This window comes from Streptomyces sp. NPDC001270 (assembly GCF_042896695.1).
Taxonomy (GTDB): Bacteria; Actinomycetota; Actinomycetes; order Streptomycetales; family Streptomycetaceae; genus Streptomyces.
Genome location: NZ_JBIAXM010000015.1, coordinates 188,484 through 244,505, shown reverse-complemented (window position 1 = coordinate 244,505; position 56,022 = coordinate 188,484). Strand labels below are relative to the sequence as shown.

Genomic DNA, 56,022 nt, shown 5'->3' with positions numbered 1-56,022 from the left:
CCCCCGCCCTCTTCCCCCTTGTAATATCGAAGTCCCGCAGAGACGATACTTGTGAGGGCATTCCCGGCCGGACCCACGGCTTGCGCGATATTATTTTCGGCCACCATCCCGCCCGCCCACACGGCGGTGCCAAAAGCCTTGGCCATGTTCGTTGCCGCCGACTCTCGATCTGGCAAACTTTCCACCGCTGCTTCTGCATAGTAGGCACCAAGAAGGCCGAAGCCAGCCGAGCGGAAGAATCGATTTTTCAGCGCATAGCCAGCACTCACCAAAGCCATGGTACCCGTCAGGGTGAATCCTTTGGTTATATCCCAGTAGAGGTCTTTGCGCCCGCTCGCAGCGCCCCGCACCTCGCCGCCGGAGGCCGCTGTCGGGGATTGTCCTCCCTCCAATACCCCCAATTCAACGCTCAGCTCTGCGGCTTGAGCGTCTCCTTGCGATCGGCCAATAGACCCAGTCATGTGAGCACCTTTCGACCTCGGAAATGTGGGGATTCCCAGTCGCCGCGCTGTGGGTGGTCCGCGCACCCAGGGCAACTGCCCAGGATCCGCGAAGCCTTGCCCTGACCCCCTCCATACCCAGCGCTGGCGGCGCGATGCGCAGACTTCGTCGTCCAGGACGAAAGTCCGCAGGAGGTCTCTCGACGCTCCCACGAAGAAGTTACGCCTTAAAGATTTCAGCCACCATTACTCTTTTGTTAACGATTTGGTCTCCTAAGACCTGAAGACAGGGACCGGGCCGACACATTGCGGTACAGGCGGCCGACTTGTAGCTCGTGACCCTGAATGTGCTACTTCGCATTGTTTTTGACGATTTTCGCCACTCGGCTACGAGGACCCGACGGGGGTGAAATAAAAGCGGATGTACGGATTTTTTACCGGACCTACTGTTTATGTCCGGTTGACGTCCCATTGACTTCGGGGGTGGCGTGCGCGGCACGCTGCACGATCTCCTCCTCGGCGACCGGTAAGTCCCGTGCAGACAAGCCCCGTGACAGGCAGGCCCCGTGACAGGCAGGCCCCGTGACAGGCAGGCCCCGTGACAGGCAGGCCCGGTGGCCGGCAGGCCCATGGCAGGCAGGAGGGGCGACGAGGAGCGAGGCACCCCGTACTACGACGACGAGCGGATCACCAGTTCCGTCGGCAGGACCGTGTGACGGCGTTCCGGGTGGTGGGAGATCGCCGGGCGGTGGTCGGCGATGTCCGACAGGAGCAGGTCGAGCATCGCACGGCCCATCTCCTCGATGGGCTGACGGACGCTGGTCAGCGGCGGATCCATGTGGCGGGCGATGGCCGAGTCGTCGTAGCCGATCAGGGCCACGTCGTCCGGGATGCGCCGGCCCGCCGCGCGCAGCACCTGCCGGGCACCGGCCGCGGTGACGTCCGAACCGGCGAAGACCGCGTCCAGGCCGGGGCTGCGCTCCAGCAGCCTGGTCATCGCGCGGCTACCGCCCTCCTCGGTGAAGTCGCCCGGCTCGACGAGGAGTTCGTCCATCCCGCAGCCCGCGTCCCGCAGGGCGTCGCGGTAGCCGTCGACGCGCCGCTGAGCGCCGTACACGTCGAGCCGGCCGGTGATGTGGGCGACCGTGCGCCGCCCGCGGCCGAGCAGGTGCTCGACGGCCGACCGGGCGCCGCCGTAGTTGTCGGAGTCCACCGAGGCCAGCGTCTCCCCCGCCGATCGCGGGCCACTGATCACCGCCGGGATCCCCAGCTGGGCCAGCAGATCGGGCAGCGGGTCGTCGGCGTGCACGGACACCAGGAGCACGCCGTCCACCCGGTGTGCCGCCAGGTACTGGGCCAGCCTGCGGCGCTCGCGGTCGTTGCCCGCGAAGATCAGTAGCAACTGCATCTCGGTCTCGGACAGTTCGGCACCCACACCGCGCAGCATGTCCGAGAAGTACGGCTCCGCGAAGAACCGGGTCTCCGGCTCGGGGACGACCAGGGCGATGGCGTCCGTACGGTTCGCCGCGAGAGCGCGGGCGGCGGTGTTCGGCACGTAACCCAGCTCGGCGACCGCCGCCTGCACCGCGGCCCGGGTCGCCTCGCTGACCCGGGGCGAACCGTTGATCACCCGGGAGACCGTGCCACGGCCGACGCCGGCCCGTGCGGCGACCTCTTCGAGGGTCGGCCGACGGGCACTGCGCCCCCGCGCTCCGTGGCTTGCCATGGGTTCCCGCCCTCCCTGCACCCGCAATCTCCCTGGTCTGGAATCTAACAGCCCGGCCGGCGCGGGTCGCCGTGCGCTGCCGTCGGCGGCGACCCGGTGGGGCGGGAGCGGCATGCGGATGTCGTCGGCGGCGGATGTGGCACGGTGAACGAAGGTGATCAACAGATCGCCGAGGACAGATCCCCGAGAAGGAGATTCACGTGTCGAAGCCACCGCTTCCGCCGGCCGCGGTCACCCTGCTGCGGAAGCCCAACCCGGCCGTCATCGCCACGCTCAGGGCGGACGGCCAGCCGGTGTCCACGGCCACCTGGTACCTCTGGGAGGAGGGCCGGATCCTGGTCAACATGGACGAGGGCCGCAAGCGGCTCGAACACCTCCGCAACGATCCCCGGGTCACCCTGACCGTGCTCGACGACCAGGACTGGCACACCCACATCAGCATCATCGGGCACATCACCGAACTGCGGGACGACACCGACCTGGCCGACATCGACCGGCTGTCCCGGCAGTACACCGGCGAGCCGTACCCGCGGCGGGACCGCGGCCGGGTCAGCGCCTGGATCGAGATCGACCGCTGGCACGGCTGGGGCGCGCTGAAGGAGAGCAGCCAGCCCGGCTGACCTGGGGTACCCGCCCCCGCCGACGCTCTCCCCTGCCACCGGGCGCGTCCCGGCCCCGGCCCCGGACGGGTGGTTTCGGCCGGCGCACGCCGCCGAAGCCACCGCGGGAACCGGCGACATGGAGCCGGACAGCAGACCGGCAACCTCGCCCCCGCCCCGTCCTCGCCGCGCCCCCGCCCCGCCCTCGCCGCGACACCGCGACCCCGTTCCGGCAGCCGCCCGAGCGCCAGTTAACAGGCCGATAACTGAACACAGTTGTCCGCGTCGGCTCCCTTGACACCCCCGCCCGAACCGACGACTCTTCAACGCATCAAGAGTGGGAGCGCTCCCACGCCACCTGACACCTACACGTCCCACACGTTCCCCGCCCGAGCCGCAGCATGTACCAACGGGCCCGACAGCGCAGTCGGCCGGGGGTCGGCACACCAGGAAACAGGAGGACTCCATGCGCACGAGCACCCGCCGGTCCCGCGGACTCGTGGTCTTCGCGGCCGTCGCCGCGCTGGCCACGGGAGCACTGGCCGGCTGCGCCAGTGACTCCGACGACGGTTCGTCCCACTCGGACGGCGGCAACGGCGACGGCACGGGCAAGACCACCCTGACCGTCGGAACCTTCGGTGTCTTCGGCTACAAGCAGGCCGGTCTGTACGACGAGTACATGAAGCTCCACCCTGACATCACCATCAAGGAGAACGTCACCACCCGTACCGACGTCTACTGGCCCAAGGTGCTCACCAGGCTCCAGGCCGGTTCCGGTACCGACGACGTCCAGGCCATCGAGATCGGCAACATCACCGAGGCCGTGCAGACCCAGGCCGCCAAGTTCGTGGACCTCGGCAAGGAGGTCGACAAGTCCCAGTGGCTGGACTGGAAGAACGCCCAGGCCACCACCAAGGACGGCAAGCTGATCGGGCTCGGCACCGACATCGGTCCGATGGCGATCTGCTACCGCAAGGACCTGTTCGAGAAGGCCGGCCTGGAGACCGACCGGACCAAGCTCGCCGCGCAGTGGAAGGGCGACTGGGCCAAGTACGTCGACCTCGGCAAGGAGTACATGAAGAAGGCGCCGTCCGGCACCAAGTTCGTGGACTCCGCCTCCTCCGTCTACAACGCGGCGGTGGGCGGCGAGAAAGAGATGTACTACGACAAGGACGGCAACGTCGTCTGGGACAAGTCGGCCGGTGTGAAGACGGCCTGGGACGTGGCGATGACCGCGGCCACCAGCGACATGTCCGCGAAGCTGAAGCAGTTCGACAAGCCGTGGGACCAGGGCTTCGCGGGCGGCGGCTTCGCCACGGTGGCCTGCCCGGCGTGGATGCTCGGCTACATCCAGGAGAAGTCCGGTGACTCCGGCAAGGGCAAGTGGGACGTGGCGGCGGCCCCGACCGCGGCCAACTGGGGCGGCTCCTTCCTCGGCGTGCCGACGGCGGGCAAGCACCAGAAGGAGGCCATCGCCCTGGCGAAGTGGCTGACGGCGCCCGAGCAGCAGGCCAAGGTCTTCGCCAAGCAGGCCAGCTTCCCGTCCACCCCGTCGGCGTACGCGGACCTGAAGCCGGCCGCGGGCACCACCGCGTACTTCTCCGACGCGCCGCTCACCCAGATCTTCTCCGACGCGGCGAAGACGATCCCGACGCAGTACCACGGCCCCAAGGACCAGCCGATCGGCACCGCGATCACCGACATCGGCATCCTCCAGGTGGAGCAGAAGGGCAAGTCCCCGGCGCAGGGCTGGGACGCGGCCAAGAACGAGATCAAGGACGTGCTCGGCCAGTGACCGGCCCCGAGCAGGCCCTGGCGCAGGCCGCGCCGAGTGCCGACGCCGCGCCCGGCTCCCAGCCGGGCGCGGCCCCCGGCGCTCGTGGTCGCGGTGCGCCGGCGGGCGCCGACTCCTGGCGCAGCCGGCTGTACCGCTGGGACATGAAGGCGTCGCCGTACGCGTTCGTCGCCCCCTTCTTCATCCTCTTCGGGGCCTTCTCGCTGGTCCCGCTGCTGTACACGGCCTGGTACTCGCTGCACGGCGTGCAGTTGTCGTCGCTGGACCACAAGACCTGGGCGGGCCTGGACAACTACCAGAACCTGCTGTCCTCGGAGTTTTTCTGGAACGCCCTGCGGAACACCCTCACCATCGGGGTGATCTCGACCGTGCCGCAGTTGCTCGCGGCGCTCGGGCTCGCGCATCTGCTCAACTACCGGCTGCGCGGCTCGACCGTGTGGCGGGTCGTGATGCTCACCCCGTACGCCACCTCGGTGGCGGCGGCGACGCTGGTGTTCACGCTGCTGTACTCCTGGGACGGCGGCATGGTCAACTGGATCCTGCACTTCGTCGGCGTGGACCCGGTCAACTGGCGTGAGTCGGACTGGGGTTCGCAGTTCGCGGTGTCGTCCATCGTGATCTGGCGGTGGACCGGCTACAACGCGCTGATCTATCTGGCGGCGATGCAGGCCATACCGACCGACCTGTACGAGTCGGCGGCGATCGACGGGGCAAGCCGCTGGCAGCAGTTCCGGCATGTGACGATCCCCCAGCTCCGGCCGACGATCCTGTTCACGGTGGTCGTGTCCACCATCGGCGCGACCCAGTTGTTCGGTGAGCCGCTGCTGTTCGGCGGGGTCAGCGGTTCGAAGGGCGGCTCCGAGCACCAGTACCAGACGCTCGGTCTGTACATGTACGACCAGGGCTGGATCATCGGCAACCTGGGCAAGGCGTCGGCGATCGCCTGGTCGATGTTCCTCATCCTGGTGATCATCGCGTTGATCAACATGCTGTTCGTCCGACGCCTGAGGAAGTCCCCATGACCACCAGTGAACTCACCCTCCCCCGCGGGACGGGCGCCGAGCGGCGCGGCCGGCGCCGGGTGATGGGCGCGGGCAAGCAGTTGCACGCGGGGCCGGTCACCTATGTCATCCTGACCGTCTTCGCGCTGGTCTCGCTGGCGCCGCTGGTGTGGACGGTGATCGCGGCCTCCCGCACCGACCGGCGGCTGGCCGAGACCCCGCCGCCGCTGTGGTTCGGCGGCAACCTGTTCAAGAACCTCCAGTCCGCCTGGGACGAGGCGGGGCTGGGCAGCGCCATGGTCAACTCCGTGATCGTGGCGGGCACCATCACGATCAGTACGGTGCTGTTCGCGACGATGGCCGGGTTCGCCTTCGCCAAGCTGCGGTTCCGGTTCTCGAATCTCCTGCTGCTGCTGACGATCGGCACGATGATGATCCCGCCGCAGCTGGCCGTCGTACCGCTGTACCTGTGGATGTCGGATCTCGGCTGGTCGAACCAGTTGCAGACGGTGATCCTGCCCAGCCTGGTGACCGCGTTCGGCACCTTCTTCATGCGGCAGTACCTGGTGCAGGCGCTGCCGTCCGAACTGGTCGAGGCGGCACGGGTGGACGGGGCGAGCAGTCTGCGGATCGTGTGGCACGTGGTGTTCCCGGCGGCGCGGCCGGCGATGGCCGTGCTCGGCCTGCTGACCTTCGTGTTCGCCTGGAACGACTTCCTGTGGCCGATCATCGCCCTGACCCAGCAGAACCCGACCGTGCAGGTCGCCCTCAACTCGCTCGGCACCGGCTACGTACCGGACCAGTCGGTGATCATGGCGGGCGCGCTGCTCGGCACGCTGCCGCTGCTGGTCGCCTTCCTGCTGTTCGGCAAGCAGATCGTGGGCGGCATCATGCAGGGCGCGATCAAGGGCTGACCCGCCCTGGCCGCCGGGGACCGGGGGCCGGGCCACCGCCGCCCCGGCCCCGGCACTCCCCTTCCCCTACTCCTCCTCCCACCCCCTTCCTCACACCCCCTTCCTCCCACTCCCTTCCTCCTCCCCGACCACTCGATGGGAGCGCTTCCATGCCTGAACCCGTTACCCCCGTGAGTTTTCCCTCCGCCTTCCTCTGGGGCGCCGCGACCTCCGCCTACCAGATCGAGGGGGCGGCACGGGAGGACGGCCGTACCCCCTCGATCTGGGACACCTTCAGCCACACGCCGGGCAGAACGGCCGGCGGCGACACCGGTGACGTCGCGGTCGACCACTACCACCGCTACCGCGAGGACGTGGCGCTGATGGCCCGGCTGGGCCTGAACGCCTACCGGTTCTCCATCTCCTGGCCACGGGTGCAGCCGACCGGCCGGGGCCCGGCCGTCCAGGTGGGCCTGGACTTCTACCGCCGGCTGGTCGACGAACTGCTGGCCGCCGGCATCAAGCCGGCCGTCACCCTCTACCACTGGGATCTGCCGCAGGAACGGGAGGACGCGGGCGGCTGGCCGGAGCGGGACACCGCCCACCGGTTCGCCGAGTACGCGCAGATCGTCGGGGAGGCGCTGGGCGACCGGGTGGAGCAGTGGATCACCCTCAACGAGCCCTGGTGCAGCGCCTTCCTGGGCTACGCCTCCGGGGTGCACGCACCGGGCCGGACCGAACCGGTCGCCTCGCTGCGGGCCGCGCACCACCTCAACCTGGCGCATGGTCTCGCCACCTCGGCCCTGCGTTCGGTGCTGCCGGGGCACGCCTCGATCGCGCTCAGCCTCAACTCCTCCGTGGTGCGCACGGTTTCCCAGGACCCGGCGGACCTGGCGGCGGGCCGGCAGATCGACGACCTGGCCAACGGCGTCTTCCACGGCCCGATCCTGCACGGCGCGTACCCCGGGACGCTGTTCGAGTCGACGGCGTCGCTCACCGACTGGTCGTACGTCCGCGACGGCGACCTCCGGGCGATCCACCAGCCGCTGGACGCGCTGGGCCTCAACTACTACACGCCCACGCTGGTCTCCGCGAGCGGGTCGGACGCGGCCGGCCACCGGGCCGACGGACACGGGGCGAGCGACCACTCCCCCTGGCCGGGCGCCGACGGCGTGACCTTCCACCAGACCCCGGGCGAGCGCACGGAGATGGGCTGGACCGTCGACCCGACGGGCCTGCACGAACTGATCATGCGGTACTCGCGGGAGGCCCCGGACCTGGCGTTGTACGTGACGGAGAACGGAGCCGCCTACGACGACAAGCCGGACCCGGACGGCCGGGTCCACGACCCGGAGCGCGTCGCCTATCTGCACGGCCACCTGTCGGCGGTGCACCGGGCCGTCGCGGACGGCGCGGACGTACGCGGCTACTACCTGTGGTCCCTGATGGACAACTTCGAGTGGGGGTACGGCTACGAGAAGCGGTTCGGCGCGGTGTACGTCGACTACGCCACGCTGGAGCGGACGCCGAAGTCGAGCGCGCTGTGGTACGGGCAGGCCGCCCGGTCCGGTTCACTGCCGCCGGCCGGGACCCCGTAGTCCGGCGGCGCGGTCAGCGGAACACAGAGGGCGGCGGGGCCGGTGAGGCCACCGCAGCCGCGTCCGTCACGGGGACCGCGCCGCCGGTGAAGTCGGCGAGGGGCCTGCCGTGTTCGACCCGTCCGGGGTGCGGATCGCAGGCCGCCCGCCGGGTCAGTTCGGCGATCGGCAGCGGGCCGTCGGCGGCGACCAGGACCGCGTTGCCGAACCGCTTGCCGCGCAGCACGGCCGGGTCCGCGACGAGCGCGACCCCGGCGAAGCGGGCGGCGGCCGTGGCGATCTGGCCGCGCAGGTGGGCGAGCGGCGGGCCGTCGGCGAGGTTGGCGGCGTAGACGCCGGTGGGGCTGAGCGCGCGGCGGACCTCGTCGAGGAATTCGGTCGAGGTGAGGTGGGCGGGTGTCCGGGCGCCGCTGAACACGTCGGTGACGACCAGGTCGGCCCAGCCGTCCGGGACCTTGGCGAGGCCCGCGCGCGCGTCCGTCGACCGCACCCGGATCCGGGCGGCCGGGTCCAACGGGAGTCGGCTGCGCACGAGTTCGACGAGGCGGGTGTCGCGTTCGACGACCTGCTGGGTGGAGCGGGGGCGGGTGGCGGCGATGTACCGGGCGAGGGTACAGGCGCCGCCGCCGAGGTGCACGGCGCGCAGCGGCCGTCCGGGCGGGGCGGCCAGATCGACGACGTGGCCGAGCCGGCGCTGGTACTCGAAGGAGAGGTGGGCGGGGTCGTCGAGGTCGACGTGCGACTGCGGCGCCCCGTCGATCAGCAGCGTCCAGGCCCGTCGGCGGTCCGGATCGGGGATCAGCTGTGCCAGCCCACCGTCGACGCTCTCGACGACGGCATCGGCCTCCGCCGCACGACGCCGAGAATTCCTGGCCCTACCCACCCACCCATTCTCGCAGCCCCTCACCCCCCGGCCGAACGCCACCCGAGAGCCCCAGAACGACACCCCAGGACCACCCCCCAGGGACGCGGCCCTGCATCAACCCGCACCTGCACCACACACCCCCGCTCCCCTCACACCCCACAACCACCCCCACCCACCCAGGGGCGCGGGGAACCGCGCGACCAGCCACAACACACACCGCACCCACCCCACAACAGATCCCCCGCCCACCCCATCCCCGCCACACCCGCACCCTCACACCCCACGACCACCCCCACCCACCCAGGGGCGCGAGGAACCGCGCGACCAGCCACAACACACACGGCACCCACCCCACAACGGATCCCCCCACCCCCCTCGCCCACCCCGCCCAACCCAGCGGAGCGAAGCGTCACCGGCGACTGTCCGCCGCCTCGATCAACCGAGCCGCCTCCCCCAACGCACGCCGCAACACCGACGGATCCGTCGCCAGGTCGGCCTCGCCGGGCGGCAGCAGCCAGTCCGAGCCGGCGACCGGGGGCTCCCGGTGCAGACTCAGCCCGCGCCCGTCGGTCTCCGTGCACGTGCTGCCCGGGACGTCCCAGGCAGCCGCGGTGCCCGGGGGCACGAGGAAGCAGAGGGTTTCACCCCCGTCGTCGTGCAGGACGGGCCCCACCGCCTCCCCGGCTCCCCGCCGCAGGATGTCGACCGCTTCCAGACCCTGCCGGGTCGGCACCGTCACGAGGTCGCACGATTCCGGCGACGACGTGGACGACACGATCGACATATCAAGATCGTTGCTCCGGCTGGTCTCCATCCCGGCCTCCACCACGCGGCATGTTGTGTCCACCCCTTCCAACGAGACACGGCGTCAACAGCTACGCGCCAGGCTGCCGCAAAGGATGGCAGTTCATGGCAGATCGCAGGGCGGATATCCGGTTTGTAGCCAAACACTGCGTGGCGGGTGGGTCACAGCGGGTACGTTCTTGCCCGCCGGATGAAGGGTGCCTCACGGACAACTCTCGTGAAATCACCTCGAATCCGGCATGGTTCGACGGTTCGCACGAGAGGACCCCCGGCCATGGCGTCGTCAACGGTGACCTCGTCACAGCCCGACCGGCCGCCGCGGCCGAACCTCGCCTTCCGGCAGTTGCGCGGCCGGCGTTCACCCGCCGAGTTCGCGGCGCTGGTACGGCGTGCCGCCCGCGAGATCGGTGAGCGGGTGAGCTGTGACGCGCGCTACGTCGGCCGGGTGGAGGCGGGTGAAATCCGCTGCCCGAACTACGCGTACGAACGGGTGTTCCTGCACATGTTCCCCGGCCGCACGCTCGCCGACCTCGGCTTCGCGCCCCGGTCGTCCGTACGTGGACGCGCGGCGCGCCCGGCCGGGGACGCGTCCCCCGCGTCCGGCACCCACCCGGTGCCCGCCGCGGGCGAGGCGGGTGCGGCCGTCGAGCCGCGGGACACGCAGGACCCGCAGGACCCGTACGACACGCACCAGAACCACGAGGAGAGCGACGTGCTGCGTCGCGCATTCATGACCGGCGGGGGCGCCACGGTGGCCGCCGCCCTGGGGCCCTTCGCCCTCACCAACGACGCCGCGGCCGCACGCGCGGACCGGCCGCACCGGCGGGCCGGATCGAGCGAGGCATCCGCTCTCGAAGAAGCCGTCCGCCGGATCCGGCTGCTCGACGACCGGCACGGCGCGGACGGCCTCTACCGGCGCGCGGCGGCCCCGCTGCGCGCCGCGTACGCGCTATTGGACGCCGGGGCGACCCGGCAGACGACCACGGACCGGCTGCACTCGGGCGCCGGCGAGCTGGCCATCTCGGTGGGCTGGCTGGCGCACGACTCCGGGCGGTTCGACGACGCGCGCTCGCACTACGCGGAGGCGCTGGCGACCGCCCGGATGATCGCGGACCCGGCCCTGGAGGCGCACGCCTTCTGCAACACGGCGTTCCTCGCGCGGGACGCCGGACGGCCGCGGGAGGCGGTGCGGGCGGCCCAGGCCGCGCAGCGGGTGGGGCGCGGGCTGGGCTCCGCGCGCCTGATGTCGCTGCTCGCGCTGCGCGAGGCGGGCGGCTGGGCGGGGCTCGCCGACCGCACGGGCTGCGAGCAGGCACTGGCCCGGGCGCAGGCCCTGTTCGAACGCGGACGCTCGGACGCCGACCCCGAGTGGATGAGTTTCTACGGGCAGGCCGAACTGGAGGGGCTGGAGGCCCAGTGCTGGTCGATGCTGGGCGACTGGCCGCGCGCGGCCCGGCACGCCCGCCGCGCGGCCCGGCTCCAGGACCCGCACTTCACCCGGAACATCGCCCTGTACACGGCGGAACTCGCCGACGATCTCGCGCGCGGGGGCCGCCCCGACGAGGCCGCGCAGGCCGGGATCCGGGTGCTCGACCTGCTGGACCAGGTCCAGTCGTCCCGGGTCCACGCGATACTGGCGGGGACGGCACGCGTGCTGCTGCCGCACCGCGGGGCGTGGGGGGTGTCCGAGTTCCTGGAGCGGCACGCCTCGCTCCCGCGCATCGTGTGAGGACGCTCACCCGGTCGCTGGGTGTGAACACGGTCACCCCGCGAGGTGACCCAGGTCGTTCCAGCTCTCGATCGCCGGTTCCCCGTAGGCCCAGCCGAGGACCGACAGGGACGCGGGGCTGAGGCGGATGCGCGCGGCGAAGTCGAGCGGCAGGCCCAGCCACCGCGCCCCTATGGAGCGCAGGATGTGTCCGTGGGCGAAGACCAGGACGTCACGGTCCGCGGACCTGGCCCAGGCCACCACCTCGTCCGCCCGTGCCGTCATCCCGGCCAGGTCCTCGCCCTCGGGGACGCCGTCCCGCCAGATGAGCCAGCCGGGGCGAACGGCCTGGATCTCGGCGGGGGTCAGGCCCTCGTAGGCGCCGTAGTCCCACTCCAGGAGCGTGTCCCAGACGGCCGCGCGCTCGCCGAATCCGGCGAGTTCGCACGTCTCACGCGCGCGTGCCAGCGGGCTGGTGCGCACCTCGGCCCCGGGCAGGCCGTCGAACGGCGGCCGGTGCAGCCGCTCGCCGAGCAGCTTGGCGCCCATCCGCCCCTCCTCCAGGAGCGGCACGTCGGTTCTGCCGGTGTGCTGGCCGGACAGCGACCACTGCGTCTGTCCGTGCCGGGCCAGCAGGATGCGGGGTGCCATGTGGGGGGCCTTTCCGGGGCGGGGCGGTACCAGACCGGCCCGGGTCCAGGGAGCGGAACGAGGGGTGGAACCGGAAGGAACACGAGGGAACAGAACCGGAACCCCTCCATCATCACGCATCGCCGTCGCGGGCAACCCGCCGGGCGACCTCGGCGTCTATCAGGGCTGGAACGTCCCGCACGGGGTGTACCGCGTACACCGTAAAGTGGCACGGTCGGCCCGCAGGGCGCCGCGTGGAGAAGGGGGAGGGCAGTCGGATGCCGCAGACCGAGACACCGGGCACCGGGGTGTCCCCGCGGATCCGGTTGCGGTGGTGGACCGAGCTGCCGCTCATCGTCCTGGTGTACGGCTGCTATTCGGCCGGGCGGCTGCTCGCCCGGGGGGACGTCTCGACCGCCGTCGACCACGGCCTGGCGATCCTGCGCCTGGAGAAGTTCCTGCGGATCAACGCCGAACATCCGCTCAACCGGCTGTTCACGCGCGAGGCGTGGCTCGGGGTGCCCGCCGACTTCTGGTACGCCTCCCTGCACTATCTGGTCACCCCGGCGATACTGATCTGGATCTTCCGGTTCCGCAGCACCCACTACCGTGCGGTCCGCACCTGGCTGATGACGTCCACGTTCATCGGCCTGATCGGCTTCACGCTGCTGCCCACCTGCCCGCCCCGGCTGCTGGCGCCCGACGAGGGCTTCGTCGACACGATGGCCCAGTACAGCTCGTACGGCTGGTGGGGCGGCGAGGCCAGTGCCCCGCGCGGCCTTGGCGGGATGACCAACCAGTACGCGGCCATGCCGAGTCTGCACGTGGGCTGGGCGCTGTGGTGCGGGGTGATGCTGTGGCGGTACGGCGGTACGCGGCTGACCAAGGTCCTCGGGGTGGCCTACCCGCTGCTGACCGCCACCGTGGTCATGGGCACCGCCAACCACTATCTGCTGGACGCGGTCGCGGGCGTGGCCGTGATGGGCGTCGGACTGCTGATCACGCCGTACGTGGCGCGGGCCGCCGCCGCGGTGCGGGCCCGTCTCGCGCCGCCCGCGGTGCAGGTCCTGGAGTCGGTGCGGGCCCGTACCGCCGCCGCCGCGGCCGTCGCGGACGGCTCCGGCGGCGCAGGAGCCTCGATTGTCGGTGGCGGATGCCAGACTTCGACGGGTGAACGAATTCCACAGCAGCGCGAGGAACGGTTCGGGTCCGGAGCCGAACCGCACCCCGCCCCCGGGGACCCGAGGGACACGGGAGAAAGACCGCCGGACTGGGATCTCCCCCGGCCCGGCGAAGTCGAGAGTCTGGGGAAGGCTCGCTGAGCTGCGCGGCCCCGGCGTGCCGCCCAAGGCACTGGACGCGCGCGCCCTCGCGGCGCTCGCCTCGAACCCGGGATGCCGCAGGCGGGCCGTCCTGGACGGCGCCGGGGTCGACAAGGCGGCGCTGGCGAGCGCGCTGGGCGCGCCGCCCGTCTTCGGGCAGTCGCAGTTCGCCCTCACCCGGGGCAACGCCTTCGAGGCACGGGTGAAGGCGGGCGACGGCGCCGAACTGCTGCGGCTCGTGCACGCCACGCTGGACCCGGCCGCCGAACCCCCGCGGGAGGCCGCCGTCCCCGACCTGGCCGCGATCGGCCCCGAGGGGCGCACGGCCCGTACGGCACTGGCGCTGCGCGAGGCCGCGGCCGTCCGGGGCGGCTGGACGCTGCTCGACCATCCGATGCTGACGCTCGACGTCGCGGGCTCCGCCACGTTCCTGGAGCCGGACGCGGTGGTCGTGCACCCGGACGGCAGTTGGTCCGTGGTGGAGATCAAGTCCTTCCCGATGCTGGACGGTTCGGCGGACCCGGCGAAGGTGGGCGCCGCCGCCCGGCAGGCGGCCGTGTACGTGCTGGCCCTGGAGGAGGTCGCGGCCCGCCTCGACCCCGCCCCGCGCGTGCGCCACCGGGTGCTCCTGGTCTGCCCCAAGGACTTCTCCAACCTCCCCACCGCCTCGGCCGTGGACATCCGCAAGCAGCGCGCCGTCACCGCCCGCCAGCTGGCCCGGCTCACCCGGATCCAGGACATCGCCGACGCCCTGCCCGAGGGCACCTGCTTCGCGCCCGACCTGCCCGCCGCCGAGCTGACGACCGCGGTCGAGGCGGTCCCGGCGACCTACGCGCCCGAGTGCCTGGCCGTCTGCGAACTCGCCTTCCACTGCCGTGCGCGCTCGCGCGCGGCGGGCGCGGTCACCGCGCTCGGCCGTCCGCTGCGCGCCGAGTTGGGCGGTCTGACCACGGTCGAGGAGGTGCTGTCGGCGGCCCGCGGGGCGAGCGGCGACCCGGCCGATCCGGCGGTCGCCGCGCTGCGCAGGGCGGCGACCCTGCGCGCGGAGGCCCTGCACGAGACGGCACCGGGCGGAGAGACAGCGGACGGAGCGGCGCTGGGTGGAAAGGCGCTTCCCGGGGCGCGGGCCGGTCAGGAGGTGGCCCCTTGTCGCTGATCACCGCCCTCGGCCGGCTGGAGGCGGTCAGCTCGGGCCGGGCCCGCCCCGCCGCCACCGTCCGGCACCGGCACCTGTCCGACCGGCCCCTGGTGTTCGTACCGCTGACCACCGCGGGTGAGGCCGGCGCCCCGCTCGGCGCGCTGGTGGGCACCGACCGGGACACGCCCCGGCTGCTGGTCGTGGAGCAGCCGCGCGACCGTGACCTGCGGTTCGCGTTCCTCGCCGACCTCGCCGACCTCGTCCTGCCCTACCTCGACGCGTACACCGACCACGTGGAGGCCGCCGAACGCACCGAGACCGACCCGGAGACCGGCAAGCGGGTCAAGGTCGAGGCGGAGCTGTGCGCGGACGCGCCCCAGCTGATCGTGCCGAGCCGCGCGGGCGTCGACTTCGTACGGCTGCTGGGCCGTTCCATGCGCTTTCGCCGCACGGCCGAGCAGGACCCGCAGGCGCCGTATCCGGCGCCGCCGCGGGTGCCGCTGCTCGGGCGGTGGCTGACGCACTTCGCCGAGCGGGCCCGGGTGCCCGGCTCGTCGCTGCTGCTCGCGCTGACCGATGTGCTGGCCCGGCACTGGACGACCGGCCAGTCGAGCCTGGAGGACCAGCACCTGGGCACGCTGCTGGCCTGGATCGACCCGCCCGCCGGGGAGTCCGGTGCCGTGGCGGCCGAACGGGTCGAGCGGGCCCGCGACGCCGCCGGCCAGTTGCTGTTCCCGCCCGCGGGCCCGGCCACCGACCCGGCCTTCGACAACAGGCTGCTCGCCCCCGCCATCGAGCGCCACCACCGTGCCCGCACCGCGCTGGCGGCGGCCGAGGACGGCCTGGAGGCCGACGACCGGCTCGGTCCGCTCACCGCCGCCGAGCGGGAGATCCGCGCCCTGGTCGACAGCCGTACCCGGCCCACCTGGGACGCCGTGTGGCGCGGGCTCGACCTGCTGCGGGCGCTGCCCGACGGCGCGCACGTCGAGGAGCGGTGGCTGCGCGACCGCTGGTCGTTCACCGGCCACCGCGACCGGGTGCGGGCCGGCGAGCCCCCGCAGCCGCGCCGCGACGACGCGGTCACCGCGGCGAACAAACTGGCCACGCGCGAACGCGAACAGGCCCGGCTGGAGGCGCAGGAAGCGCTCGACGACCCGCTGGTGATGGCGGGCCGGCGGCTGGCCGGGGAGGCGTTCGCCGGCGAGGTCGTCGAGGTCGTCCCGGCGTACAGCGAGGGGAAGCGGCCCAGTCCGCGCCCGCTGGTCACCGTCCGCACGGACGACCGGCCGCACCTCGGGGAACGGGCGAAGGCGTACCGCTCGCTGGCCGGCCGCCCGCAGTCGGCGGAGTTCGTCGGGTACGAGGGCGACGGGCTGGTCGTGCTGCGGATCCTGGACAAGATGGGCCGCGGCAAGGAGCCCGAGGCCGGGTCGGTGCCCGAGAAGGGCGACCGGCTCTGCTTCACGCTGTTCGAACACGACCAGCGCGGCGGCGCGAAGCTGCCCGACCCGGAGCGGACCCCGTGGACGCACGGCGGGCCGCCGGGCGAAGCCGCCGCGGAGGCCGCCGATCCCGTCACCGAGGAGGACGTGCTGTGACGGACGGGACCTTCGACCCGGGCGCCGCCGCCGCCCGCGCCACCACGGCGATCCTGCACGACACCCTGCACGGCGCGCACCGGGGCGTGGTGGTCGACTCCCCGCCCGGCGCGGGCAAGTCCACCCTGGTGGTCCGGGCGGCGCTCGAACTGGCCGACGCGGGGCGGCCGCTGATGGTGGTCGCCCAGACCAACGCCCAGGTCGACGACCTGGTCCTGCGGCTCGCCGAGAAGAACCCCGAGCTGCCGGTGGGCCGCCTGCACAGCAACGACGCCGACCCGTACGACAAAGCGCTGGACGATCTGCCGGCCGTGCGCACGTCGGCGAAGGCGGCGGACCTGGCCGGCCTGCCAGTGGTGCTGTCCACGGCCGCGAAGTGGGCCCACGTCACGGTGGACGAGCCCTGGCGGCACGCGATCGTCGACGAGGCGTACCAGATGCGGTCGGACGCGCTGCTGTCGGTGGCCGGGCTGTTCGAGCAGGCGCTGTTCGTGGGCGACCCGGGCCAACTGGACCCGTTCGCGATCGTGGGCAGCGAGCAGTGGGCGGGTCTGTCGTACGACCCGTCGGCCTCCGCCGTGACGACGCTGCTCGCGCACAACCCGGAGCTGCCGCAGCACCGGCTGCCGGTGTCCTGGCGGCTGCCGGCCTCGGCCGCGCCCCTGGTCTCGGACGCCTTCTACCCGTACACGCCGTTCCGCAGCGGCACCGGCCACGGCGATCGCGGGCTGGCCTTCGCCGTGCCGTCCGACGGTTCGGGGCCCGACCGGGTGATCGACGAGGCGGCGGCCTCGGGCTGGGGCCTGCTGGAGCTGCCCGCGCGGCACACCCCGCGCACGGATCCGGAGGCGGTGCGGGCGGTGGCGGCGGTGGTCCGCCGGCTGCTGGACCGCGGCGGCGCCACCACCTCGGAGCGCGGCAGCGGGCCCACCCCGCTCACCGCGGACCGGATCGCCGTCGGCACGGCGCACCGGGACCAGGCGGCGGCGGTGCGGGCGGCGCTGGCCGGGCTGGGCGTGGCGGACGTCACGGTCGACACGGCGAACCGGTTGCAGGGCCGCGAGTACGACGTGACGGTGGTCCTACACCCGCTCTCCGGCCGCCCCGACGCCACTGCCTTCCACCTGGAGACGGGCCGCCTGTGCGTGCTCGCCTCCCGGCACCGCCACGCCTGCGTCGTGGTGTGCCGCGCGGGGGTCACCGAGCTGCTCGACGACTACCCGTCGGCGGACCCGGTCCAGCTCGGGACGCTGGTCAAGTTCCCGGACGGCTGGGACGCAATGCTTACCACATACCTTCACCTGCTGGAGCACCGTGTGTCCTGGCGGCCCTGAGCAGCAGGGAGCCCCGCCCATGCGCCACGGGGGATGGACGCACGGACGGGGCCGTCTGGGGGCCGCTCAGGCGATCAGGGCGGGGTCGAAGTACCCCGGCGTTCGGAACAGACCCATGAAGGTGCCGGGGCCGTGCCGTTCATCCAGCCACGTTCCCAGCGCCGTTGCGTCACCACTGATCATGGCCACGAGAAGGCGCATGTGGCACTCGTTCTCTTCCCCAGGGGCGAACTCCTCAAGGAAGTGGTTGTACCGACGGTTCACGCCCTGCTCATAGCCGCTGAGTGCCGCCGCGTACCGAGACTGTTCTTCGCTTTCCCTCACCTCTGCCACGCGCCCGGCGTCATCTGTCTTCAGCGTTCCTGTGGCGTCCCGGAACGCGAGTGCGCCGAGGACGTCTGAGGGTTCCGTCACGCCGAAGCGTTCTGCCGTCTGCCGGGTGATGGCGCGTGCCTCTCTGTCGCATGCGCCTTCCATGACGATCCCGAGGTTTCGCGTGTGGTGACTTCCACGCTGGTCGGCAGCCGAGTAGGACTGTCCGTTTGTTCGGCGGTAGTTGATCCCGTACTGAGTACGGACGGGCACCCCGGCCACTTCCACATATCGCCGACGCGAGCCGTAGTGGAGGCAGTCATGAGCGTACGCGCGCAGCAGGTCGAGGAGGGCCAACACAGGGCGCTCGGGATTCCGGCGCTCCATGGGCCCGTACATGGTGATGACGGCCACCATCTGAAGGTGCCGGTATCCCTGGTCCGGGTGGTGGAAGCCACCGAAGGCACCGACCCGCGAGGATTCGCAACCGACCAGGACTCGACCGAACGGCAGTATCTTCGTTAGTCCGTATCCCGCGTACCGGCGTTTGGCGTTTTCGACGCCCGCATGGAATGGGGTGGTGTCGATGCCATCTGCCGCCCACCGACTGAGCATTTCCGACAGCGGCCGGAATACGTGGTCGGGGTGCCTGCCCGTGAGGGGGGACACATCTGCGCGCATGGCCCCCAGTGCGGCCATCGCTTTAGCGCCGGTTACGGACTCGTTCGGAGCCAGTTCCGTTAACTCGCCGCACCCGTCTTGATGAGCTGAATGTGAGACTCCTGCATTCCCTCCGGGAGTGCGTCCGGGCTGAACCATTTCGCCTCCAGAATCTCGAAGCCGTCGAGCTTGAGAGTTCCACCCACGTGAAGCGCTTCGTAGGCAATCTCTACGCGAAGCTTGTAGCCGCTGGTTACCTGAACCAGTCGTCCCGGAACGACTTCAAGGCCGGTCTCTTCCCGAACCTCTCGAACGATGGTCTTCGGGAATTCCTCGCTCTTGATTGCGTAGCCGGTCGGAAGTCCCCATGGCCGGTCTGCTGGCCACATGCGATGCTTGAGTAGCAAGACCTCCCCCGCCTCGTTCCGCACTACGCCCGTCACGCCAACCATAAATTTGGCGTGCGCGAACCACAGAACGCGCCACTGCAGAGGGCCGCGAATGAGTTTCCACACTCGGGCAATGATTCGCTTCATACGCACCCTTTCGATAGGGCAAGCGCACCAGGCGCCTGCGGTGCTTGATCCAACCTATGCCGTGGGCTGCGGGTCACGCGTCCTTTTGCCGGGCGCAGCGCTCACAAGGGAACGGGCAGCGGGGCAGGGAGTTGGGCGGGAAGGCAATCACGCCGGACACCGGATCAAGAGCGCCGCCGTACTCCTCCCACCAGCCGCCACCTGCGGGCCGTTCCGATCCTTCAACCAGGCTGACCAACTCGGGGGCCGGTAAGCCGCTCAGGCGGGCACCGGCGCCCTTCGCGGGGGTCGTCACGCCTCACCGCCGGTCAGTCGCTTGTACCGCTCATCCTGGCTCCACGCCTCGTTACAAAGGTGCTGCCAGGAAAGGCCGTCGACCGTCTGAGCCAGATCGGCCGCTTGTTCGCCGTACTGCTCCCTGAGCGCTTCCGCAGAGAACGGTGCGGTTGCGTACCAGTACCGCGTGCCGTCACTGGCGGGTGCCGACTCAAGCGGCTTCCACCCCTCCGGCAGTCTGGCTGTAGCTTTGGGCACTGTCGTCAACCCCTTGATGGTTGGTGACCACGCCCCCGGACGTTCGCGCGTCGCGGGGGTCTTCTGTAGTTGCGTCTGTCCACTCAACCGATTCCGTGCATACATGGGGGAGTTGACCAGCGTTGACTACGATGGCGGTCAACAGTCAACGGGAGCTGCACCATGATCGACTTCGGGTCTGAGGTACGGACGGCGCTCAAGGCGCAGGGGAAGAGCCTGCGAGGTGCGGCCAAGGAACTCCATTACGACGTTGCTTATCTGAGTCGAGTACTCAACGGGAAACAAGCTCCGTCTTCCGAGTTGACACAAGCCATTAACGAATATCTCGGCCTGTCCCTGGAAGTAGGAGACAGCAGCACTCATGACGACGAGATGGACGTTTGGGAATTGGCCCGACGTGCCCAGGCAAGTGATGTAGGGAATGCCACTCTTGAACGTCTAGAGCGCGCCTTTGACGGTTTGGCCATGGCCTACCCCAAAGCGAAACCGGAAGATTTGCTGAGGCAGGTACGCAAGCACTCCACTTATGTTGGAAAATTGCTCGACGGCCGCATGACGCTTTCGCAACACCGTCGCCTGCTGGTCGTCGGTGGATGGCTTTCTCTACTCGGCGCTACAGCCCATATCGACCTTATGCAAGACGATGCCGCTACAGCACTTCTGGAGACGGCCGCAACACTTGCCAGGGAGGCCGGGCACCGTGAGATCGAGGCTTGGTGCTATGAAACCGAGGCTTGGCGGGTTCTCACTGACGGGGACTACGTCCGGGCCGTTGACCTCTCCCGAGCCGCACAGGAGATAGCACCCGCAGGTGGCTCCGCAATTATTCAGGCCACGGCACAAGAGGGCCGGGCAAGCGCACGGCTAGGCAACGGGAAAGAGACCTACTCGGCCGTTGAACGGGTACAGGATCTCTCTGCCGCTATCGGCACACCTGACACACCAGAGCATCATTACCGCTATGACCCCGGAAAGGCTCTGTCCTATACGGCTACGACCCTCGCATGGCTTGGGGATTCAGCGGCCGAGCCGTACGCCAGGGAAGTAATTAAGAAACTGAGCCCGAGTGATGATGTAAGCCAGTGGCCTCGACGTGTCGCTTCCGCGAATATCGATCTGGCTTTGGTCCTTCTCAAGGCAGACCGGCTTGACGAAGCATGTGATTCGGTACAGAAAGCCATTCTGTCCGGGAGGGTTGTCCCCTCGAATCATTGGCGCGCACTGGAAGTCGTCAAGGCTGTTGAGGCTCGACAACTGCCCGAGAGTGCTGACCTTCGGGAAGCATTCCAGGGTCTCAAGTCGATTGAGGGGTAGCAACATTCGGCATGCTGCCACCTCCCTGCAACGAAGAATGCCCCGACCTCAATGAAGGTCGGGGCTGATTCTTTGATTGCTTAGCCTCGATTCGTCAGCAGGATTTGGTGGCTGACCTGCTCGGCAGTTCGCCCGTAATGTCCTCGGGCCGTTCGAGGTGGGCCGTCGTGTGACGCCGCGGGTGCGCCGGGCTCCACGGGCCCGGAGTGCTGCCGGTCTTCTCCTTCCTGGTCCTTGTCGCGGCAGTGTCCGACCGTCAGGTGACAGCCGGGAGGGCGGTGAGCCGCTGCCAGCAGGTGGTGAACGCTTGTGCCCAGGGCCAAGTCGCGTCGATACGCAGCCATCGGCGTCGGGCGTGATCGGCGAGGCGAGCCGGCAGGTGGTAGAGGCGGAAGCGCATGGTCTCCGGCTCGGCGTCGGCCAGGCCCTCGACGTCGTGCAGGGCCAGCAGCCGCACCCAGGCGTCGAGATCACTCGCGAGGTTTACGGCGAGCATCCAGCCGCAGTTCACTTCCCAGGAGGCGGAGGGCAAGTTGTCCAGTCCCATCGCCTTGTTGGTGCGCACCCGGTCCGCGACGCTGGCATGCGAGCGGTGCAGCACGTCCAGGAACTGGCTGTGGCCCGAGCCGACGATGCCTGCCCCGCATGTGCCGGATATTGGTGGCGGTGATGCAGTACCGCCAGCCGGTCTTCTTCTCGAAGGCCGTCAGTTTCTTCAGGTGCCGACGTGTGGGTTTGACGCGACGCACGATCAGCCGCATGCCCTCCGGCCAGCCCTCGCGGGTGTTCAGCCCGGTCAACTCGGCGATGAAGTAGCCCTCCTGGAGGCTGCCGTCCTGGTGCACGGAGGTCTCCCAGTCGCTTTGGGGCAGCTTTGCGATGGCCTTTTCGTCGTCTTCGGTGATCTTCCAGCCGACCGTGTAGCGGACCGTGCGCCGCGTGGTGTTCAACGCTTCGAGGTGTTCCAGCAGTCCGTGGGTGGCTCCGGCCCCGTCCACCCGGATGAGGATCTTCGCGGCCGAGGAGCCGGGGATCTGGGCGAGGGCGTCGGTGAGTACCGTGATGTGGTCGGCCACCGTGTTTGCTCCGGCATTCCCCGGCCGCAGGCACATGGCCAGGGACTCGGTGGTGTTCGCGCACCACGCGGCCAGCGGATGAAACCCGAACGTCTTTTTGAAGGTGACCGCTGCCCCGGCCTTCTTGGACGCGGCCGTGATGATGGTGGCGTCGATGTCGATGACGATCCACCCGGTCAGCCGCTTGCCCGCCACGACCAGCCAGGGGAAGCCGCCCGGCCGCAGGTGCAGCAGACTCCACACCTGCCGACGCACCCGTGCCCGCACCTTGGCGATCTTCATCAGGGTGGCCTCGTCGAGCGCGGCCAGCGTGCGACGGGCGGTGGAGTCCGAGGCCGCGGGCTCGAACAGCGGCCGGTGATGGAGCTGGAGCTGCTCGGCCTCCGACATGTTCGCCGCCCCGAGCACGATCGCGATCGCCAGTTGGACCAGTACCCCGGCCCGTTCCCGCCAGCCGGCCGCTGTGCTGGACGGCAGCACCTTCGCCAGCGCTTGCATGAGCCCTGTGCGGTCCGCGCACTGGCGCAGCAGCACCGCCCCGGCATGCCCGATCAGCCTCTTCCCGTCAGCCACCACCGACAGCCGACGGTCCCACCCTGTACGCTCACTCACCAGAAAGGTGCCCTGACTTCTGCAGCGGATATGACTTCGACACTCACATCCTTGCAGGTCAGCGGCACCTTTCTGTTATCGGGGCGTCAGCTCGCCCAATTCCGTTGAATAGCCGGGGTTAGAGCAGTGCAAGGAAGGGATTCGTGCCACCGGACGGCGCCGACCGCTTCGGTCCCGGCGCGGGATCGGGGGTCTGCTCGGGCACCGGACGGTAAGCGTCCAGGCGGACGACCCGTGCTCGGTTCTCTTCACGCTCCGCGCTGGCCGGCCGCGCCTTTGCGTGACGGGAAGTGTCCCCGTTCTTGTCGCTGTCCGTGCTGGCCGGCTGCGGCGCAGAGTCACCGGAACTGGCACCGCGGATTGTGAAAACAGTGGACGGACGACCGCTCTTCCCCGACCGTTCCACGGTCACGACGATTCTCCGGCCCCTGCCGGGGCCGGCCGGCCCCTGCCGGGGCCGATTCGGCCGGGCCACGGCCGGACACCGGGGATCGGCCGGGCCGCGGCCGGGCACCGCGTCGGCCGCGCCCTGCCGGGCCCGGTCACCCGATCACCCGCCGTCCGCGAGGGGGTCTTGCGGGCACGCGGGAGAATGGTGGGTGGCGCAGCCTGAGGGGCGGCCACCCGAACCGTACGAGGAGGACGAGACATGGCGGAGCCCACGCCGCGTCGGAACGAACCGCGGCTACGCCCCGCGCCCCTGCTCTTCGAGCCCGTGGCGGCGGTCGCCGATCCCGAGCACTTCTTCGACCTGGAGTCGATGGACGATCCCCGGGCCCTGCTGGCGCGGGCGACCGAGCTGGCCCAGGCGTTCCGCGCCGCCGCCGACCGGGCCGTCGAGTTCCAGGCCGTCGCCGCGGCCCAGCTGGCGGACCCGCGCCGCTTCGACCGGCTGACGCCCGCGGACATCGCGGAGCGGGCGGAGTGGACCGAGGACTATGCGAAGAAGATGGTGGAGTTCGGCCGGGACCTGATGCGCGGGGTCGACGCGGAGGGCCGCGGCACCGCCGATCCGGTGTGAGGCCCGGGGCCCGTGTCGCGCCCGGGACCCGTGTCGTGCCATCCGCCCAGGGCATATGCCAAGCGGGCAAGATACTGCCTCTTACACCGCCGCGTCCCGAATTTCCGCAACTCAGCGCGATCGGAATTTCACCGGCGGTAGACCTATGGGTCATGAGCAGCACACGGAAGGTCACCGCCGACGGCGCCGCCTGGCTCGTCTCCGCAGGAACGTATCCGCGGAGCACGCTCGCCCTGTGGGAGGAGCGGCCGGACGCCCCGCTCGTCCTGCCCTGCGGCACCGTCTTCGACGTGGTCAGCGCGCCGGCGGTGTTCGGGCGCCGGATGCTGGACCGGCTGTGGGCCGAGGGCCCGGGGTCGGGACCGGTCGCGGTGTTCCGCGGCCGGGTGCTGCTGTTCACCGCCCCGGGCACGGCTCAGCGCCTGCCCTCGCTGCTGGCCTGGGAGGAGTGGGGCAGCGGGGGCCGCACCTGCGGCGTGCCGCCGCTGCTGTGCCACGGCACCGGGGACGCGGTGACCGTACCGGCACTGCGGACCCCGGACGCCGAGCGGTCCGCCACCCGGGACGACTCGCGCTGGCTGGTCGCCCCCGACAGCCGTCACCCGTGGCTGCCCGGGCCCGAGGTCGCGCTCTGGGCGGCGGTCCGGGCGGCCCGGGAAACCGTGCGGATATCGATTTTTCCTCCCGCCGAGCAGGGTGCTAAGGTCTACGACGTCAGCAGGCGCCGCTAGCTCAGTTGGTTAGAGCAGCTGACTCTTAATCAGCGGGTCCGGGGTTCGAGTCCCTGGCGGCGCACAGTGATGACGGTGAAGGGTTCACGCCAAAGGCGTGAACCCTTCAGTGTTTCTCTCGTCCGGCGTTTCCGCCGTCCGGCGTTTCCGTTGCCCGGCACGCTCAGCCGCCGAGCTTCGGCGTGATCTTCAGCGTCCAGGCGCCGGACGCCGTCCTGGCCTCCGCCTCCACCCGTACGCCTTCCCCCGGCACCGTGAAACTCTCACCCAGCGCGACCGGGGCGTCGGCGAGCGGCGGGTAGACCGAGCCCTCCCAGCAGCCCTCGGTGCGCGGATGGGCGTCCACCACCTGGATCGGACCGTCCCCGGACGCCGCCGCGCTGTGCACCCGGTACACCAGCACACCCTGGTGGCAGATCCCGCTGTCCGGCCCGGCCGGGCCGCGCGCCTCGAAGGCCAGCGCGCTGTCCGGCCCGGTGCGCACGACGGCCAGCTTCACCCCGCCGCCCAGCCCGAACGCCGGGGATCCCGCGGTCGCGCCGGCCGGTGCCTCCCCGGCGCCCAGCGGCTCCAGGGTCAGCCGGGTCGGTCCGGCGCCCTGTACGCACCGCACCTGGCGGGGTTCGAGCCAGCCGAGTTTCCACTTGTGCCAGGCGAACAGGTCGGGCGCCAACCCGAACTGACTGCCCATCAGGTCCCAGTCACCCACGTAGGTGTCCCAGTCGCCCCGCTCGTCCGCCGGGCGGTGGTAGAGGTCCGGCAGGTCGAAGAGGTGCCCGGTCTCGTGCGCGAGAACCAGCCGGTCCGGCGGATGCCGCTCGAAGACCGTGACAACCCGGCGGATCTCCTTGCCGTCCACCCGCACCGGGGCGTCCAGATTGACCACCTTCGTCGCGTCGGAGTCCACGCCGGGCGCGTCCGGGTCGGCCACGAAGTAGACGACGTCGTAGCGCGAGAAGTCGACCTCCCGGTCGGCCACCGCGAACGCGTCACGCAGATAGGCGGAGCGCTGCGCGGCGTTCCAGTCACGCTTTATGGCGTACGACGCCGACGGCTGCGGCATGCGGATCCAGTGGTCCAGTGGATGCGGACGCAACGTGAACCGGCCATAGGAGACCTGCTCGAAGAAGCGGCTGGTGCCGGGGAAGTGGTCGGCGGCCAGTTGGGCGGGTGCGCTGCGCGGGGTGGAGTCCGGGAAGGAGAGGAACACCATCACGGCGTCGAGCGGGCGGGTCGGGCGGGGGTAGGCGGGGTTCCAGGTGTCCACCCCCTCGGAGTGGTGGGCGTCGGTCCGCCGCAGGGCACAGGGCGCCGTGGAGAACGGCTCGGCCACCGACGGGACGGTGAGGATCGACGTCGCGGCGAGCGCCGACATCGTGGTGAACACGGCGGCAGCACTGCGCAGATGGGGCGGCAAAGGGGCACCTCCGGGTGCGGTAGCACGGGACACCGCACCCAGCTTGGGACACTTTGCCGTATAACGCCCTGTTTGTCTGCACCAGAAGGGTGACCACCCTTGAACGACCGACACCCCGAATCACTCACGGAACGTCACAAGCGGTCGGGGGCCCGCAGAACCCGTCCAGGCACGGGCAGAAACGATCTGTCAGAACGGTGGGTCGATCAGGGACACTGGAAGGTGGCTGCACGGCCCTCGGGCCAGCCTCTATGATCGGCACACTTTCCTGCACGGACAGAGATCGAGTGCACGGCGGGAGCGAGCGGTGAGCGGAACGTCCGAAGGGCCGACGCCCGCGGCAGACCTCGACCGGTCCGCCGTCACAGAGAGTGACAACAGTACGCCTCCCGGTGCCCGGCCGCGGGCCGGGGCGCCACCCCACACCTACCGTTCCGTCTTCACGGCGGCTCCGTTGGCCATGGCCGTCGTCGACCGGGGCGGCCTGGTGGTCAGCGCCAACGACGCCCTCGGCGAGCTGCTCGGCACCGACGCCGCGGGACTGACCGGACGGGTCGCGGCCGACCTGGTCGACCTGGCCTCCGACGCCCGCGCCTGGCACGCCTACCGCGAGGTGCTGCGCGGGCGGCAGGCGCGGCTGCGCTGCACCCGGCGGGTGAAGCAGCCCGACGGCCGCTCGGTGTGGGTGCAGGTCACCATCGCCCCGCTCACCGGACCCGAGGAGGGCATCCTGCTCTCCGTCGCCGACATCAGCGCCCGCCATGAACTCCAGGCCCGGTTGCGGCACTTGCAGATGCACGACCCGGTGACCCGGCTGCCCAACCGCACACTGTTCTTCGAGCGGCTGACGGCGGCGCTGGAGACGGACGCCTACGAACAGGGCGGAACCGGCCGGATCGGCCTGTGCTACCTGGACCTGGACGGCTTCCAGGCGGTCAACGACACCCTCGGCCACCGGGTCGGCGACCGGCTGCTGGCCGCCGTGGCGGAGCGGCTGTCCCGGGTCGCGGACGAGGCCGGCTCCGGACGGGCGGGCACCCCGCTGGTGGCACGGCTCGGCGGCGACGAATTCGCCCTGCTCGTCGAGGACTCGACCGGCACCGACCAGTTGGCCGAGCTGGCCGAGGCCACGCTGACCGCGCTGCGGGACCCCTTCGACCTGATGGGCCGGCGGCTGTCGCTGACGGCCTCCATCGGGGTCGTCGAGCGGCACGCGGCCGGCACGACCGCCACGGGTCTGATGCAGGCCGCCGACACCACCCTGTACTGGGCTAAGGCCGACGGAAAGGGCCGCTGGACGCTGTTCGACCCGGAGCGCAACGCGCACCGCATGACCCGGCAGGCCCTCTCCTCCGCGCTGCGCCCCGCCATCGACCGCGGTGAATTCGTCCTGGACTACCAGCCGTTGGTCGGTATGGAGGACGGCCGGCTGCGCGGGGTGGAGGCCCTGGTCCGCTGGCACCACCCGCAGTTCGGCACGTTGACGCCGAATCGGTTCATCGGGCTGGCCGAGGAGGACGGTTCGATCGTGCCGCTCGGCCGCTGGGCGCTGGTCACCGCCTGCCGCCAGGCACGCCGCTGGCAACTGGACCAGCCGGGCGAACCGATCTTCGTGAGCGTCAACGTGGCGGTCCGCCAGATCTGGGACTCCGACCTGGTGGCCGACGTGGCGGACGCCCTCGCCCGGACGGAGCTGGCCCCGCACCTGTTGCAGCTGGAGCTGACCGAGTCCGCGGTGATGGGCTCGGCGGGCCGCCCCCTTGAGGCCCTCCAGGCGCTGAGCGACATGGGCGTACGCATCGCCATCGACGACTTCGGCACCGGCTACTCCAACCTCGCCTACCTGAGCCGGCTGCCGGTGTCGGTCCTCAAACTGGACGGTTCGTTCGTGCGCGGCTTCCAGTACGACGACCCCGGCGACCAGCCGAATCCGGCCGACGAGGTCGTCGTCGAGGCGATGATCCAGCTGGCCCACCGGCTCGGCCTCACGGTCACCGCCGAATGCGTGGAGACCTCCGCCCAGGCGAACCGGTTGCGCCACATCGGCTGTGACACCGGCCAGGGCTGGCTCTACTCCCGGCCGGTGTCACCGGACCGCATCTCCGAACTGCTGGCGACGCAGTCCTACGCGGTGGGCAATCCGTAGGCGTCCGCGATCAGTTCGTACGAGCGCAGCCGCAGGTCACCGTGGTGGGCGTGGGAGGTGATCATCAGCTCGTCGGCGCCGGTGCGCTTGTGCAGCGCGTCGAGGCCGGCCCGCACCTCCTCGGCGCTCCCGTGCACGACGTTGCTGCTCCAGGAGCGGATGAAGTCCTCCTCGAACGGGCTGAATTCGTGCCGCTCGGCCTCCTCCGGGTCGGGGAACAGACCGGGCCGGCCGGTGCGCAGCCGGACCATGTTCAGCCCCATCGCCCGAGTCTGCCGGCGTGCCTCCCGTTCGTCGTCGGTGGCGAGGGCGCCGACCCCGATGAGGGCGTAGGGCTCGTCGAGCACCTCGGACGGGCGGAAGTTCTCCCGGTACAGGTCGAGGGCCGGGACGGTGTTCTGCGCGGAGAAGTGGTGGGCGAAGGCGAAGGGCAGGCCGAGCATGGCGGCGAGCCGGGCGCTGAAGCCGGAGGAGCCGAGCAGCCAGACCGGCGGCCGGTGCGGGGACTGGACACCGCCGGGCGCGCTGCCCTGCACCGGGCCCGGAATGGCGTGGATACGGCTGTAGGGGTGGCCGTCCGGGAAGTCGTCGTCCAGGAACCGGGTCAGCTCGGCGAGTTGCTGCGGGAAGTCGTCGGCGCCCTCGTTGAGGGTGTCGGAGCGGCGCAGCGCTGCGGCGGTGGCGCCGTCCGTGCCCGGCGCCCGCCCGAGGCCGAGGTCGATCCGTCCCGGTGCCAGCGCCTCCAGCGTGCCGAACTGCTCGGCGATCACCAGGGGCGCGTGATTGGGCAGCATCACACCGCCCGAGCCGAGCCGGATCCGCTCGGTGTGGGCGGCGAGGTGCGCGAGGATCACCGCCGGCGAGGAGGAGGCGACACCGGGCATCGAGTGGTGCTCGGCGACCCAGTACCGGTGGAAGCCGCGCGCCTCCGTGAACCGGGACAGCCCGACGCTGGTACGCAACGCGTCGGTGGCGGTACTCCCCGCCCCCACGGTCACCAGGTCCAGTACGGAGAGGGGGACGGGTGCGGTCCCGTGGGCCGTCCCCCGGATCTCGTCTGCCGCCACGGTGCTGCCTCCTGTGTTTCGCCGTGCGCTGCGCGGCTGTGCGCAGTGTTCCGGTGGGCAACAGGAGGGTGACTCCGGTTTATTCCCGGGGGGTGCTTCGGGGGTGGCGCGGGTCGTGCGCGAACCGGCGGACGGAACGCCGGAAGGGCAGGCGGGAGGGGCAGGGGGCATGGGCAGGCGGGAGGGGCAGGGGGATGGACCGGGGGACGCGGTGGCGCGGGGTGACGCCTGGGGCCTCAGACCTGGATGATCGGCTCCCGGGTGAACAGGGAACCCAGCATCGGGGCGTTCACCCTGCGGTCCGTCAGGCGCAGTGCCTCCCACACCGTGACCTGGTTGGCGGTGAGGACCGGCTTGCCCAGTTCCTTCTCCAGCGCGGGCAGGTGGGCCACCGTGTGCAGGGCCGTGTTCGGCAGCAGCAGCGCCTCCCCGTCGGCCCGGTCCGCCCGCCGGGCCAGCTCGAACAGCTCGCGCTCGCCCCAGTCACCGATCTCCGTGGCCGTACCGGCCCCGGACGACCGCACTCCGGTCACCGTGACGCCCGCGGCCCGCAGGAAGTCCGCGAACAGCCCGGCCACCTCGTCCGGGTAGGCCGCGCCGACCGCCACCCGGCGCACCCCGATCTCCCGCACCGCGTGCACGAAGCCGAAGGACGCCGAGGAGGCCGGCATGCCCGCGGCCATGGCCAGGGCGCGGATCTGCTCGTGGGCGCCCTCCCAGCCGTACTCGAAGCTGCCGCTGGTGCACGCCCACACGATGGCCTCGGCACCCGCGAGCCGCAGCTCCTCGGCGCCCGCCGCCAGCCGCTGCGGCGTGCCCAGGCGGCCCAGCGGATCAGCCCGGTCGGTGTCCTCACCCAGGCCGGTGTGGACCAGCTCCACGCGGATGTCGCTGCCCAGGAGCTGTTCGATGCGCGGATAGTCGTCCTCTGCGGAGTGCCCCGGGTAGAGGAATCCGAGTGCGGTCATGTCCAGCCCTCCTGCGGTTCTTCCGGCGGTTCTTCCTGCGGTTCTTCCGGCGGGACGGACCGCCCGTACGCCGCCTCGCCCACCGCCCCGTGGGCGTGGCGGATTCCCGGCGCTGCGCCCGGTACGGCCCCACCGTTCTCGGGTACCCAGCCGGGTGCGGCACCGCCCCTACCGTTACCTGCTTGGCCGACAGCGCGGGAACCGTGGCTCCGCGTCCGGACGGCGGATCACCGGGAGGGCAACGGCGGTCGGTCGCGGCCGTGTTGACGGGGGCAGGTTCGGGTGCGAGCGTGGTCAATCCGCCCATGTCAGACCCCGTTCCACGGCGCGCCGCCCTGCCTCCTTCTGCTCTGCCCCGTCCGCCCTGTCTCCTTCTCCTATGGCGCGTTCTCCTCCGTCTCCGTCTCCGCAGTCTCGTGCCTGTGCCGCCCGGCCCGGTCGCCGCCACGCCCGGTCCGCCCCGTCCAGTGCCGCCCCGCCTTGTGCCCTGCCTGGTCCCACCTGAGTCCTGTCTCTCCCACCTGAGTCCTGTTTCGTCCCGCCCGTCCTGTCTTCCGCACCGGAATCCGGAGGAACGGTTTGCCGACGCCCGTACCGACGTCCGTACCGACGCTCCTCGTCCTCGACGCCGACCCCCTGCCCCGTCTCGGCCGGCTCACCGGCCGGGCCCGCGTCGTGCACGCGGACGAGAGCACGCTCGCCGGGCTGCTGCCCACGGCGGACGTCCTGCTGGTCTGGGACTTCACCTCGCACGCGGTCCGCGCGGCCTGGCCGGGCGGCGGTCCGCGCCCGCGCTGGGTGCACACGGCGAGCGCGGGCGTCGACCACCTGCTGTGCCCGGAGCTGGCCGGGTCGGACACCGTGGTGACCAACGCGCGCGGGATCTTCGACCGGCCCGTCGCCGAGTACGTGGCGGCACTCGTGCTGGCGATCGCCAAGGACCTGCCGCGCACCCTGGACCTCCAGCGGCAGCGGACCTGGCGGCACCGCGAGACCCGGCGGCTGGCCGGTACGCGCGCGTGCGTGGTCGGCGCGGGGCCCATCGGCCGGACGATCGCCCGCACGCTCAAGGCGCTGGAGGTGACGTCGGCGGTCGTCGGCCGCGTACCGCGCACCGGCATCCACGGCCCCGCCGACCTGGACCGGCTGATGTCGCGCGCGGACTGGGTGATCGCGGCGGCGCCGCTGACCGAGCAGACGCGCGGCATGTTCGACGCCCGGCGCTTCGGTGTGATGCAGCCCTCGGCGCACTTCGTCAACGTCGGCCGCGGCCAGTTGGTCGTCGAGGACGCGCTCGTCGAGGCGCTGTCCAAGCGCTGGATCGCGGGCGCGGCCCTGGACGTGTTCGCCACCGAGCCGCTCGCGCCCGAGAGCCCGCTGTGGCGGGCGCCCGGGCTGATCGTCTCCCCGCACATGAGCGGAGACACGGTCGGCTGGCGGGACGAACTCGGCGCGCAGTTCGTGGAGCTGTACGAGCGGTGGGAGGCGGGCAGGCCCCTGATGAACGTGGTCGACAAGAAGCGCGGGTACGTGCCCGGTCACTGACCGCTCCGGCACGTACCCGAGCGGGCGACGCGGGACGCACCGACAGATATTTTCCGTTCCCTCTGGTTCTCCGGGGTGGCTTCGAGGGCGTGTACGGCGCGGCCACGCCGCGCATCCCGCTTTTGCCCGTATTTCCCCTGATAAATGTCACCGGACGGCGGTGGTGCGTCGCGATACCGCGGTACGGACGGTCGGCGCGGAGCCCCGGAAACCGGGCCCTGACCGCAAACGTCCGCGTGAGCAGCGAAAGGTCCGGGAATCGGGTGGCCATCGGGTGGTCGTGGAATCCGTCGCGCAATCCCGGGGGCATAACTCGTGTGGTCCCGGGTAGCCGCGCCGCCATGGCTCCACCACTTGGGAACGGCGTACACACGACCGGTCACGAACACAGACACAGCCGACGGGCGGTGCTCGCGGGCGTCGCGGCGCTCGGGGTGCTGGGCACGGCGGGCTGCTCGCGCGTGGCCACGGCGTCCACGACGAACGGCGGTGATCTGCTGGACCGGCTGCGGGCGCAGGGCGTCGTACGGCTCGGGATCGCGGGCGAAATACCCTTCGGCTACATCGACAAGGACGGCAAGCTGACCGGTGAGGCGCCGGAGTTGGCGAAGGCCGTCTTCAAACGGCTCGGTGTGGACACCGTGCAGCCGGTGCCGACCGAGTTCGGATCGCTGATCCCGGGGCTGAATTCACAGCAGTTCGATGTCGTGGCGGCCGGGATGTATGTGAATCCCGAGCGCTGCGCACAGGTGATCTTCGCCGATCCCGACTACCAGATGCTCGATTCCTTCATCGTGCGCAAGGGAAATCCGAAAGGGCTGCACGACTACAAGGACGTCGTCGCCAAGAAGGCCACATTCGCGACCGGAACCGGATACGCCGAGATCCAGTACGCGGTCGACGCCGGGTACAAAGAGGGCGACATCCTGATCGTCCCGGACCAGGTGGCCGGGCTGAACGCGGTCGAGGCCGGGCGCGTGGACGTGTTCGCCGGGACCGCCCTGACCACCCGCGAGGTGGTGAAGAAGTCCGCGAAGGCGGAGACCACCGCGGCCTTCGCCCCTCTCGTGGACGGCAAACCGCACGTGGACGGCGGCGCGTTCGCCTTCCGGCCCACCGAGACGAGGCTCCGGGACGCCTTCAACACCGAACTGCACAAGCTGAAGCAGAGCGGCGAGCTGTTCCGCATCCTGCGGCCGTTCGGGTTCACGAAGGACGAGATGACCGACCTCACCGCGAAGGAGCTGTGCGGCGGATGACCACCGGGCTCTGGGAACTCGTGCTCAAAGGGGTCTGGACGACCATCCAGCTCCTGGTCCTCGGCGCGCTGCTGGCCGGCGCGGTCTCCTTCGTCGTCGGCGTCGCGCGCACCCACCGGCTGTGGATCGTCCGTTTCGTCGCCGGTCTCTACACCGAGGTGTTCCGTGGCACCTCGGCGCTGGTGATGATCTTCTGGGTGTTCTTCGTGCTGCCGATCGCCTTCGGCTGGCAGCTGGTGCCCCTGTGGGCGGGCACCCTGGCGCTCGGGCTCACCTACGGCGCGTACGGCTCGGAGATCGTGCGCGGAGCGCTGAACTCGGTCGACGCGGCACAGAAGGAGGGCGGTATCGCCCTCAGCTTCACGCCCTGGCAGCGGCTGCGGCTGATCCTGCTGCCGCAGGCGGTGCCGGAGATGATCCCGACCTTCTGCAACCTGGTGGTCGAACTGCTCAAGGGCACCGCGCTGGTGTCCGTCATGGGCATGGGTGATCTGGCGTTCAGCGCCAACCTGGTGCGGCTGGCGCTCCAGCAGAGCGCGGAGGTCTACACCTACGTGCTGCTGATCTACTTCGTGATCGCCTTCGTGATCACCCGGCTGATGCGGGTGCTGGAGAAGCGGCTGAAGGCCGGGGTCGGCAAGGATCCCGGGACCGAGCAGGCGGCGCGTGCGGCCAAGCGGGCGCAGACGACCGGTGTCGGCGCCACGGACGGAGGTGTCGCATGACCTGGGACTGGAACGCCGTCAGCGACTTCATGCCGCACTTCTGGGACGGACTGCTGGTCACCCTGGAGGCGCTGGCGCTCGGCTCACTGCTCTCGTTCAGCCTGGGCCTGGTCTGGACGCTCCTGATGCGGGTACCGACCCGCTGGGTGCGCTGGCCGGTGGGGGTGGTGACGGAGTTCGTCCGCAACACCCCGCTGCTGGTGCAGTTGTTCTTCCTCTTCTACGTGCTGCCCGAGTGGGGCGTGGCCTTCTCCGCGCTGACCACCGGTGTCTTCGCGATCGGGCTGCACTACTCGACGTACACGATGCAGGTCTACCGGGCCGGCATCGAGGCCGTGCCTATCGGCCAGTGGGAGGCCGCGACCGCGTTGAACCTGCCGGTGCGGCGCACCTGGACGGCGGTGATCCTGCCGCAGGCGGTCCGCCGGGTGGTGCCGCCGCTGGGCAACTACGTCATCTCGATGCTCAAGGACACGCCCATCCTGATGACGATCACCGTGCTGGAGATGCTGGGGCAGGCGCGTCTCTTCTCCCAGCAGCGCTTCCAGTTCACCGAGCCGGTGACGGTGATCGGCGTGGCCTTCATCGTCATCTCCTATCTGGCCTCCCTTCTTCTGCGCACCCTGGAGCGTCGCCTTGTCCGTTGAGACCCGTAAACAGTCGGCCACCGACCAGAGCAGTCCGACCCGGCTCGTCCGGATGGAGGGGGTGACCAAGCGGTTCGGGGAGCACACCGTCCTCGACCGGCTCGACCTGTCCGTCGAGGCGGGCCGGCACGTCACCCTGATCGGTCCGTCCGGTTCCGGCAAGACCACGATCCTGCGGCTGCTGATGACGCTGGCCAAGCCGGACGAGGGCACGATCACGGTGGCCGGGCAGCAGCTGTTCCCGGCCACCGAGAAGGAGGTCCGCGAGGTCCGCAAGAAGATCGGGATGGTGTTCCAGCAGTTCAATCTGTTCCCGAACATGACGGTGCTGCGCAACATCATGGAGGCGCCGGTCACCGTGCTCGGCCTGGCCAAGGACGAGGCGGAGGCACGGGCCCGCGAACTGCTGGAGCTGGTCGGCCTCAGCGACAAGTGCGGCATGCGCCCGTCCCAGCTCTCCGGCGGGCAGCAGCAGCGGGTGGCGATCGCGCGGGCGCTGGCCATGCGGCCGCAGGTGCTGCTGCTGGACGAGGTGACCTCGGCGCTCGACCCCGAGCTGGTCGCGGGCGTCCTTGACCTGCTGCGGGACATCGCCCGCAGCACGGACATCACGATGCTGTGCGTGACCCACGAGATGGGCTTCGCCCGGGACATCTCCGACCAGGTCCTGATGTTCGACTCGGGCCGGATCATCGAGGCGGGGACGCCGGAGAAGATCTTCAGCGCCCCCGAGCAGGACCGCACCCGGGAGTTTCTGAGCGCGGTCCTGTGACCGAGATTTTTCCCTCGCGCGGCGCTGCAATTGCAGCAGGTGAGGGCGGTATCACGGCTGGTCACCGGCCAGGGCGTGACGTGGGCATATGCCTACGCGTCGGCGCCCCGGTCAGGGGCCCGGTGATCTCGCGAACGCCCCCTCCGTACCGGGCTCTTGCCCGTTATCGTGGAAACGATCCGCTGTCCGGATTACGGCACTGAGAGCGAGCAGAGGGGGGACCACTGTGGCGCTGATGAATGAGCCGACCGCCCCGTACCACTCGGCCCAGGACGCCCTGCGCGTACTGGAGACGGTGGCACGGCACACCACCGGCGTCACCGACGCCGAGCTGGCCCGCCGGACCGGCCTGGGCCCCGAGCGGCTGACGGCGCTGCTGCGCATGCTGCGCCGCGAGGGGTACGTCGCACAGGTCGCCGGTGGTGCCTATGTGACCGGTGAGGCCCTGCGCCGTCTCGGCTCCGCACACGACCGCGAGGGGGCGCTGCGCGAGAAGCTCCAGCACACGCTGGTCAGGCTGCGCGACTCGGTCGGCGCGGCGGTCTATCTGAGCCGGTACGTCGACGGCGAGGTCAGGATCACCCAGTACGCGGACGGTCCGGCCACCCCCGCGGTCAACGAGTGGGTGGACTTCCGCTCCTCCGCGCACGCGACGGCGCTCGGCAAGAGCCTGCTGACCCAGCTCGACCACGACGCCCGCCGCGACCACCTCGCCCGGCACAAGATGGCCAGGCTCACCTCGCGCACCATCACCAGCGACCGGCAGCTGCTGTCCCGTCTGGAGTCCCAGCCGCCGACCATGCCCGTCCTGGACCTCCAGGAGTACGCGGTCGGCACCGTCTGCGCGGCGGTCCCGATCACGGCGGGCTCCTCGGTGGGCTGTCTCGCGCTGTCCCTGCCGGTGGCGCACGCGCACCGGTTGCGGCAGGCCGCGGACACCCTGAACCGCGGCGCGGCACCGGTACTGCTCTCGCTGGCGATCTAGTGTCCTGGCGGGCGGCGGCGCCTGCCGGGGCACGGGCACCCGTGGTGCGGACCACAGCGCGGGCGGGGGTCCCGGGATGGTCCGGAGCACCCCCTCGGACCAGGTAGTATTTTCTTCGTCGCCGCCCGGAAGCAGTGGGTGGCGGGAGTCAGGCGCCGCTAGCTCAGTTGGTTAGAGCAGCTGACTCTTAATCAGCGGGTCCGGGGTTCGAGTCCCTGGCGGCGCACATCGGTGAAGGGCCCCTCGTCGCGACGAGGGGCCCTTCGGCGTCCCGTGCGGTCAGCCTCCGGTACGCCCGCTCGCCCGGCGGCCGCCACCACACCGGATCGGCGCACCGCAGCCCCTCGCGGCGCAGCCCGGCCCGGTGGATCTTGTTCGTGGCGGTGACCGGCATCCGCTCCACCAGCCGGACGAACCGGGGCGCCATCTTGGTCCCGAGGTCCGGCTGGGCCGCGAGGAAGTCGGCGAAGCCGGCCGGGTCGAAGGTGCCGGAGACGGCCGCCATCACCTGGTCGCCGGTGACCGGGTCGGGCACCGCGTAGACGGCGACGGCCTCGGCGCCCGGGTAGCGGGCGAGGATGTTCTCGATCATCGCGGCGGCCAGGTTCTCGCTGTCGACCCGCAGCCGGTCGTCGGCGCGGCCGGCGAAGTAGAGGTAGCCGTCGGCGTCGCGGCAGAACAGGTCGCCGGTCCAGTACCAGCCCCCGCGCCGCCGCTCGGCCTCCGCGGCCGGATTGCGCCAGTAGCCCTCGAAGGGGTTGGGTCCCCGGTTGACCAGCTCGCCTATCGCCTCGTCGCCGTTGAGCAGCCGGCCGGCCCCGTCGAAACGGGCGGGCGGGCACTCCGCGCCGCTGTCCGGGTCGAGGACGGCCAGCCCGGCCGCCCCGCGCCCCACCGCCCCGGCGGGTGTGCCCGGGGTCCACTGCACCGCCGCGCCGCCCTCGGAGGAGCCGTACCCCTCCACCAGCCGCACCCCGAACCGCCGCTCGAAGGCCGCCGCCTCCACCGCCCCGGCCTCGGTGCCGAAGCCCAGCAGCAGCGGGTTGTCCGCGTCGTCCGGCCGGGGCTCGGTGGCGAGGACGTACTGCACGGCCCGTCCGACATAGGTGAAGTACGTCGCCCGGAACCGGCGCACGTCCGGCAGGAAGCCCGACGCGGTGAACCGCCGGCGCAGCGCCACCCCGGCGCCGGCCGCCAGCGCGGGCGCCCAGTCGGCGATCACCGCGTTGCCGTGGAAGAGGGGCATGCAGATGTAGTGCACGCCGTCCGGGCCGAGGCCGAACTGGTCGACGAGGGAGCGTCCGGCGGCGGCCAGCCTGCCCTGCGTGCAGATCGCGGCCTTGGGGGCGCCGGTGGATCCGGAGGTGAAGTAGAGCAGGACGCGGTCGCCGGGGGCGGCCCTGGCGGGGTCGGGTTCGGCGTCGGCGTACGGGGCGAGCAGGTCGGCGTAGTCCGGGGTGTCGGTGACCAGCAGCCGGACGCCGGGCAGGTCGAGGCCGTCCAGGAGCGGCAGGTGGGCCCGTTCGGTGACCAGCACCGGGCATGCGGTGTGCAGGATGTCGCGGGCCAGTTCGGGGCCCCGGCGGGTGGGGTTGATCCCGGCGACCGCGGCGCCCGCGAGGGCGGCGGCGGCCAGCCACTGCGGGAACTCCGGGGTGTTGTCGAGCAGCACGCCGACGTGCGGTTCGGCGCCGGCCGGCAGCAGGTCGGCGAGGAGTGCGGCGCGGGCGGCGGCGCCGGCCGCGACCTCGTGGTGGCTCAGCACCGTCTCCTCGAACCACAGGCCGGGCCGCCGGTCACCCCAGCGCGCCGCGACCAGCTCCGCCACCGTACGCCTGTTGGACTCCATGGGCGGGCACGGTAGCTGACGTCTCGTCAGATGTGGAGGGTTGTCGGACGTGGACTTCCCGGGGCTCCCCCGGCGCGGCGTGCCGCTGGTATAGGACAGGCATGCAGAACAACCAGCGCTCCGTCAGGTTTCGCATACTGTCCGTCGTCGCCCTGTCGGCGGCCTCGCTCCTCGTCCTGCCGGGGAACCGGGCCGTCGCCGACGACCGCGGGGCCGCGCCCGGCTTCGTGGCACTCGGCTCGGTGGACGCCGGCATCATCCAGGAGATCCGGTACGCCACCCCGCACAATTTCGTCGGGGAGCCCGTCGACGGGTATGTGCAGCCGCTGTGCATCCTCACCAGGCCGGCGGCCCAGGCACTGCACACGGTGCAGGAAAAGCTGCTCAGAACGGGTTATTCCCTGAAGGTCTACGACTGCTACCGCCCGCAACGTGCCGTCGACCACTTCGTCGCCTGGGCCCAGGACCTCGACGACCAGGCGATGAAGGCCGAGTTCTACCCCGACGAGGACAAGGAGGACCTGTTCACCGACGGATACATCGCCGAGCGGTCCGGACACAGCCGGGGCAGCACCATGGACCTGACGATCGTCAAACTGCCGGCGAAGGCCACGCCGCCCTACGTGCCGGGCCGGCCCCTGGTGCCGTGCTACGCGGGCCAGGGCGAGCGGTTTCCCGACAACTCCGTCGACATGGGCACCGGGTACGACTGCTTCGACACCCTGGCGAACACGCTCGACCCCCGCGTGACCGGCGCGCCCCGCGCGAACCGGCTGAAACTGAAGACCGCCATGGAAGCGGCCGGATTCACGAATCTGCCGGTGGAGTGGTGGCACTACACCCTCGACGACGAGCCGTACCCGGACACGTACTTCGACTTCCCGGTCGCGGCGTCCTCAGTGAACGGACATCCCCGGTGAACCGATATCCCCGGTGACCTGATTCCGCCCGCCGGCGTCGGTTCCTTAAGCCGGGTACTTCGGCCCGCGCGCGTCGGACGCCGCCGCGCCGGCGCACGCGGGCCTCACCCGGACGGGATCAGAACGTGACGTCCGAGCAGGCGTAGAACGCGTTGCCCGTGTCGGCGATCGTCCAGACCGCGAGGATGACGTGGTGTCCGCTCAGACCGCCGGGCAGGGTGCCGCTGTGCGACAGCGTGGCCGGCGGCTGCTGGTTGTTGTAGGGCACCGTCAGGAACGGTGTGGTGTTGAGGTCCGAGCGGGCCAGAGCGTGGTTCTGGTTCCAGCCCTGCTTGGTGACGTAGTAACGGAAGTCCGTCGTGGCGTGCCGCGCGGTGAACTGCCAGCGGAAGGTGTAGCTCTGTCCGCCCGTCACCTTGGTGGTCGGCCAGGCCGCGCCGGACGGCTGGGTCGGTGAGCTGAGCTGGGCGAACTGCCCCAGCCCGCCGTTGCAGAGCTGGCCGTCGGCGGGACCGCCGGCCGGGAAGCCCTTCGGACCCTCGACGCTCTGCGGCTCCCACTGGATGCTGCCGCAGTTCGCCACCGTTCCGTTCTGGCAGAGCTTCTGCCTGCTGATGGGAAGGTCCGTGTAGCCGTGGCCGCTGGCCCCGCCGGAGGAGAGCGCGAGGGCTCCGGCGGTGGCCAGACCCACCACGACGGCGGACAACTTGGTCTGTGTGCGCATGCTGCCGCTCCTGGAGAACGTGGGGGAGTTTCAGTGAGCCGTGCAGGTCTAGACCAAGTCTCAGATTATTGCCATCAGTTGAACATGTCCATACCAATCACGGTGCGGACTCCGTACGGCCCGAACAGAAGGCCACCGTCAGGTCCCGCACCAGCACCTTGCGTTCGTAGTCGTCCAGTTCGACGAGCCCGCGCATGGTCAGCCGGGTCACCGTGTCCTCCACCGAGTCCACGACCGAGGTGAGCATGGAGGAGCGCTGCTGCGCGTCCAGCGCCGCGATCCGGCGCCGGTGCATCACCGCGGCGACCTCGGGCGCGTACTCGGCCCGCACCGGCTGCACCGAGAACACCTCAAGCCCGATGCCCGCCGCGTCCGCCGCCACCAGCCGGGTCAACGCCACCCCCGCCGCGTCCACCGCACCCCGCGCCCCGCCCGGCATGTCCACCGGCACCCGGGCCAGTGCCGCCTCGACGCAGTCCCGCAGATACGCCTCGTGGTCCGCCACGCCCAGCACGGCCCGCGCGGTGTCCCGCACCCGCCACACCACCAGGACCACCACCCGCAGCGCGACCCCGTGGCCGTCGGCCGCCGGCATCGGCTCGCTGCGCCAGTGCCGCAGCCGCACGTCGACCCGGCGGCGCCGCAGCAGCGGGTTGACCCACAGCAGACCGGTGCGCCGCACGGTCCCCTGGTAGCGGCCGAACAGGGCGAGCACGCAGGCCCGGCCGGCCGTGCCCCGGGCGAGGCCGGCGAAGCCCAGCGCGCCGAGCGCCCCGGCACCCGCGTACGCCGCCCACTGGGCCGGGCCCGGCCCCGCGTCCGCGGCCCCCGGCAGCCCCAGCGCCGTCACCGCGAACCGCGGCAGCGCCCCCGCCCACCAGGAGGTGGCCAGACACCCGGCCACCCCGCCCAGACCGGCGAGCACCCCCGCGATCCCTGGCAGCACCCGCGCCGGGCACTCCGCCAGTCCGGGGTCGGCCTGGGGCACCGTCCGGGCCCGCGCCGGCCCCGGACGCCTGAGCCGCGGCTGCTCGCCGGTGCCCTGACGGCGGGCCACCACCGCGGGCTTCTGCGGTACCGACACCGGGTCGGGGTCGTCGCGGAACAGCAGGTGGACGGGGATCTCGGTGGTCGCCTCGTTCTGGATCAGCCGGACCGGACGGGACGGCCCCTCGACGGGTCCCTCCGATTCGGGCGTGTGTGACGTCGTCGTACTCATGCGTGCCTCCAGCCTCCGCGCCAGATGCGTCATGACAGGTGAGTGAGTGACAGAAACAGGACGGGACAGGACGGGAACGGGCTGGACGGGACCGGACGACGGACTGGACGGGGCCGGACGAGATGGGTCAGGGCGGGACGCGGCGGGCCGGGTGGTGGCCTAGCGGAACAGGCGCCGCCAGGTCTCCGGGCCCGGGTAGCCGTCCGCCGCGCCGCCCCGCCAGCCCTGGGAGCGCTGGAACGCCTCGACGGCCCGCCGGTCCGCCTCGCCCCAACGCGGTCCCGGCCCGGCGGGGTAGAAGCGGCCGTACCCCTTCTCGGCCAACCGCTGCCCCAGCCGGGTGACATACGGGTTGTCCGCGCCCGGCCGGAACATGTTCCGGCCGGGGTAGCCGGGCACACCGTGCGAGGCGGGTGCGCCGGCCGGGGCCGTCCGGATGTCCTTGCCCTTCCCGCCGGCCAGCAGTTCCCAGGTGCGCGGTCCGGGCAGCCCGTCCGCGTCCGCGCCGCTCCAGCCCTGGGCCCGCTGGAACGCCTGGGTCGCCCGGAGGTCCGAATCCGACCACCGCGGCCCGGGACTCTCGGCGTAGTAGGCCGCACCGCCGCGGGCGGCCAGCAGCTGACCGAGCTGGGTGACGTACTTGTTCTCCGCCCCGGGTCCGAAGTACGCGGCCCCCGGGAACGGCCCGGCCTTGAGCGCGGCGCCCGGTTCGGCTCCGGCCGCGCCCGCCTTGAGGCTCTTGTAGCGGTAGGGGACGTACTTGTCGGAGTGGCTCCAGTAGGCGTACGGGGTGGCCAGCCTGCGCGTGTGCGGGGGCGTCTGCTCGTAGGCGGTGTAGTAGGTGTGCGTGTAGTCCGTCCAGCCGCCGAAGATGACGACGTGCGAGCCCTTCTCGGGGTCGGCGGTGTTGTGGAACAGCAGGATGTCGCCGGGTTGCAGGTCCGCCTTCTTGATCTTCACGCCGAATCCGCCGAGGCTGCCCGTCCACTCGTTGCGCCGGAGCCCCCAGGCCATCGAGACATAGCCCGAGCAGTCCTGGCGGTAGCCGTCGGACCAGTACTTGGACATGCTGTACGGCACCTTGGCGTCGACCCAGGTCTTGGCGCGGTTGATGATCTCCGTACGGGTGAGCGCGCGCGGCTGGGCCGGCGGGACGGACGCGCCGCCCCCGCCGTGCAGCGGACCCTTCCCGCCCTGCGGGGTGCCGGGTTCCGGGCCGGCGGGCAGCCCCGCGCGGTGCGGGCCCGGCGGGGTGGGGGGTACGGCGAGGGCGGACGCCTGGTGGCCCGCGGCGAGGGCGGCCGACGTGGCGGCGGCCACGACCAGGGCCCGTCGGGAGGCCGGGTGCCCGCCGAGCCGGCCGGGCAGGGAACGCGGGCTCACCCGCCGCCAGTGAACGCATCCCGGACAGTCGCAGTCGCTCGCGGGATCGAATTCCTCGAATACCGGAGTCGCCATGCGCTCCCTCTCCCATTCCGGGGTGAAATGTCCGCATCTGTGCACATTGATCAGTTTCTCAACTGTCGTCGCGGCGCGCATGTTGACGGTCCGAATGATGTACGCCCCTCAGGGCACCCCCGCGCCGTCCGGTCGCGGTCGGGAGCACACCTGGAGGTCGGGTAGAGTTTTCGCGTCAGCGGGCGCCGCTAGCTCAGTTGGTTAGAGCAGCTGACTCTTAATCAGCGGGTCCGGGGTTCGAGTCCCTGGCGGCGCACCACCACAGCATCATCGCAGCACTACGCTGACCTGGGCGTCCTCGATATCCGAGGGCGCCCGTTCGCGTTCCCCGGACACTCCTCCCCACCCCGCCCTCCTCCCTCACCGCGCCCCCCCTCCACTACCACCCCGCAAGGGGACCCCGCATCGAGGTCAGCCGCGGACGCACCTCCTGTCACATCCGCCCGGCGCACAAGACGCGCACGGCGCTCCGACTCGCCGGCGAGTCGATTGTTCACACGGACAAAGGATCTCTCGACAGCCTGGCCGGATACCCTCTGCCCATGCCAGCCCGAGATCTCCAGGAGCGGATCAAGAAGCTCATCGTCGACCGACGACTGCCCTCCGGGGCGCCACTGCCGACCGAGCCCGAGCTGATGGAGTTCCTCGGCGCGAGCCGGAACTCGGTACGGGAGGCGCTGAAGGCCCTCCAGGCGATGGGCATCGTGGAGATCCGGCACGGCTTCGGCACCTACGTCGGCCCGATGTCCCTCGCCCCCATGGTCGAGGGCCTCACCTTCCGCACGGTCGCCGGGCACCACCGGGGCGAGGACTCCCTGGTCCAACTGCTCGAACTGCGCGAGGCCATGGAGGCGGGCCTGGTCTCCCGGCTGGCCGGGCGGCTCCCCGCGGCCGACCTGGCGGAGCTGGCCGCGCTCGTCGACCGGATGGACGAGCGGGCCGAACGCGGGGCCGGCCTCGCCGAGACCGACCGGGCCTTCCACGCCGCCCTCTACCGCGGGCTGGACAACGTCCTGCTGAGCGAGGTGCTGGAGGCGTTCTGGGACGTCTTCCACCGCGTCCAGCGGGACTTGGTGGACGTGCCGCAGGATCCGCGGGTCACCTGCCACCAGCACCGGGAGATCCTGGACGCGGTCCGCTCCGGCGACGCCGTACGGGCGGAACAGGCCATAAGAGACCACTTCGACAACATCCGCGCCCGCCTGTCCACCGCTGGTCGGCGCCGTCCGCGGCCTCGGTGAACCGCGCGCCTCCCGTTCCGGGTTCTCCGGGCCGATCCACTCCCCCGTCGGCTGCTCGGCGATCCTTCTGATCCGGTCGGCGTCGGCGGACCTGCCGTCCTTCGCGTAGGCGGCGACCTGCCGGGCCGCGGTCCCGTCCGGGTTGACCCAGAACGGGTCGGCGGCCTTGGGCCGTTGGGTGATCGGGGCGCCCGCCCCGCCCGGCTCCTTCCCGTCGTCCGGCGACGAGCATCCGGCGACCAGCAGCGCCGCCCCCAGCACCACCGCGGACGCCCGTACGCGTGCCGGAACCGGCACCCCCCTGCTGCCGTACATCCAACTCACCCTTGGGTGCACCGCGCCAAGGCTCAATCGTGACATACCCACCACGAAGGGCACGAGGCCGCGATCCGTCCGGGGCCAGTCGCACGGTCGTCACAAGGGGGTGTGCCGGGCCGGCATCCGGCCACCTGTGGGGATGACGGAGAGCCACCGGTGCGGGACTTGGCGTCAACTCTCCCTAGGCCGGGGCTTCCTCGCCGTCTAGAGTTTCTTTCCAGAGGGGGTTCAGGCGGCCCCAGCCCCCGGCCGGCTGTGCGTCCACCGTGGTTTCCACCGGCCTCCCGCGCCGATCGCCGGGCCACTCCCGCAGCCCTGGCGTCCGCGGTCGAGGACCGGCCCGGCCGGCGGCTTCGGGGGGAGTTGGCCGCCGACCGGGCCAGGTGGTGGTGGGGGACACGACCGGCGTCTCACCGGCCGGTTCCGGTCAGATACGCCGACACCACCACGCTCGCCGGGTAGCCGTCGCCGGCCCGGTCGAAGTCGTCGCAGGTGACCAGCCGCAGTTCGGCACGGCCGGCCCGGCGCGGCCCGTACGCCTGCCCCGTGTCGAAGTGGTCGCGGGGAAGCACCCGTACGTCGTCCACGGTGAACTCGGCGACCGTGCCGTCGGCGCGGGCCACCCGGACCTGTTCGCCGGGCCGCATCGCACCGACCCGGTGGAAGACGGCGGGTCCGGTCCCGGTGTCCGCGGCGCCCACCAGGACGGCCGCCCCGGCCGCTCCCGGTTCGGTTCCGCCCCCGTGCCAGGCCACCGATCCGGACGGCTGGGTGCAGGACGGCGGGCCGGCCGCGTCCCGCCCGTCCGGGCCGCCGTCGACGACGGACGCCCGCACGCCGAGCACGGGGATCTCCAGGCGCTGCGGCGGCGCGTCCGGCAACGGCTCGGCCTGCGGCGGGAGTTCAGCCCCCGCGGGGCGTCCCACCGCGGCCATGTCGCCCGTCGCGGGGGCGAAGACCCCCGGCGGTACGTCGGCCGCCTCGCGGCCCCACAGCCACAGCCCGAGCAGCAGCAGCGCCCAGGCGATGCCGGTGACCAGTCGGCCGGCCCCGGTGGTTCGTACACGGTCTGACATGGCGGGCGGCGCTCTCAGTCCTTGCCGTCACGCTTGCGACGGACACTGCGCAGCCCCACGGCGACCGCGGCGACACCGACCAGGACGAACCCGATGATCGCCTGCACGAGGCCGGGACCGGTCGGGTGGGTGTCCACGGAGGCGAAGTAGGCGGTGTCCTCGGCGCCCACGTCGGCCGGGGTGCCGGAGGAGGCAGGGGACGCAGCAGATGCAGGGGATACGGGAGAGGGGGGAGCGGCGGAAGACACGGGAGTGGCAGGGGATGCGGAAGAGGGGGGAGCGGTGGGGACGGCGGTCGGTGGTGCGGCGCCGGAGTCGGCGCCGGTCACCGTGACCGTGCCGGTGAGCTGGGTGTCGCCGCAGGTGACCCGGATGTCATAGGGGCCGGGCGAGGCCGCCTGGCTGATCCGGCTCCGGCCGCCCAGCGTGCCGTCCGGACCGCTGAGGGTGCCGTCGGCGGCGAACGCCTCGGAGACCGCGGTGCCGGTCCGCGCGTCGCAGCCGCTGACCCGCACGGCCACGTCGCCGCCGGGGGCGGGGGCGGACGGGGCCACCGAGACCCCGCCGTCCGCCGCGTACGCCGACGGGGTGAGCACGGCGACGACGAGGATTCCTGTACCGAGAGTGAGGGGTAGTGAGCCCATCGTGAAACCTCCAGATATCTGGAGGCTCCCCCGGCAGCCGTCGGCCCGCATCCTCGGCGGCGTCCGCCTGCTCCGTTCGGGTCACAAAGGTTTCAGATGCGGTCGACGAGGTCCGCGATCGAGTCCACCACCTCGGACGGCCGGTACGGGAAGTCCTCGACATGCTCGGGCCTGGTCAGGCCGGTGAGCACCAGGTACGTCCGCATCCCGGCCTCCATGCCGGCCAGCACATCGGTGTCCATGCGGTCGCCGATCATGGCGCTGGTCTCGGAGTGGGCGCCGATCGCGTTCAGCCCCGTACGCATCATCAGCGGGTTCGGCTTGCCCGCGAAGTACGGCTTCTTGCCGGTGGCCTTGGTGATCAGCGCGGCGACGGCGCCGGTGGCGGGCAGCGGGCCCTCGGTGGACGGGCCGGTCTCGTCCGGGTTGGTGCAGATGAACCGGGCCCCGCCGAGGATGAGCCGCACCGCCCTGGTCATGGCCTCGAAGGAGTAGGTGCGGGTCTCGCCCAGCACCACGTAGTCGGGCTCCTGGTCGGTGAGTATGTACCCGATGTCGTGCAGGGCGGTGGTCAGGCCGGCCTCGCCGATGACGTACGCGCTGCCGCCGGGGCGCTGGTCGTCGAGGAACTGGGCGGTGGCCAGCGCCGAGGTCCAGATGTTGGCGACGGGCACGTCCAGGCCCATGCGGCCGAGCCGGGCGTGCAGGTCGCGCGGGGTCTGGATCGAGTTGTTGGTGAGGACCAGGAACGGGCGGCCGGAATCGCGCAGTTTCTTCAGGAAGGCGTCGGCGCCGGGGATCGGAATTCCCTCGTGGACGAGCACACCGTCCATGTCGGTGAGCCAGGACTCGATGGGCCTGCTGTCTGCCATGTGCTTCGGTCTCCTGGCATGCGTGTGAGTTTTCTGGGCGGGGGTGGCGGAACGACGGCGTGCCGACGACCCCAGCGTAAGCGCTCCACTGGGGTGACTGGGATGGGTGCGTTTTTTCCTGCGGGGGCGTCGGGGCTGGTCGCGCAGTTCCCCGCGCCCCTCCAAGGGGGCGACCCGGACAGATGCGTTCTCGCCCGCCGGAACATCGGGGCCGGTCGCGCCCCCGCCGCGGCGGAGCCGCATAGGAACAGGACCCCGCGCTCCTTTGGGGCGCGGGGAACTGGTCGGGGCGGGGTCAGGGCTGGGTGAGGCGTATCGCGTCGAGCACCCAGTACCAGTTGTTGCCGCCGGTGTACCGGAAGCGGAGGCGGGCGGTGGTGGCGCCGGCCGGGACCTGGAGGGTGACGGTCTCGGTACGGGAGGACACGTCGGCCGCCGGCCGCCAGGGTCGGTCCGGTGGCGATGAGGAAGGTCTGCCGTTCGGGGCTGCTGGAGCCGCCGTGGCCGCCCGCGTCGGTGTGCCCGTGGTCGGCGGTGATCATGATGAGCCAGTCCTCGTTGGCGTACGTGGCACGGGACTTGACGGCGGTGACCAGCTGGCCGACCTGGGCGTCGGCGGTGTGGACAGCGTCCAGGTACTGCTGGGAGGCGGCGCCGTGGCTGTGGCCCGCGTGGTGGATGTTGTCGAGGTGGACGAAGACCGCGTCGGGGTTGCCTCCCTTGAGTGTGGCGACCGCGCGCGAGGTGGTGCCGGTGTCGTACTCGGCGCTCGGCGTGGAGACGCGGGTGTCGGCCTTCACCGAGAACACGGTGTCGGTGATCGGCGCCCAGGAGGAGACGGCGTACGTGCTGAGCGAGGGCTTCGCGGTCTCGATCCGGGTGAGGAAGTCCGGGTACTGGCTGAACTTGTTGCCGCTGAGGGTGTTGTCCTTGACGTTGTGCTTGTCCGGCCAGACACCGGTGATGATCGTCGACCAGCCGGGGCCGGAGAGGGGGGCGCGAACGGGTTGGCGTAGATGCTGCTGGGCGCGGTGAGGCCGGCGGCCGTCAGGGCGTCCAGGTGGGGCGCGTCGGCGTCCTTGATACGGCTCAGCAGGCAGCCGTCGAGGCCGATGACCAGACCTTCGGGGTGCGGGCCGCGGCATGGGCGAGGCCGGCGAGCGGCTCCGCCGAGACGGCGAGGGCGACCGCGGATCCGAGCAGGGCACGACGGGAGACACGGGACGACACGGGAACCTCCGGTTGCGGGTGGGCTGGACCTTGCGGACCGGGCCGGCCGCGCGGAGGGGCTCCGTGCGGCCGGCCCGAGCGGGGCCGTGGGGCCCCTGTTCGGGTGAAGTCGCGGGCTTGCGGAGCGTGTTGCCGGGCGGAGGGGGTCAGCTTCCGGTGGCCGACTTCCAGTCCTCGACGTACGACGTCAGGTTCTGCTCGATGTCGGCCCAGTCCGGCTCGAACACCTCGACCCCGTCCATGATCTTGGTCAGGGCGATGGCGTCGGCGTCGGCGGCCTTGACGTCCTGGCGGGCGCTGAAGCCGCCGCCGACCTCGCTGACCTCCTGCTGGGCCTGCCGGCCCAGCAGGAAGTCGAGGAGCTTCCTGCCGTTGTCGGAGTGCGGGGCCTTGGTGACGAGGCCGGCCGCGTACGGCAGGGCGAAGGTGGTGGGCTTGCCGCCCTGCCCGGCGGGGAACCAGATGCCGAGGTTGGGCATGGTCTTGGACTGCGCGTAGTTCATCTGCACGTCGCCGTTGGCGACGAGCAGTTCGCCCTTGTCCACCTTGGGGGCGAGCTTGCCGGTGGAGGCGGACGGGCCGACGTTGCTGGCCTGGAGCTTCTTCAGGTAGGCGAGGGCCGCGTCCTTGCCGCCGAAGTCGTGCATGGCCTTGATCAGGACGGCGGTTCCGTCGCCGGCGACGCCCGGGGTGGAGTACTGGAGCTTGTTCTTGTAGCTGCCGTCGAGCAGTTGCTCCCAGGTGGTGGGGGCCTGCTTCAGCTCCTTCTTGTTGTAGATGAACCCGAAGTAGTTGTTGACGACGGAGGTCCAGGTGCCGTCGGCCGCCTTGTCGGCGCCGCCGACCTGGTCGGCGCCCTGCGGGGCGTACTTCTGGAGCAGGCCCTTGCCGTCGGCCTGCTGGATGAACGGCGGGAGGGTGACCAGCACGTCGGCCTGCGGGTTGCTCTTCTCGCGCAGGGCGCGCTGGACGACCTCGCCGGAGCCGCCCTCGACGTAGTTGACCTTGATGCCGGTCTGCTTCTGGAAGTCCTTGAAGATCTTGTCGTACCAGCCGTCGCCGTTCTCGCCCTTGAGGCCGTCGGCGCTGTAGACGGTGACCTCCTTGGCGTCGGAGCCGGTGGAGGTGCCGGAGCAGGCGGCGAGCAGCGGGGTCGCGCACAGCGCGAGGGCGAGGGCGAGCTTGGCGCCGTTCTTGGGCATGGCGGACTGAACTCCTTGCGGGGAAGCGGGGGATGCTCGACGGGAGGGGGTGAGCCGGATCAGCGGAACGAGGCTCGGGTGCGGATGCGGGCGATGACGAGCAGGACGAGCAGCGTCGCCGCCATCAGGACGACGGCCAGGGCGGAGCCGGCGAACAGGGCGCCGCGGTCGGTGGCCGAGTAGATCAGGACCGGAAGCGTGGTCCAGTCGGGCGGATAGAGCATCATCGTGGCGCTCAGTTCGCCCATGGACAGGGCGAAGCAGAGGCCGACGGCGGCGGTCAGCGAGGGCAGCAGCAGCGGCAGCTTGATGCGCCACAGCACCCGGCCGGGGCCTGCGCCGAGCGAGGCCGCGGCCTGTTCGTAGGCCGGGTCGAGGCGGGTCAGGGCCGCCGTGACGGACTGGTGGGCGAACGCCGTGACCAGCACGGTGTGCGCGAGGAAGACGATCCACCGGGTGCCGTTGAGCAGGATCGGCGGCTGGGAGAAGGCGACCAGGACCGCCAGGCCGACCACCACGGAGGGGACGGCGACCGGGAGCACGAACAGGGCGTCGAGCACGGTGCGCAGGCGCCGGCCGAGGGTGGTGCCCGCGAGGGCGGCCCAGGTGCCGGCGACGAGGGCCAGCAGGCTCGCGCCGGCGGCGGTGAGCAGGCTGGTGGTGAGCGCCTGGAGGGCCTCGCCGCGGGTGGCGGCCGTGTAGTTGCCGGTGGTGAAGCCGGACGGCAGCACGCTCGACCAGTTGGTCGCGAACGACGCGGCCAGGATCACCAGCAGCGGCAGCGCGAACAGGGGCAGGAAGAGGACGAAGAACACCGTCCAGGCGGTCCACTTGCCCTTGCGGCTATGCACGAGCACGGCGGCTCACCACCCGGTACAGGCCGTACAGGCCGACGGAGATCAGGACGTTGACGACGGCGACCACACAGGCGCCCGGGTAGTCGGACTCCAGGATCGCCTTGCTGTAGACGAGCATCGGCAGCGTGGTGACGCCCTTGGCGCCGGTGAACAGCACGATGCCGAACTCGTTGAGGCACAGGACCAGGACGAGGCTGCCGCCGGCGGCGAGCGCGGGCAGCGCCTCGGGCAGGACGACCTGCCGTACGATCCTGGCCGGCCGCGCGCCGAGGCTGGCGGCGACCTCCAGTTGCCCGGTGTCGAGCTGGGAGAACGCGGCGAGCAGCGGGCGCATCACGAACGGTGTGAAGTACGTGATCTCGGCGAGCAGCACCCCCCACGGGGTGGTGAGGAACTGGAAGGGCCCCTCGGCGGCGCCGGTGACGTCCGTCCACGCCCCGTTGGCCATGCCGACCCTGCCGTAGACGAACAGCAGGGCCAGCGTGATCAGGAAGGACGGGAAGGACAGGAAGACGTCGATGAACCGGGAGACCGCCCTGGCCCCGGGAAACGGCACGAAGGCGATGACCAGCGCGAGCACGAACCCGAGGACCAGGCATCCGGCGGTGGCGGCCAGCGCCAGCCACACGGTGGTCCACAGCGCCTCGCGGAAGGCCCCGGAGGCGAAGACGTCGGCGTACGGCTGGAGCGAGGTGCCGCCGCTGTCCGGGTGCACGGACTGCTCGACGACCAGGGCGAGGGGGTAGAGGAAGAACAGGACGAGCAGCGCGACGGGCGGCAGGACCGTCCACGCGAGGGTGCGCGGAGAAGGGCGCGGGGAAGGGCGCGGGGAAGGGCGCGGAGAACCGCTCGGGGAACTGCGCGGCCGGCCGCGGACCGGCCGCGCCCGGCGGACGGCCTCAGTCATCGCCGGCTCCCAGGGGCAGCAGCACCGCGTCCTCGGCCGCGAAGTGCAGTGTGACGGACGCGCCGTGGGCGGGCGGTTCGCGCAGTTCCCGCAGGTCCGCCATGATCCGGTGCCCGTCGACGTCGACGTGCAGGCGGTGCGTGGCACCCCGCCACTGGATCTCGCCGACCGTCCCGGTGAGCTGGTTCGGGCCGCCGCCCAGGCCGACGAGGTGGGGCCGCACGCACAGCGTGGCCCGTGCCCCGGGCACCGCGCCGCCGGTCGCGACCTCGATCTCGGCACCGCCGAAGGACACCCCCCGCTCGCCGACGGTCACCGGGAGCAGGTTGGCGTTGCCGACGAAGGAGGCGGTGAACTCGGTGCGCGGCGCCCGGTACAGCTCCAGCGGGGTGCCGACGTCCTGGAGCCGGGCCTTGTCCAGCACGGCGATCCGGTCGGCGAGGGTCAGCGCCTCCACCTGGTCGTGGGTGACGTACAGGATGGAGACGTCGGGCAGCTCGCGGTGGAGCCGGGCGAGTTCGGTGAGCATCCCGGAGCGCAGCCGGGCGTCGAGCGCGGACAGCGGCTCGTCGAGGAGCAGCACGTCCGGGCGGATGGCGAGGGCGCGGGCGATGGCCACCCGCTGCTGCTGTCCGCCGGACAGCTCCCGCGGATAGCGGCGCGCGTACGCCGCCATCCCGGTCAGCTCCAGCGCCTCGGCGACCCGGGTGCGGATCTCGCTCTTGGCGGCCCTGCGCGCCTTCAGGCCGAAGGCCACGTTGTCCGCGACCCGCAGGTGCGGGAAGAGGGCGTACTGCTGGACGACCATGCCGATGCCCCGCCGGTGCGGCGGCAGGTCCGTGACGTCCCGGTCGCCGAGGAACACCCGCCCGGAGGTGGGCCGTACGAATCCGGCGACCGCCCGCAGCGCGGTGGTCTTGCCGGAGCCGGACGGCCCGAGCAGGGCCATCACCTCGCCGGGCTCGACGGTCAGGTCGAACGAGTCGAGGACGACGTTGCCGTCGTAGGCGACCGTGACGGAATCGAACCGGATGCCCATCTCACCGGACCTCCGTGAGCAGGCCGGGCAGTCCGGCCACCGAGTCCAGGACGTGCGTGGCGCCGGCCGCCCGGAACTCCGCGTCCCCGTGCGCCCCGGTGCGTACCCCGGCCACCAGGCCCGCCCCGGCGCGCAGTCCGCTCAGCACGTCGTAGGAGGTGTCGCCGACCACGGCGACCTGGCGTACGTCGTCGGCGGCCCCGGTGCGCAGGAACGCCGCCAGGACCATGTCCGGGTACGGCCGTCCGCGCCCGCCGGCGTCGGCCGGGCACAGGGTCAGCGGCACCAGGTCCCGCCAGCCGAGGGCGCCGAGGATGGCGTCCTGGGTGATCCGGGCGAAGCCGGTGGTCAGGACGACGGTCCGGCCGTCGGCGCGCAGTCGCTCGATCGCCGCGCGGGCACCGGGCACCTCGGCGATGCGACCGCCGTCGACGAGGTCGCCGTACGCCTTCTCGAAGGCTGCGTTCGCGCGCTGGGCGCGGCTCTCGTCGCCGAACAGGTGCCGGAAGACGGAGATCTTGGACTCGCCCATGGTGGCGCGGACGTAGGCGAGCTTCTCGGCGTGGTCGGCGGAGCCGGGCTCGACACCCAGTTCGCCGGCGGCGGTCTCGAAGGCCAGCTCGACGAGGCCGCCGTCGGCGACGGTGGTGCCGGCCATGTCGAGGACGACGAGCCGGACACCGGTCGGCCGCGGGTTCCGCGGAGCCTGCGGACCCTGCGGGTTCTGGTCGGTCTGCGGGTTCTGATGGGTCTGCGGGATCCGGTCGGTCTGCGGGATCCGGTCGGTCTGCGGGGGCACTGTTCTCACCAGCCCAGTTCGTCGGCGGTCGTCTCGGCTATCGCGGGCGCGCAGGTCATGCCGCGCCCGCCGGGCCCGGTCACCAGCCACACGCCGTCGCGCACCCGCTGCCGGTGCACGACCCGGCCGGGGTCGGTGCACTGCGCGTACACCCCGGCCCAGCGGCGCCGGATCCTCGGCAGCGGGCGGCCGAGGAAGGACTCGACGACCGAGGTGAGGTGGTCGTAGGGGTCCTCGACGGTGTCGAAGGCGAAGGGGTGCTCGTACTCGTGGGTGTCGCCGATGGTCAGGCCGCCGTCGGCGCGCTGCACCATGAGCAGTTGCATCCGGTGGGCGGCGGCCGTCCCGGGCTGCGGCTGCCGGGCGTTGAGTTCGTCCAGGGCCGGGGAGGCGTACGCCGGGTAGTACCGGAAGCTGTCCGCGTCCGCGACCGAGGTGGGCAGCGGCTCGCCCAGCGGGTCGGTCTGCATCATCTGCAACCGCACCCGGCGCACGGGCAGTCCGGGTCCGGCCAGCTCCCGCACCAGACCGCCCAGCCAGGCGCCGGTGCACAGCACGACCGCGTCCGCGGCGTGCACGTCGCCGTGGTCGTCCCGTACGGCGCCGGGGCCGACGACCTCGCGCACCTCACGCCCCGGCAGGAAGGTGTAGCGCGGGGACTTCAGCAGCTCGGCGCGGAGGGCGAGCTGGGCGGTGCGCGGTTCGACGGCGGCGTCCCGCTCGCAGTGCAGGGCGGCGGTGAACTCGCCGCGCAGCGCGGGGTTCAGGCTGCGTGCCGCACGGGGCGTCAGCAGCGCGTATCCGCGTTCGCCCGCGTCGGGCCGGGCCGCGGCGGCCTCGGCCACGGCGAGTTCCCGGGGACTGCGGACCGGGGTGAGGGAGCCGTTGGCACGGAATCCGAGACCGGGAACCCGGCCGCCGATCGTCTCCCACAGCTCCCGGGCCCGCAGGGCGGTGCGGAGTTCGTCCCCGCCCGCGCGTCCGCTGACCCAGAGCTGCCCGAAGTTGCGCAACGAGGCGCCGCGCGCCTCGGCCTCCCGCTCGATCTGGACGACCGTGTGGCCACGTTCCACTGCCTGCCAGGCGTGCATGGTGCCCAGCACGCCCGCTCCTACGACTGTCACTCTCACGGCGGCAACGCTCCTCGCGATCGGGGAACCGGAAAGGTCCGGCTGACAACGAGAGCGTGAACGACCTATCAAGTTTGGGCTAGACCCGTTATCCTTTTGTGATGTCGAGAGGGGGTGGGCGAGTGAGCCGGACGACGGTGGCCGGCCCGTTGCGCGGGCGGTGGTTCAGCCGGTGAGGCGGGCGGTGACTGCACCTGTGAGACGAGCGGTGACCGCACTTGTGAGACGGGCCGTGGCTCAACCCGTGCGGTGGGTGGGTCTCAACCCGTGAGGTGGGTGGTGAAGGAGAACCGGTCCCCCCGGTACAGGCTCCGCACCCGCTCCAGGGGAAGCCCCGCGCCGTCCCGGGACACCCGGTGGATCAGCAGCATCGGCAGGGCCGGCGGGGTGCCGACGAGCAGGGCCTCGCGCGGGGTGGCCAGTACGGTCTCGATCCGCTCGTCGGCGTCACCGAAGGCGATGCCGCGTTCGCGGAGATAGGCGTAGAAGGAGGAGTCGGGCTCGAAGTCGGCGTCCAGCCGCGGTACCCGCGCGACCGCGACATAGGTGCTCTCCAGGCCGACCCGCTCGTCGTCCGCGAGCAGGACGCGCTCCAGGTGCCACACCGGCTCACCGCGGGTCAGACCGGTCTCGGCGGCGAGCGCGTCCGGGCAGGGGAAACGGTCGAGGGAGACGAGCGTACGGCCCGGGGTGCGCCCCTGCCGCCGTACGCCCTCGGTGTAGCTGGCCAGCGAGAGCGGCTGCGCCAGCTTGGGCCCGGCGACGACGGTCCCCCGCCCCTGCCTCCGCAGCCGTCCCTCCAGCACCAGTTCGCGCACCGCCTGCCGTACGGTCTCGCGCGCGACCTCGAACCGGTCGGCGAGGTCCCGCTCGGTGGGGATGAGACTGCCCTCCCCCAGCTCCTCCACGAGGACGGCGATCCGTGCCTTCACCGCGTAGTACTTGGGGATGCGCCCGTGCTCGGGGATGCCGGAGCGGACGGGGGCGCCTGGTGCCTGGTCGTTCGGGTAGTCCACGCAGGGATCGTCGCAGACGGGCGCCGCCGCGGTGGGCGGGGACCCCGGGTAGGGCACGATCGTGCGCGGGCGGGCGGAGTGCGGGTGGGCGGCGTGCGGACGGGCGGGCCGTGCGTGGTGCCGGCCGTACGCGGGCCGCGGCCCTTCACGTCAACGGTCCTTCCGGCCACGGCGCTTCCCGGCTACGGTCCTGCCCGGCGGCGGTCCCTCCCGGTCGTGCTCGGCTTCCCCGTACGGCACTTGACGCCACGTCAGCCCGCGACAGCCCGCGGGCTCGCCTCTTCCGCCCACCGGCAGGCGCCCATGCCCGGCCCCGGCGGCGGAGCAGGCCCGGAACAGACCCGGAGCAGACCCCGTTGAAACGCCGCCCCGGCCGACCGCTCCATGCGGCACGACCGACCCGACCCTCGCGTGCGTGCCCCGGTGCCAGGACCGGTCTCAACCGTCCGGCCGGCCGAACAGCGGTGCCAGCAGCAGATGCGCGGCGCCCTTCGCGACCCCCCGGCCCCCGCCGGGGGCGAGGCGCACCGGGACCGCGTCCCCGAGGGCCCCCTCCCGCCGGGCCCGTTCCGCCAGTACGGCCTCGACCCCCCGCACGAACTCCCCCGGTGCCGCCGCCACCGTCCGGCCTCCCAGCAGTACGAGGTCGATGTCCAGCAGCCCCACCAGGTTCGCCGCTCCCGCGCCCAGCACGCGGGCCGCCTCCGCCAGGTCCCCGCGGGCCACGGCCGCCAGGCACAGCGCCTCGACGCACCCCCGGCCGCCGCACGTGCACACGGGCCCGTCGAGCTGGATGACCTGGTGGCCGAACTCCCCCGCGCCGGTTCGCGCGCCCCGGTGCACGCTCCCGCCGATCGCCAGTCCGGCGCCGAGCCCCGTACCGAGGTGCAGGTACGCGAACGAGCCGCCCTCCCCCGCGACCGCCAGCCCGAGCGCCGCCGCGTTCGTGTCCTTGTCGACCACCACGGGCCGCCCGAGCCGCCGTGCCAGCGCGTCCCGCAGCGGGAATCCGTCCCACTCGGGGAACCCGGTGACCCGGTGCAGCACACCCCGCGTGTGGTCCAGCGGGCCCGGCAGCGCGACCCCGACCCCGAGCAGCGGCCCCCGCGAGCCGGGCAGCAGTTCCTCGACCTGCCGGGCCGTCCGCTCGACGACCGCCGCCGCCCCGCCTCCCAGATCCAGCCCGGACCGGGTCTCGGCCACCACCGCTCCGGCGAGGTCGCAGAGCACCGCCCGTACCTCGTCCCGGTCCAGGTGCACCCCCACCGCGTGTCCGGCCCCCGGCACCAGCCGCAGCACCGTCCGCGGCTTCCCGCCGGTCGACGCGCGCCGCCCCGCCTCCGCCGCCAGCCCCTCCGCACGCAGCCGGGCGGTGATCTTGCTGACCGCCTGCGGGGTCAGCCCGGTGCGCTCGGCCAGCTCCAGCCGGCTGATCCCGTCGCTCCCCGCGGTGCGCACCAGATCGAGCACGAGCGCGGTGTTGTGACTGCGCAGGGCGAGCAGGTTCGCGCCCGCCCCACCGCCCACAGCACCTGCGCCCGCAGCACCTGCCGCTCCGCCCACGCTGCCTGCCGCGCCGCCCGCCCCGGCCGCACCGCCGTCCGCCCCGGTCCCGGTCCCGGCGGCGGCGCCGACCGCCCCCGCCGCGCTCCTGAAGGCGGCCGACCGGCCGCCGTCACGCCGCCCGGCGCTCGCTGCGCGCTCCACGCTCTCCCCGTACTCCCGGTCCACGTACTCCCTGTC

Annotated in this window: 50 protein-coding genes, 3 tRNA genes and 3 pseudogenes (1 of these 56 cut by a window edge); 25 read left to right on the top strand and 31 right to left on the bottom strand. The window is 71.6% G+C overall.

Translation table 11 applies throughout. The features are described 5' to 3' along the window. Nucleotides 1-269: the beginning of a hypothetical protein gene (locus ACFY2B_RS25755; RefSeq protein ID WP_390765424.1), read on the bottom strand. The gene continues 934 nt to the left of window position 1, outside the view; only the first 269 of its 1,203 coding nucleotides appear in the window; it begins with the start codon at nt 267-269; its stop codon lies off the left edge, out of view. Nucleotides 270-1,110: 841 nt separating this feature from the next. Then, the gene (locus ACFY2B_RS25750) at nt 1,111-2,166 is read right to left on the bottom strand and encodes a LacI family DNA-binding transcriptional regulator (RefSeq protein WP_390765423.1); all 1,056 of its coding nucleotides are present in this window, start codon (nt 2,164-2,166) and stop codon (nt 1,111-1,113) included. A 200-nt stretch (nt 2,167-2,366) separates the two neighbouring features. On the opposite strand from ACFY2B_RS25750, the gene ACFY2B_RS25745 reads away from it, so the two are divergent. The 5 genes from ACFY2B_RS25745 (at nt 2,367) to ACFY2B_RS25725 (ending at nt 8,052) form a co-directional block, all read left to right on the top strand. Continuing rightward, complete coding sequence (locus ACFY2B_RS25745) at nt 2,367-2,786, top strand: PPOX class F420-dependent oxidoreductase (RefSeq protein ID WP_390765422.1); 420 nt, start codon at nt 2,367-2,369, stop codon at nt 2,784-2,786. A 445-nt stretch (nt 2,787-3,231) separates the two neighbouring features. Then, nucleotides 3,232-4,560, top strand: coding sequence for an ABC transporter substrate-binding protein (locus ACFY2B_RS25740; protein ID WP_390765421.1), 1,329 nt, complete (start codon nt 3,232-3,234; stop codon nt 4,558-4,560). Further along, complete coding sequence (locus tag ACFY2B_RS25735; RefSeq protein WP_390765420.1) at nt 4,557-5,582, top strand: carbohydrate ABC transporter permease; 1,026 nt, start codon at nt 4,557-4,559, stop codon at nt 5,580-5,582. Before ACFY2B_RS25740 ends, ACFY2B_RS25735 begins: the two co-directional genes overlap by 4 nt. After that, a complete protein-coding gene (locus ACFY2B_RS25730) occupies nt 5,579-6,475 on the top strand; it encodes a carbohydrate ABC transporter permease (protein ID WP_390765419.1) in 897 nt (298 codons plus the stop codon). Before ACFY2B_RS25735 ends, ACFY2B_RS25730 begins: the two co-directional genes overlap by 4 nt. Before the next feature lie 149 nt (nt 6,476-6,624). Continuing rightward, on the top strand, nt 6,625-8,052 hold the full coding sequence (locus ACFY2B_RS25725; RefSeq protein WP_390765418.1) for a GH1 family beta-glucosidase: 1,428 nt from the start codon (nt 6,625-6,627) through the stop codon (nt 8,050-8,052). A 13-nt stretch (nt 8,053-8,065) separates the two neighbouring features. On the opposite strand, the gene ACFY2B_RS25720 is transcribed toward ACFY2B_RS25725, so the two are convergent. After that, complete coding sequence (locus ACFY2B_RS25720; RefSeq protein ID WP_390765417.1) at nt 8,066-8,935, bottom strand: spermidine synthase; 870 nt, start codon at nt 8,933-8,935, stop codon at nt 8,066-8,068. Nucleotides 8,936-9,326: 391 nt separating this feature from the next. Then, on the bottom strand, nt 9,327-9,731 hold the full coding sequence (locus tag ACFY2B_RS25715) for a hypothetical protein (RefSeq protein WP_390765416.1): 405 nt from the start codon (nt 9,729-9,731) through the stop codon (nt 9,327-9,329). A gap of 264 nt (nt 9,732-9,995) precedes the next feature. On the opposite strand from ACFY2B_RS25715, the gene ACFY2B_RS25710 reads away from it, so the two are divergent. Continuing rightward, entirely contained in the window at nt 9,996-11,450 is a 1,455-nt protein-coding gene (locus tag ACFY2B_RS25710) for a hypothetical protein (protein WP_390765415.1), read from the top strand. Nucleotides 11,451-11,483: 33 nt separating this feature from the next. Here the strand turns inward: ACFY2B_RS25710 and ACFY2B_RS25705 are convergent, their stop codons facing one another. Next, the gene (locus tag ACFY2B_RS25705) at nt 11,484-12,080 is read right to left on the bottom strand and encodes a histidine phosphatase family protein (protein WP_390765414.1); all 597 of its coding nucleotides are present in this window, start codon (nt 12,078-12,080) and stop codon (nt 11,484-11,486) included. 257 nt (nt 12,081-12,337) lie between these two features. On the opposite strand from ACFY2B_RS25705, the gene ACFY2B_RS25700 reads away from it, so the two are divergent. From ACFY2B_RS25700 to ACFY2B_RS25685, 4 genes are read left to right on the top strand one after another with little or no spacing between them, the layout of a single operon-like run. Continuing rightward, nucleotides 12,338-13,381, top strand: a complete 1,044-nt coding sequence (locus ACFY2B_RS25700) for a phosphatase PAP2 family protein (protein WP_390765413.1) — start codon at nt 12,338-12,340, stop codon at nt 13,379-13,381. After that, complete coding sequence (locus ACFY2B_RS25695) at nt 13,335-14,537, top strand: hypothetical protein (RefSeq protein WP_390765438.1); 1,203 nt, start codon at nt 13,335-13,337, stop codon at nt 14,535-14,537. Before ACFY2B_RS25700 ends, ACFY2B_RS25695 begins: the two co-directional genes overlap by 47 nt. Further along, nucleotides 14,528-16,117, top strand: coding sequence for a hypothetical protein (locus ACFY2B_RS25690; protein WP_390765412.1), 1,590 nt, complete (start codon nt 14,528-14,530; stop codon nt 16,115-16,117). Before ACFY2B_RS25695 ends, ACFY2B_RS25690 begins: the two co-directional genes overlap by 10 nt. Continuing rightward, nucleotides 16,114-17,451, top strand: coding sequence for an AAA domain-containing protein (locus ACFY2B_RS25685; protein WP_390765411.1), 1,338 nt, complete (start codon nt 16,114-16,116; stop codon nt 17,449-17,451). Before ACFY2B_RS25690 ends, ACFY2B_RS25685 begins: the two co-directional genes overlap by 4 nt. A 66-nt stretch (nt 17,452-17,517) precedes the next feature. Here the strand turns inward: ACFY2B_RS25685 and ACFY2B_RS25680 are convergent, their stop codons facing one another. Together ACFY2B_RS25680 and ACFY2B_RS25675 are read right to left on the bottom strand one after the other, a co-directional pair. Then, nucleotides 17,518-18,444 (bottom strand): hypothetical protein, encoded by a 927-nt coding sequence (locus tag ACFY2B_RS25680; RefSeq protein ID WP_390765410.1) that lies wholly within the window; start codon nt 18,442-18,444, stop codon nt 17,518-17,520. A 59-nt stretch (nt 18,445-18,503) separates the two neighbouring features. Further along, complete coding sequence (locus ACFY2B_RS25675) at nt 18,504-18,959, bottom strand: NUDIX domain-containing protein (RefSeq protein ID WP_390765409.1); 456 nt, start codon at nt 18,957-18,959, stop codon at nt 18,504-18,506. Between the two features lie 696 nt (nt 18,960-19,655). Between ACFY2B_RS25675 and ACFY2B_RS25670 the strand changes: the two genes are divergently transcribed. Continuing rightward, a complete protein-coding gene (locus tag ACFY2B_RS25670) occupies nt 19,656-20,807 on the top strand; it encodes a helix-turn-helix domain-containing protein (RefSeq protein WP_390765408.1) in 1,152 nt (383 codons plus the stop codon). 256 nt (nt 20,808-21,063) lie between these two features. Here the strand turns inward: ACFY2B_RS25670 and ACFY2B_RS25665 are convergent, their stop codons facing one another. Both ACFY2B_RS25665 and ACFY2B_RS25660 read right to left on the bottom strand, forming a co-directional pair. Further along, nucleotides 21,064-21,372 (bottom strand): transposase, encoded by a 309-nt coding sequence (locus ACFY2B_RS25665; RefSeq protein ID WP_390765407.1) that lies wholly within the window; start codon nt 21,370-21,372, stop codon nt 21,064-21,066. After that, nucleotides 21,278-22,456, bottom strand: coding sequence for a transposase (locus tag ACFY2B_RS25660; RefSeq protein ID WP_390765406.1), 1,179 nt, complete (start codon nt 22,454-22,456; stop codon nt 21,278-21,280). Before ACFY2B_RS25660 ends, ACFY2B_RS25665 begins: the two co-directional genes overlap by 95 nt. A gap of 688 nt (nt 22,457-23,144) precedes the next feature. On the opposite strand from ACFY2B_RS25660, the gene ACFY2B_RS25655 reads away from it, so the two are divergent. The 3 genes from ACFY2B_RS25655 (at nt 23,145) to ACFY2B_RS25645 (ending at nt 24,311) form a co-directional block, all read left to right on the top strand. After that, nucleotides 23,145-23,516 (top strand): hypothetical protein, encoded by a 372-nt coding sequence (locus ACFY2B_RS25655; protein ID WP_390765405.1) that lies wholly within the window; start codon nt 23,145-23,147, stop codon nt 23,514-23,516. 152 nt (nt 23,517-23,668) lie between these two features. Further along, nucleotides 23,669-24,247 (top strand): bifunctional DNA primase/polymerase, encoded by a 579-nt coding sequence (locus ACFY2B_RS25650; protein WP_390765404.1) that lies wholly within the window; start codon nt 23,669-23,671, stop codon nt 24,245-24,247. Then, nucleotides 24,238-24,311: transfer RNA gene (locus ACFY2B_RS25645), tRNA-Lys, on the top strand. Before ACFY2B_RS25650 ends, ACFY2B_RS25645 begins: the two co-directional genes overlap by 10 nt. Before the next feature lie 99 nt (nt 24,312-24,410). On the opposite strand, the gene ACFY2B_RS25640 is transcribed toward ACFY2B_RS25645, so the two are convergent. Next, the gene (locus tag ACFY2B_RS25640) at nt 24,411-25,622 is read right to left on the bottom strand and encodes a M6 family metalloprotease domain-containing protein (protein ID WP_390765437.1); all 1,212 of its coding nucleotides are present in this window, start codon (nt 25,620-25,622) and stop codon (nt 24,411-24,413) included. 349 nt (nt 25,623-25,971) lie between these two features. On the opposite strand from ACFY2B_RS25640, the gene ACFY2B_RS25635 reads away from it, so the two are divergent. Beyond that, on the top strand, nt 25,972-27,810 hold the full coding sequence (locus ACFY2B_RS25635) for a putative bifunctional diguanylate cyclase/phosphodiesterase (RefSeq protein ID WP_390765403.1): 1,839 nt from the start codon (nt 25,972-25,974) through the stop codon (nt 27,808-27,810). On the opposite strand, the gene ACFY2B_RS25630 is transcribed toward ACFY2B_RS25635, so the two are convergent. Then, on the bottom strand, nt 27,789-28,877 hold the full coding sequence (locus ACFY2B_RS25630; RefSeq protein ID WP_390765402.1) for an LLM class flavin-dependent oxidoreductase: 1,089 nt from the start codon (nt 28,875-28,877) through the stop codon (nt 27,789-27,791). The genes ACFY2B_RS25635 and ACFY2B_RS25630 overlap by 22 nt on opposite strands. A 236-nt stretch (nt 28,878-29,113) precedes the next feature. Beyond that, the gene (locus ACFY2B_RS25625) at nt 29,114-29,845 is read right to left on the bottom strand and encodes a decarboxylase (protein ID WP_390765401.1); all 732 of its coding nucleotides are present in this window, start codon (nt 29,843-29,845) and stop codon (nt 29,114-29,116) included. A 579-nt stretch (nt 29,846-30,424) separates the two neighbouring features. Between ACFY2B_RS25625 and ACFY2B_RS25620 the strand changes: the two genes are divergently transcribed. The 7 genes from ACFY2B_RS25620 to ACFY2B_RS25590 all read left to right on the top strand — a co-directional run bounded on the left by ACFY2B_RS25620 (nt 30,425) and on the right by ACFY2B_RS25590 (nt 36,004). Next, complete coding sequence (locus ACFY2B_RS25620) at nt 30,425-31,390, top strand: D-2-hydroxyacid dehydrogenase (protein ID WP_390765400.1); 966 nt, start codon at nt 30,425-30,427, stop codon at nt 31,388-31,390. Nucleotides 31,391-31,731: 341 nt separating this feature from the next. Further along, on the top strand, nt 31,732-32,649 hold the full coding sequence (gene ehuB, locus ACFY2B_RS25615) for an ectoine/hydroxyectoine ABC transporter substrate-binding protein EhuB (protein WP_390765399.1): 918 nt from the start codon (nt 31,732-31,734) through the stop codon (nt 32,647-32,649). Further along, a complete protein-coding gene (gene ehuC / locus ACFY2B_RS25610; RefSeq protein WP_390765398.1) occupies nt 32,646-33,374 on the top strand; it encodes an ectoine/hydroxyectoine ABC transporter permease subunit EhuC in 729 nt (242 codons plus the stop codon). The genes ehuB and ehuC overlap by 4 nt, the downstream gene beginning before the upstream one ends. Next, the gene (gene ehuD, locus ACFY2B_RS25605; RefSeq protein ID WP_390765397.1) at nt 33,371-34,021 is read left to right on the top strand and encodes an ectoine/hydroxyectoine ABC transporter permease subunit EhuD; all 651 of its coding nucleotides are present in this window, start codon (nt 33,371-33,373) and stop codon (nt 34,019-34,021) included. Before ehuC ends, ehuD begins: the two co-directional genes overlap by 4 nt. Before the next feature lie 52 nt (nt 34,022-34,073). Continuing rightward, on the top strand, nt 34,074-34,793 hold the full coding sequence (gene ehuA, locus ACFY2B_RS25600; protein WP_390765436.1) for an ectoine/hydroxyectoine ABC transporter ATP-binding protein EhuA: 720 nt from the start codon (nt 34,074-34,076) through the stop codon (nt 34,791-34,793). A gap of 226 nt (nt 34,794-35,019) precedes the next feature. Beyond that, the gene (locus ACFY2B_RS25595; protein ID WP_390765396.1) at nt 35,020-35,778 is read left to right on the top strand and encodes an IclR family transcriptional regulator; all 759 of its coding nucleotides are present in this window, start codon (nt 35,020-35,022) and stop codon (nt 35,776-35,778) included. A 152-nt stretch (nt 35,779-35,930) separates the two neighbouring features. Next, nucleotides 35,931-36,004, top strand: a tRNA-Lys gene (locus ACFY2B_RS25590). Here the strand turns inward: ACFY2B_RS25590 and ACFY2B_RS25585 are convergent. Next, a pseudogene (locus ACFY2B_RS25585) lies at nt 35,970-37,627 on the bottom strand (AMP-binding protein). The gene ACFY2B_RS25590 and the pseudogene ACFY2B_RS25585 sit on opposite strands and share 35 nt — an antisense overlap. A gap of 101 nt (nt 37,628-37,728) precedes the next feature. On the opposite strand from ACFY2B_RS25585, the gene ACFY2B_RS25580 reads away from it, so the two are divergent. After that, the gene (locus tag ACFY2B_RS25580; RefSeq protein ID WP_390765395.1) at nt 37,729-38,547 is read left to right on the top strand and encodes a M15 family metallopeptidase; all 819 of its coding nucleotides are present in this window, start codon (nt 37,729-37,731) and stop codon (nt 38,545-38,547) included. Between the two features lie 118 nt (nt 38,548-38,665). On the opposite strand, the gene ACFY2B_RS25575 is transcribed toward ACFY2B_RS25580, so the two are convergent. The 3 genes from ACFY2B_RS25575 to ACFY2B_RS25565 all read right to left on the bottom strand — a co-directional run bounded on the left by ACFY2B_RS25575 (nt 38,666) and on the right by ACFY2B_RS25565 (nt 41,948). After that, a complete protein-coding gene (locus ACFY2B_RS25575) occupies nt 38,666-39,271 on the bottom strand; it encodes a lytic polysaccharide monooxygenase (protein ID WP_390765394.1) in 606 nt (201 codons plus the stop codon). A 97-nt stretch (nt 39,272-39,368) separates the two neighbouring features. After that, complete coding sequence (locus tag ACFY2B_RS25570; RefSeq protein ID WP_390765393.1) at nt 39,369-40,490, bottom strand: SPFH domain-containing protein; 1,122 nt, start codon at nt 40,488-40,490, stop codon at nt 39,369-39,371. 159 nt (nt 40,491-40,649) lie between these two features. After that, nucleotides 40,650-41,948, bottom strand: a complete 1,299-nt coding sequence (locus ACFY2B_RS25565; protein ID WP_390765392.1) for a peptidoglycan-binding protein — start codon at nt 41,946-41,948, stop codon at nt 40,650-40,652. 182 nt (nt 41,949-42,130) lie between these two features. On the opposite strand from ACFY2B_RS25565, the gene ACFY2B_RS25560 reads away from it, so the two are divergent. Both ACFY2B_RS25560 and ACFY2B_RS25555 read left to right on the top strand, forming a co-directional pair. Then, a tRNA-Lys gene (locus ACFY2B_RS25560) sits at nt 42,131-42,207 on the top strand. A 283-nt stretch (nt 42,208-42,490) separates the two neighbouring features. Next, on the top strand, nt 42,491-43,189 hold the full coding sequence (locus ACFY2B_RS25555) for a FadR/GntR family transcriptional regulator (RefSeq protein WP_390765391.1): 699 nt from the start codon (nt 42,491-42,493) through the stop codon (nt 43,187-43,189). On the opposite strand, the pseudogene ACFY2B_RS25550 reads toward ACFY2B_RS25555, so the two are convergent. From ACFY2B_RS25550 to ACFY2B_RS25480, 15 genes and pseudogenes are all read right to left on the bottom strand, one after another. Next, a pseudogene (locus ACFY2B_RS25550) lies at nt 43,167-43,504 on the bottom strand (endoglucanase); the annotation flags it as partial. The gene ACFY2B_RS25555 and the pseudogene ACFY2B_RS25550 sit on opposite strands and share 23 nt — an antisense overlap. A 413-nt stretch (nt 43,505-43,917) precedes the next feature. Next, entirely contained in the window at nt 43,918-44,583 is a 666-nt protein-coding gene (locus ACFY2B_RS25545; RefSeq protein ID WP_390765390.1) for a sortase domain-bontaining protein, read from the bottom strand. A gap of 14 nt (nt 44,584-44,597) precedes the next feature. After that, the gene (locus ACFY2B_RS25540) at nt 44,598-45,227 is read right to left on the bottom strand and encodes a hypothetical protein (protein ID WP_390765389.1); all 630 of its coding nucleotides are present in this window, start codon (nt 45,225-45,227) and stop codon (nt 44,598-44,600) included. A gap of 92 nt (nt 45,228-45,319) precedes the next feature. Beyond that, nucleotides 45,320-46,099 (bottom strand): HAD-IIA family hydrolase, encoded by a 780-nt coding sequence (locus ACFY2B_RS25535; RefSeq protein ID WP_390765388.1) that lies wholly within the window; start codon nt 46,097-46,099, stop codon nt 45,320-45,322. A gap of 295 nt (nt 46,100-46,394) precedes the next feature. Next, a complete protein-coding gene (locus ACFY2B_RS25530) occupies nt 46,395-46,526 on the bottom strand; it encodes a hypothetical protein (RefSeq protein ID WP_390765439.1) in 132 nt (43 codons plus the stop codon). Between the two features lie 142 nt (nt 46,527-46,668). After that, nucleotides 46,669-47,244 (bottom strand): annotated as a pseudogene (locus ACFY2B_RS25525) (alkaline phosphatase family protein); the annotation flags it as partial. Further along, nucleotides 47,189-47,329: a hypothetical protein gene (locus tag ACFY2B_RS25520; RefSeq protein WP_390765387.1), complete on the bottom strand. Its 141-nt coding sequence runs from the start codon at nt 47,327-47,329 to the stop codon at nt 47,189-47,191. The gene ACFY2B_RS25520 and the pseudogene ACFY2B_RS25525, both read right to left, overlap by 56 nt. 146 nt (nt 47,330-47,475) lie before the next feature. Beyond that, nucleotides 47,476-48,531 carry a 2-aminoethylphosphonate ABC transporter substrate-binding protein gene (locus tag ACFY2B_RS25515; RefSeq protein WP_390765386.1) on the bottom strand — a complete coding sequence of 352 codons (1,056 nt, stop codon included), beginning with the start codon at nt 48,529-48,531 and terminating at the stop codon, nt 47,476-47,478. Nucleotides 48,532-48,590: 59 nt separating this feature from the next. Beyond that, nucleotides 48,591-49,388, bottom strand: coding sequence for an ABC transporter permease (locus ACFY2B_RS25510; RefSeq protein WP_390765385.1), 798 nt, complete (start codon nt 49,386-49,388; stop codon nt 48,591-48,593). Then, a complete protein-coding gene (locus tag ACFY2B_RS25505; RefSeq protein ID WP_390765384.1) occupies nt 49,375-50,295 on the bottom strand; it encodes a 2-aminoethylphosphonate ABC transporter permease subunit in 921 nt (306 codons plus the stop codon). The genes ACFY2B_RS25510 and ACFY2B_RS25505 overlap by 14 nt, the downstream gene beginning before the upstream one ends. After that, nucleotides 50,288-51,334 (bottom strand): ABC transporter ATP-binding protein, encoded by a 1,047-nt coding sequence (locus ACFY2B_RS25500; protein WP_390765383.1) that lies wholly within the window; start codon nt 51,332-51,334, stop codon nt 50,288-50,290. Before ACFY2B_RS25500 ends, ACFY2B_RS25505 begins: the two co-directional genes overlap by 8 nt. A gap of 1 nt (nt 51,335) precedes the next feature. Beyond that, nucleotides 51,336-51,992 carry an HAD family hydrolase gene (locus ACFY2B_RS25495; RefSeq protein ID WP_390765435.1) on the bottom strand — a complete coding sequence of 219 codons (657 nt, stop codon included), beginning with the start codon at nt 51,990-51,992 and terminating at the stop codon, nt 51,336-51,338. Nucleotides 51,993-52,138: 146 nt separating this feature from the next. Further along, on the bottom strand, nt 52,139-53,263 hold the full coding sequence (locus ACFY2B_RS25490) for a TIGR03364 family FAD-dependent oxidoreductase (RefSeq protein ID WP_390765382.1): 1,125 nt from the start codon (nt 53,261-53,263) through the stop codon (nt 52,139-52,141). Nucleotides 53,264-53,523: 260 nt separating this feature from the next. Further along, nucleotides 53,524-54,279, bottom strand: a complete 756-nt coding sequence (locus ACFY2B_RS25485; protein WP_390765381.1) for a GntR family transcriptional regulator — start codon at nt 54,277-54,279, stop codon at nt 53,524-53,526. Between the two features lie 438 nt (nt 54,280-54,717). After that, entirely contained in the window at nt 54,718-55,842 is a 1,125-nt protein-coding gene (locus ACFY2B_RS25480) for an ROK family protein (RefSeq protein WP_390765434.1), read from the bottom strand. Nucleotides 55,843-56,022: the final 180 nt, after the last annotated feature.

What these genes read in the sequence shown, in the direction of transcription:
- ACFY2B_RS25500 (WP_390765383.1), bottom strand. Translation starts at nt 51,334, where the DNA reads ATGGGCATCCGGTTCGATTCCGTCACGGTCGCCTACGACGGCAACGTC.
- ACFY2B_RS25505 (WP_390765384.1), bottom strand. Translation starts at nt 50,295, where the DNA reads ATGACTGAGGCCGTCCGCCGGGCGCGGCCGGTCCGCGGCCGGCCGCGC.
- ACFY2B_RS25650 (WP_390765404.1), top strand. Translation starts at nt 23,669, where the DNA reads ATGAGCAGCACACGGAAGGTCACCGCCGACGGCGCCGCCTGGCTCGTC.
- ehuC (WP_390765398.1), top strand. Translation starts at nt 32,646, where the DNA reads ATGACCACCGGGCTCTGGGAACTCGTGCTCAAAGGGGTCTGGACGACC.
- ACFY2B_RS25640 (WP_390765437.1), bottom strand. Translation starts at nt 25,622, where the DNA reads ATGTCGGCGCTCGCCGCGACGTCGATCCTCACCGTCCCGTCGGTGGCC.
- ACFY2B_RS25725 (WP_390765418.1), top strand. Translation starts at nt 6,625, where the DNA reads ATGCCTGAACCCGTTACCCCCGTGAGTTTTCCCTCCGCCTTCCTCTGG.
- ACFY2B_RS25655 (WP_390765405.1), top strand. Translation starts at nt 23,145, where the DNA reads ATGGCGGAGCCCACGCCGCGTCGGAACGAACCGCGGCTACGCCCCGCG.
- ACFY2B_RS25555 (WP_390765391.1), top strand. Translation starts at nt 42,491, where the DNA reads ATGCCAGCCCGAGATCTCCAGGAGCGGATCAAGAAGCTCATCGTCGAC.
- ACFY2B_RS25545 (WP_390765390.1), bottom strand. Translation starts at nt 44,583, where the DNA reads ATGTCAGACCGTGTACGAACCACCGGGGCCGGCCGACTGGTCACCGGC.
- ACFY2B_RS25740 (WP_390765421.1), top strand. Translation starts at nt 3,232, where the DNA reads ATGCGCACGAGCACCCGCCGGTCCCGCGGACTCGTGGTCTTCGCGGCC.
- ACFY2B_RS25540 (WP_390765389.1), bottom strand. Translation starts at nt 45,227, where the DNA reads ATGGGCTCACTACCCCTCACTCTCGGTACAGGAATCCTCGTCGTCGCC.
- ehuA (WP_390765436.1), top strand. Translation starts at nt 34,074, where the DNA reads ATGGAGGGGGTGACCAAGCGGTTCGGGGAGCACACCGTCCTCGACCGG.
- ACFY2B_RS25625 (WP_390765401.1), bottom strand. Translation starts at nt 29,845, where the DNA reads ATGACCGCACTCGGATTCCTCTACCCGGGGCACTCCGCAGAGGACGAC.
- ACFY2B_RS25580 (WP_390765395.1), top strand. Translation starts at nt 37,729, where the DNA reads ATGCAGAACAACCAGCGCTCCGTCAGGTTTCGCATACTGTCCGTCGTC.
- ACFY2B_RS25680 (WP_390765410.1), bottom strand. Translation starts at nt 18,444, where the DNA reads ATGCGCGCAGATGTGTCCCCCCTCACGGGCAGGCACCCCGACCACGTA.
- ACFY2B_RS25535 (WP_390765388.1), bottom strand. Translation starts at nt 46,099, where the DNA reads ATGGCAGACAGCAGGCCCATCGAGTCCTGGCTCACCGACATGGACGGT.
- ACFY2B_RS25750 (WP_390765423.1), bottom strand. Translation starts at nt 2,166, where the DNA reads ATGGCAAGCCACGGAGCGCGGGGGCGCAGTGCCCGTCGGCCGACCCTC.
- ACFY2B_RS25715 (WP_390765416.1), bottom strand. Translation starts at nt 9,731, where the DNA reads ATGGAGACCAGCCGGAGCAACGATCTTGATATGTCGATCGTGTCGTCC.
- ehuB (WP_390765399.1), top strand. Translation starts at nt 31,732, where the DNA reads ATGGCTCCACCACTTGGGAACGGCGTACACACGACCGGTCACGAACAC.
- ACFY2B_RS25700 (WP_390765413.1), top strand. Translation starts at nt 12,338, where the DNA reads ATGCCGCAGACCGAGACACCGGGCACCGGGGTGTCCCCGCGGATCCGG.
- ehuD (WP_390765397.1), top strand. Translation starts at nt 33,371, where the DNA reads ATGACCTGGGACTGGAACGCCGTCAGCGACTTCATGCCGCACTTCTGG.
- ACFY2B_RS25670 (WP_390765408.1), top strand. Translation starts at nt 19,656, where the DNA reads ATGATCGACTTCGGGTCTGAGGTACGGACGGCGCTCAAGGCGCAGGGG.
- ACFY2B_RS25495 (WP_390765435.1), bottom strand. Translation starts at nt 51,992, where the DNA reads ATGGCCGGCACCACCGTCGCCGACGGCGGCCTCGTCGAGCTGGCCTTC.
- ACFY2B_RS25730 (WP_390765419.1), top strand. Translation starts at nt 5,579, where the DNA reads ATGACCACCAGTGAACTCACCCTCCCCCGCGGGACGGGCGCCGAGCGG.
- ACFY2B_RS25565 (WP_390765392.1), bottom strand. Translation starts at nt 41,948, where the DNA reads ATGGCGACTCCGGTATTCGAGGAATTCGATCCCGCGAGCGACTGCGAC.
- ACFY2B_RS25515 (WP_390765386.1), bottom strand. Translation starts at nt 48,531, where the DNA reads ATGCCCAAGAACGGCGCCAAGCTCGCCCTCGCCCTCGCGCTGTGCGCG.
- ACFY2B_RS25675 (WP_390765409.1), bottom strand. Translation starts at nt 18,959, where the DNA reads ATGAAGCGAATCATTGCCCGAGTGTGGAAACTCATTCGCGGCCCTCTG.
- ACFY2B_RS25710 (WP_390765415.1), top strand. Translation starts at nt 9,996, where the DNA reads ATGGCGTCGTCAACGGTGACCTCGTCACAGCCCGACCGGCCGCCGCGG.
- ACFY2B_RS25575 (WP_390765394.1), bottom strand. Translation starts at nt 39,271, where the DNA reads ATGCGCACACAGACCAAGTTGTCCGCCGTCGTGGTGGGTCTGGCCACC.
- ACFY2B_RS25705 (WP_390765414.1), bottom strand. Translation starts at nt 12,080, where the DNA reads ATGGCACCCCGCATCCTGCTGGCCCGGCACGGACAGACGCAGTGGTCG.
- ACFY2B_RS25570 (WP_390765393.1), bottom strand. Translation starts at nt 40,490, where the DNA reads ATGAGTACGACGACGTCACACACGCCCGAATCGGAGGGACCCGTCGAG.